Source organism: Algoriphagus sp. UBA3586 (genome assembly GCF_002376385.1).
In the GTDB taxonomy this organism is placed as follows: domain Bacteria; phylum Bacteroidota; class Bacteroidia; order Cytophagales; family Cyclobacteriaceae; genus Algoriphagus; species Algoriphagus ornithinivorans.
The window spans coordinates 115,343-158,519 of the sequence record NZ_DFMT01000046.1; the positions used below are offsets into that span (position 1 = coordinate 115,343).

Genomic DNA, 43,177 nt, shown 5'->3' on the forward strand with positions numbered 1-43,177 from the left:
CAAATCATTTATTTCATCATAAAGCCAGAAGGGCCTCTTCCTACGTCAAAAGTTCTAACAGTGTTTCCTGATTTATCAAGCACAGTTATAGTGCCATTTCCTTGAAATCCATTAGCATTTGCCACATAAATCTCCTCTTTTGAGGAATCAATTCCAATTCCATAGAAGCCTGAACCTTCATACCATTTTGGCTGTAGGCTTGTTCCAAAAAGAGGCAAAACCCCAATTCCGTCCTCGTAGTTTGGCCATCCCGAACTGGTCAATATATATAATGTATTAGAATTGCTCAGAGCGATTTTTCCGGTAGCATTGGCAATTGGATACCAATTACTGGTAGCCAGAGTGAAGTTATCCAAATGGAAAGTATAAATAACTACCTCATCTGCTTTGGATGAAAACAGATAAATCTTGCCATCAATTTCAAAAAACTGTGATGGGTTTCCTTCTACTTCAATGCTTTTAACCAATTCCTCTTTTTCAGCATCAATCACCTCTACTTTTCCTTCTTCAGAACCCGCAACTAAAATGAATTTCCCGAAGGAAATCAAATCTTCAGGTTTCCTGGAAACGGCGATCTTTTTGGAAACAGTTCCGCCTAAAGTATTTCTAACTACGGCGATGTATGAGCTGGGAGTATTGAAATTAGCATCATAAGGTCCATAATCAGAGATAAAGAGTTTGCCAGAATTGACAGTCAAGGACCTAGGTTGATCCAAACCTGATGTCACTGCTCCCAAACTTTTGAAATCTCCGGGATTGACTATTTCCACCTTGCCGGTGTTGGCAATCAGATACATTTTATCATCTTCATTGACCATATCTTCCAATAATCCAGCAAATGGTCGTCCATTGGCTGCTTCGAAAATATCAGGCTTCAATTCATTGGTGCTTGGGTTTAAGTGGTATACTTCTCCATCATTGCTTCCAAAAGAACCTTCATTCATAATCAAGATTCCTCTGTCATATTCCCCAAGAGGTCTTTCAGGGTCATTTCCTATACAGGAAAAAAGGATGAGTAGACTGACAAATACTTGTCCTAATTGCAGTAGTTTAGTTTTCATAGTTGAAAGGATATAGTAAAATGGATAGATCTTCCAGGCATGGGTCTCAAATAGATAACCTGGTATTGTGTGTTTAATAAATTTTGGATTCTGACTTGTAGAGGAATTTGAATTTTAGAAATACTAAAACCGGTATAGGATATTCCCAGATCTGCTAAGAAGAATGGGGAAAGTGTTCTAGGATTGTCAGCTGTGATTTTTCGCTCTCCTGTGTAATTTGTTTGAGCCTGAATGGAGAATCTTTGAACTTGAGCCTGTAATGATAGTCCGGCTTGATGTCTTGGGGTGTAAGGGAGTTGCTTCCCCAATGAAGGATCATTTTGAGATATCCCAACCAAAGAGACTGCCCGGTTCAAACTATATTGCCATTGTGAAATCCAATCGACTGCTCCAGTTTTGAACTTCATTGAACCCTGATATTCTACTCCATCAGATCTCACTTTTCTGATATTTTGCGGTGACCAAAAGGAACCTTGAGGCAACCAAATGATCCAATTATCTACATTCATGCTATAGAAAGTCAGACTTTGAGAAAATGAATTCTTTTTCCAATGAAGACCTGATTCCACATTCCAGCTATTTTCTGGTAATAATTCCGGGTTGCCTCCAGGTGACCAAAATCTGTCATTTAATGTGGGAACTTTGAAGCCTCTTCCTGCCGAGATTTTCAACTCCAGACTTTGATTTTTTTGTTCTAAAAAAGTCCAATCTAAACCAGCCCCCGGAATAAGCGGAACAAGCTGGTCTCCATATCCCAACTGACGTAGGTTTAAGGATAAACTCAGTCTGTTTGTAGGACTGTACTTTGCTGATTGGAATATTTCCAATCGCTCATCCGTAGCAGCATAGGTACTGAGATCTCCCTTGACTAGAGTGATTCTTGCTCCTGAGTGATAAGAAAGTTGCTCTGTTGGGAAGTAGTCCCAAGTTCCTCCCAAGATGAATTGGGATGTATTGTTCTCAATTTCGTTAAAAATGAGCTCCTCCCGAACCAATCCAGATTGGAATGATAGAGTACTTTTTTTCTTGAAAACCTCATAATTCATGGACCATCTCAAAGCTTGGTCCTCTTGAAAATCCTGAGTAGAAGATCCCATGGGAGGCTGGATTTCCCTTTCAGCTTGATGAAGCCAAATGGAGGTTTTCAGTGATTTATTGTCGGAGATTCTCCAATTCAGATCAGCTACAATCCCCTTTTGAATCACTTGGGCATGATCCTGCTCTTGTATTGGAGTACCGGGCAGGGCTAGATTTCGGAATGGGTATTTATTGGCTGCAAATTGATGATAGATTTTACTTTGCAGGGCCAATTTTTTGCCTGAAATACTTCCTTTGACATTGGTTTGATAATTTCCGAAACTGGAAAATTCCTGAGAAAGTAAGAGGCTAGACTTTTCCTGAAATCCAGCTTGGGACTTCAGGTTTACACTGCCGCCGATTGCTTCATTTCCCAGAAGAGCACCGGATGAACCAAATTGTAAGCTTGCCTGATCAATGGCAAATACGGGTAACAATGAAAAATCACTTTGTCCGAGAGAAGGACTATTGAGGGGGATTCCGTTCCAAAAAACCGCGGTATGTCCAGCCGAACTCCCTCTAAAAGATGGGGAAGCCAACATGCCAGGCCCATAAGAGCGGATAAAAACCGGACTTTGGTCAGCAAGGAGATCAGCCAAGCTCCTGCTTTGGTAAGCTTCTAAGTCTTTTTGGCTCCACTTAATTGACTTCTGACCCTGCCCGAATCGCTCATAGGCAGGGGATATCACTTCAATTTCTTGAAGCCCAACTGTATCGATTTTTTGGATATCAGATCCAAAAAATGTGAATGCCCACACTAATAAAATCATGCCTAATCGAATCAAAGGTTGAATTCGATCCGGGCTTGAAGAGAAATGGGAAGAAATGAAATAAGAGGGTACACTAAACCCAGTAATTGCATGTCTTCTTCGCTTTTCCTCCGAAAGCACAGAATCAACAGAATCAGGCAGGTCTCCTGGCTTGTCTGACTTTCACTGGCCTTCTCAAACCAAAAAAAATGGTTCAATGGCTTTGCTTAGCGAAAGCTTTTCAAATTTCTGAGTAAATCAGAAAAGCGCAGACTTACAGTTGCGGGGACAGCTTCGGTATTTCACCGAATTCCCTATTAATCCCTGATCTAAGTTTTAGATCGGGAACCTGTTTCTGATGCAAACATAGAATCATTTCGAATCTGAAAAAAGCAGTTTGAAAACATTTTTTGTAAAGCGACTGATCTTATCCTTACTTTGAACTTTCAAAAATCAGATTCAGGTGAAGCGAATTCTTTTCTGTAAAATTTTTATTCTATTGATTGTCAGTGCTCTGTCCTGTCAAAAAAAGCAGAGAGATCAGGTTTTTTCAACTGAAAAAATTAGCCTTTCTTATGCACAGGGGTTTGAAATTGAAAAAGGGGATGGCTTTTGGGTTCTTACAGTAACTCAACCATGGACCGGCGCAGAAGAGGATTTTACCTACTTAGTACTTGAAGAAAATCAAACTCCTCCAGAAGGTGAATTTGATGGGTTTATTAAATTACCCACCCAACATATTGTCTTGACATCGACAACCCAGATTCCTCATTTGGATCTTTTGGGGCAAACCTCCAAACTCAGAGCCTTCCCTAATCTGGATTTGATTTCATCCCTCAAAGTATGGGAAAGAATTGAGCAGGGGGAAGTACAAGACTTGGGTTCAGCTCCTTCCGCCAATATTGAGTTGATCTTGGATTTAAACCCGGATTGGGTGATGATATCCACTTTGGGAGAGGATTTGAAAAGTTTACAACTGCTAAAAAACGCAGGGATCCCTGCTCCGATTAATGGGGAGTATGTAGAGCAGCATCCCTTGGGAAGGGCTGAATGGATCAAATTTACAGGAGTATTACTGGGTGATTATCAGAAATCTTTGGAAGTATTTGAGGCTATTGAGAAGGATTATCTAGAGTCTCTGGAATTGGTGAAAGAAATCGAAACTAACAAGCCAACTGTGCTTTCCGGAGTGTTGTATCAAGATATTTGGTATGCTCCCGGGGCGGATAGTTGGGGAGCCAAAATTCTTGAAAATGCAGGGGGAGAGTATATATTTAGGGAAAAGACCGGAACTGGAAGTTTGCAATTGAATTATGAATACGTACTGGATCAAGCCTTGAATTCTGATTTCTGGATAGGTTCTGCAGATTTTTCTAACTTGGAAGAAATGGGTAGTAATGAGCCCCGATATCGGTCTTTTGCTGCATTTCAGAAAAGGAATGTCTTTACCTATACGGGTAAAAAGGGGCCTAAAGGAGGATTAGAATACTTTGAATTAGGCTATATGCGGCCAGATTGGGTTTTGAAGGATATTATCAAAATCCTTCATCCGGAATTGCTTCCAGATTACGAACTTTATTTCTATACCAGATTGGATGAGAAGTAGCCGAAACAGTTTTCTTTTAATTGTATCAGTAGTTGTATTAGTACTGAGCCTTTTTCTGAATATTAGTTTGGGTTCTGTTACTATTTCTACTGGAGAATTATTGGACGGTCTTTTTTTTAACAAGTGGGAGAGGGCATCTTTTGAACAAATTATTTTGAATTATCGCTTTCCGAAGGCGATTGTCGCTGTTTTAGCGGGTATAGGCCTCAGTATTTCCGGGCTTCAAATGCAAACTTTTTTTAGGAATCCATTGGCAGGTCCTTATGTTTTGGGAATAAGTTCCGGGGCAGGTTTTGGGGTAGCCATTTTGATTTTGGCAGGATCAATTTTTGGTTTTGCTTCCACTGCCATCAGTCCTTGGGCCACTGCTTTGGCAGGGACATTGGGAGCTGGGTTGATTTTAGCACTAGTAAGTTTAGTAGCTTGGAGAGTCAAGGATAGCATGACTTTATTAATTGTTGGGATCATGTTCGGAGCAGCGGTTTCTGCTATCATCTCTGTTTTGGCGTTTTTTTCCGGAGCCGAGGCATTGAAACTTTATACCATCTGGTCTTTGGGTAGCTTAGGTGGATTAGGTTGGAATCAGGTTGGTCTCTTGTCATTTGTGGTGTTTCTGGGTTTGATTCCGGTGATATTTTCTATCCGATCTTTCAATGCATCTCTTTTGGGAGAATCTTATGCAGAAAGTATGGGAGTTAATCCAAATAGATTGCGTTGGTTGATGATTGGCAGTACGGGATTACTCGCTGGGGCAATTACGGCTTTTTGCGGTCCTATTGCCTTTGTCGGGATTGCGGTGCCGCATTTGGCCAGGATAGTTTGGAAAACTTCCGATCACAGGATATTATTCCCGGCTTCAGGTATTTGTGGGGCTATTTTATTATTGCTCTGCGATGCGGTAGGTCAGCTTCCCGGATCTGCTCAAAGCTTGCCAATCAATGCTGTAACTTCCTTGATTGGGGCTCCTTTGGTGATAGGCTTGGTTCTTCGAAAAAACTTCAGCAAAGAGTTCTGATATGAGAAGAGAAGTAATTGTTGGTGCTAATTTGTCTTTGGGTTACCAATCCGGTAAATCCCGTAAAGAAGTGTTGCAAGGAATAAACTTTAAGCTTTTTTCCGGAGAACTCACCTGTTTATTGGGCCCTAATGGGGTGGGTAAGTCAACCTTGATCAAAGCGATTATGGGAAGACTTCCCGTTTGGGAAGGAACATTGACTGTTCAAGGCAAATCGATTAATCAATTTACTCAGAAAGAACTCGCAAAGAATCTAGCAGTTGTTTTGACGGAGCCTTTTATTCCGGGGAATATGACCGTTACTCAACTCGTCAGCTTGGGCAGAACTCCTTATCTGAACTGGTCTGGATATTTATCAGATTTGGATAAAAAGGCAGTTTACAAGGCTATTGAGGATACGAAAATAGCATATATCCAACATGAGAGGCTTTCTGATCTGTCTGATGGGCAGCGCCAAAAGGCTTTTATAGCTAGAGCCCTAGCTCAAGATGCTCCGATCATGGTTTTGGACGAACCCACAGCGCATTTAGATTTAGTAAATCGCTACGAAATCATGCAATTGCTCCGTGAGATATCGCTTCAAAAGGGAAAGTGTGTCTTGGTGATTACGCATGATTTGGATATTGCTTTAGAGAGTTCTGATCAGATTTGGTTGATGAATTGTGGAGAGGATCTGGTAAAAGGACTCCCTGAAGACATGGTGATTTCCGGAAATATTAATCATCTTTTTCCTCAGGAAAAATTTGAGTTTAATACCCAGCGGGGAAGAGTTGAAATCAAAAACCAGCCTGGAGATTTTGATATTGAAGGCCCTCTGGAATTGATTTTTTGGCTGAAAAAGGCCTTGACAAAAGCAGGAATATATCAAGTGAATGGACCGATTAGGATTAAAAATGAGCCTTTATTTATTTTTCATAAAGGTAAAGAGTACGGTTCTATAGAGTCCTTTATCGGCGGTTTAAGGATTGGGAATAAGTAAGTTATTATCCCTATAGAAAAAGTAGAGAATTGTATTTCTGAATCACTTTTTTTATATATTTGTCACACTAATTATTTGTATGACACAAGAGCAATTCGCAAAATATTCCTTCCTACTTGACCGTACAGCACGAAAGGTCAAGCAGTACGCTCAGCAGCAGTTTAAACAGGGAGATTTTGATGTGACTGTCGATCAATGGTTAGTTTTGAAAAATTTATCGGAACATGGCTTATTGAGTCAGACTGAGCTTGCGAATTTGGTGTTCAAAGATCATCCTACTTTGACTCGAATTATCGATTTGCTTTGCAAGAAAGGGTATGTTGAGCGAATCCCCCATCCTCAGGATAGAAGGAGTTTTCAGCTTCATCTGACGGATTCTGGGGTGGCTAAAGTGACTTCGCTGAGACCAAAAATTCTGGAGATTAGAGAAAAGGCTTGGGAAAATCTAAACGAGAATGATTTTGACGAGTTTAAGAGAATTCTGAATACAATCTATCAGAATTTGGATGGTCAGGTGATGGAAGAATAATAATTAGTGTACTAATAGTAATTATACGAACAATTTGAATTTAAAGGGGTTTTCCCATAAAGTTTATACAAGATGATTCATACTGATATTTGCATCATAGGAGCTGGACCAGTCGGTTTATTCGCAGTATTTGAGGCAGGATTGCTCAAAATGCGATGTCATTTGATTGACGCCCTACCACAAGTAGGTGGTCAATTGTCCGAAATTTATCCTCAGAAACCTATCTATGATATCCCGGGATATCCTGAAGTTAAAGCTCAGGAGCTTGTGGATAACCTGATGGAACAGATCAAGCCATTCTCTCCAACTTTCACTTTGGGAGAAAGAGTTGACCACTTGGATAAGCAGGAAGACGGGAGCTTTGTGGTGACTACCAGCGATAAAACGCATATTCACGCAAAAGTGATTGTGATTGCGGGTGGTTTGGGTTGCTTCGAACCAAGAAAGCCTGTTTTGGAGAATTTGGATGCATTTGAAGGAAAGGGAATCACTTATATGGTGAAAAATCCAGAAACCTTCCGTGATAAAAAAGTGGTCCTTGCTGGTGGAGGAGACTCTGCTTTAGATTGGACTATTTTCCTGTCAAATGTTGCAGAGAAAGTAACCTTGGTTCACAGAAATGAAACCTTCAGAGGTGCACCTGATTCTGCTGCGAAAGTATTCGACCTAGCCAATCAGGGTAAAATTGATTTGATCCTTTCGGCTAATTTGAAAGAAGTTGGAGGAAACGGAAAGTTGAACTCAGTGACTTTGGAGGACAAATCCAAAGCTGAAATAAAAATCGACACAGATTATCTTATCCCTCTTTTTGGATTAAGTCCGAAATTGGGTCCAATCGCAGATTGGGGATTATCTATAGATAAGAATGCCATCGAGGTAGACACAAGAGATTATTCTACTGGGGTGGAAAGAATATATGCAATTGGAGATATTAATACCTATCCGGGTAAATTGAAGTTGATCCTTTGCGGATTCCACGAGGCTGCTATTATGATGCATTCTGCCTTTAAATATGTTTATCCTGATCAAAAATTGAGCTTTAAATACACTACAGTCAATGGTGTAAACTCATTTTAATGCTACTTTTGCGTCATGGTAAATTTCATTGTAGAAGATAACGACGGTAATCGTCAGCCTGTCGAAGCTCCAGATGACATGGGTTTCAGCCTGATGGAAATTCTAAAAGCATCTGATTATCCTGTATTGGCAACCTGTGGGGGTATGGCTCTTTGTGCTACCTGTCATGTTGAAATTTTGGAAGGAAAAGATGGCTTGGGAGATGCAACTGATGCAGAACTTGACCAGTTGGAAAACCTGCCTGAATATTTCCCAACTTCCAGGCTTGCATGTCAAATTAGAATTTCTGACGTCTTGGAAGGAGCCGTAATTAAGCTCAGAGGAGAAGACGTCGTCTAGAATATTTATACTCAACTATTCGAAACCACTCAGTAATGGGTGGTTTTTTTTTATTAAATTTTTCGGATATTGACTAAAGATAAATCGAAATGATATGAGATTTCTTCTTCTATTCTTCCTTTTGCTCCCTGGATTTGGTTTTTCTCAAATTACAGATGAACAGAAAATAAATTCTGTGGCAATCAATCAAGTCATCAATGATTATAAAAAGGCAAGAGAAACTGGGGATTCGGTTTTATTAAAATCCATTTTCACAGAAGATATTGATCAATTGGTGTCCAGTGGTGAATGGCGCAATGGGGCAACTGAAGCAATTTCAGGGATGGTAAAAAGTTCGGTGAATAACCCTGGATCTCGAGTTTTGAAAGTTGAAAAGATTAAGTTTTTGTCCAGCGAAGTGGCAATGGTAGATGCCAGGTATCTTATAGATCAAGCGGACGGAACTCAAAGGAAGCTCTGGAGTAGCTTTATATTGGTTAAGAAGAAGGGGAAATGGCTGATTTCAGCTATTAGAAATATGGACCCAAGGGATTGATCTGAAATTTTCTTTCAAAAATTTTTCAAGAGTTGATGTATCATTTTTTTCAGCGGCTTCGTATTAAAGTTAGTTTTTAAGCACTATTTATGAAAAGGTATTTCGTCATCCTATCGGTTTTAATTTTATCCTCTTGCCAGCTTTTTGAATCTGAAAACAGAGTTTATACGCTGGAGGAATTGGAATTGCTTTATGCTGAAATCAAGCAGACGGCAGAGTCCGAAACCTGTAATAATTCAAATGATTGGGGGTATGTTGCCCTGGGGAGTAAACCATGCGGCGGGCCATGGGAATATATTGCTTATTCGAAGAAAATTAACGTGGATGATTTTTTGAAGAAGGTCAAGCAATACAATCATTTGCAGGCTGAAGACAATAAAAAGAATAATCGGTTCTCTGATTGTATGTTTGTAGGAGAACCAAAGGGAGTACGTTGCGAGAATGGTAAGCCTATTTTGATATACCAGAATTAATCAAAAAGCTTAACTCCGAGTGTTAATTCTAATTCAATAGGCTGTTGGATTTTTTCTTCTATTTCTTCTTTGATCTCTTTAAAATCCTGATTGCTTAATTCATGGTCAGAAAGAATAGTCACAGAAAGACGTAAAGGACTGAGGCCTATGACTTTTACATCCCTGAGTAAACCATGTGGAATTTCTTTTCCACTCAATTGTTGAATTAATTGATTTTCCCGGACCATTTCTCTGAAGCTCAGCACTAATGGTGCGGTCACCAAAATTAAAATCCCCACACTGATCAAAATTCCTTTCTTAGCTAGGCGGAATGGACTAAATCCAAGAAGCATGAATGTCAATGCTGCAGCCATTACTATCCCGGCTAAGTTCGTTCCGAGTAACAGGGATGCTCCCCAGAACACATTCCAGTTTCCCCATCCCAGTCCAATTCCAGCTACGGCTAAAGGGGGTACCAATGCTACAGAAATTGCAACACCTGCCAAAGTTTTGGCTATTTCCTCTTTGGAGTGAGCATATGCTCCTGCTATTCCTGAAGCCACAGCAATCCCCAAATCCAATAAATTGGGACGAATTCGGGCTAATATCTCAGAATTCATAGTTTTGAGCGGAGTAAGCCAAGTGATAAATACCGCAAAAATGATCCCCAACACCACTCCCCAAAATATGGTGATCAGGCTATTTTTGATGAGAATTCCATCTTGTCTCAAAGCGCCCATTGCCAAGGAAATAATGGGTCCCATCAAGGGTGCCAAGATCATAGCTCCGATTACCACCGGACCTGAATTTCCGAAAAGTCCAAAAGTTGCGATCATGGTGGACAAGGCCATGAGTACCAGATAAGTGGAGGAGGTTTGAGAATTTTTTTTTAATAAAGTGAATAGCTCCTTGAACTCTTCAGAAGTTGCATGCCTTACCCAAGGAAGGTAGCCTTTTGTGAGTTCCGTCCGTAATTTTCCCATAGGTAAAGAAGAAACATTCAGCTCCTTCTTCTTTTCTTCCTTTTCTTTGCTTGAATCAAAATCAGAAAATATCCTTACTTTGTTTTTAGAAATTCCCAATTCCAGTTTTTGGGATTTATTCTCTTGACCATCCGAAGCGAAAGTAAACTCTTCCTCACTTTCTATAGTCATTTTTTCAGTGGAGATATAGCTCAAAAAGTCTGGGATTGCACTTCCTTTAATTGGGAAAAAGAGGTTTTGAAGACCAAACCGAATGATTGAAAAAAGGCTTTTTGGGGCCAAAATAATTACATGCATCAAGGCTTCATTCAATCCTGAATCTTTGATGACTCGTTTGAAAATCAGATTGCTCTCACAATGCGAAACTGCCAAGATGCCCATGGCAGCAATCTCAATGGTTTTTTCTTCTTCTTTTCCGTAGGTGATTTTATGACTTTTCAATTTTACTCTTCTGAAAAGTTTTAGAAACCTTCGAAATCGTTCTTTTAGGTTTTGAAAAAAGTTATTTTCAAAAGAATCATACAAGATGCTAAGGGATTCTCCGATGACCAGGGAATTCATACACAACTCCCCGTTGATTTCAAGTAAATCAAATACCTCTACTTCCTCTGCTTCAAGAAAGTGGTTAAATGCTTTTTCTTTGGAAGATGCCACTCCCAAAGATTTGGCGATTAGGATGAGTTCAGGATGGGGGAGAAAAGCTATGGATGGACTATTTTCGTTTGCCTCTTCGATAATCTTTTTGCTTTGCTCATCACTGACCCAAAACAAAATGTTATCCTTTGAAGAATAGTCTTGAAGATTAAATTGATCAAATGAAAGTTTGGATTGAGGTTGAACTTCCAGTTTCTCAAAAAAGGAATTTTGATCTTCCTCAGGAAGATTTTGATCAAAAACTAATACGAAATCCCGCATACTTAAAAATAGCTATTGTTTAGCTGAATACTAGTAGATACTCTAAAAAACAACAGCCCTCCGAGGAGGGCTGCTTATTATTCTTCCAAAAGTTTTTCGAGAATTTTTATCGCAGCTTCAGAAAGCACTGTTCCCGGGCCAAAAACTGCCGAAACTCCCTGATCGAAAAGGAATTGATAATCTTTAGCAGGAATGACTCCACCGGCTACCACCATAATGTCTGGTCTGCCAAATTTTTTTAAAGCCTCTATCAATTGGGGAATCAGAGTCTTATGTCCTGCGGCCAGAGAAGAAGCACCGACAATATGCACATCATTTTCTATGGCTTGTTCCGCCACTTCCTCTGGTGTTTGAAATAATGGTCCTATGTCGACATCAAACCCTAAATCAGCAAAGCCTGTAGCGATGACTTTTGCACCTCGATCATGTCCATCCTGCCCCATTTTGGCTACCATGATTCTTGGTCGCCGTCCTTCTAGTTCTGCAAATTGATCGGAAAGGGCAGTTGCTTTTTTAAATGATTCCTGATTTTTCACTTCTGCTGCATAAACACCGGTGATAGATTTGGTTTGGGCCTGATGCCTTCCGAATACTTTCTCCATAGCCATGGAAATTTCCCCTAAAGTCGCTCTTTTTCTCGCCGCATCCACTGCTAGAGCCAAGAGATTTCCCTTTCCGCTTTGCGCAGCTTCCGTGATAGCCTCTAATGCACTTTTGACTTCAGATTGATTTCGTGTGGACTTTATCTGATTGATTCGTTGAATTTGAGATTCTCTTACGGATTGATTGTCTACTTCTAAAAGTTCAATTTCTGATTTCTCGTCTATCTGATATCGGTTTACTCCTACAATGATATCTTTTCCACTATCTATTCTAGCTTGCTTTTTGGCAGCAGCTTCTTCTATTCTAAGTTTTGGTAATCCTGCCTCAATAGCTTTTGCCATACCACCCAAGCCTTCTACCTCTTCGATCAGCGTCCAGGCTCTTTCCACCAGTTGATCAGTCAGATATTCCACATAGTAGGAGCCGCCCCAAGGATCTACTACATCTGTGACTCCAGTTTCTTCCTGTAAAACCAATTGTGTATTTCTGGCTATTCTTGCTGAGAAATCAGTGGGTAAGGCAATGGCTTCATCCAGCGAGTTGGTGTGTAAAGATTGAGTATGCCCCATAACTGCACCCAAGGCTTCTACTGCTGTCCTTGTGACATTATTGAAAGGATCTTGCTCTGTCAAGGACCATCCGGAGGTTTGGCAGTGTGTTCTCAGAGCAAGTGATTTTTCATTTTTGGGATTAAACTGCTTTACAATTTTAGCCCAGAGTAATCTGCCTGCTCTCATTTTGGCAATTTCCATGAAATAATTCATTCCAATTGCCCAGAAAAATGAAAGCCTTGGTGCGAAATCATCAATGTCCAAACCTGCCTTTACTCCAGTTCGCAGGTATTCCAGTCCATCCGCCAGAGTGTAGGCCAGTTCCAAATCGGCAGTTGCGCCAGCCTCCTGCATATGATAACCTGAGATCGAAATGGAGTTGAATCGAGGCATTTTCTGAGAGGTAAACTCAAAAATGTCCGCGATGATTTTCATGCTAGGCTGGGGAGGGTAGATATAGGTGTTTCTTACCATGAACTCTTTCAAAATGTCATTTTGAATGGTTCCGCTTAATTTTTCAGGAGAAACTCCCTGTTCTTCCGCCGCGACAATGTAAAATGCCATGATTGGAACCACAGCTCCGTTCATCGTCATGGAAACTGACATTTGATCCAAAGGGATTTGATCAAAAAGTATTTTCATGTCCTCGACTGAGTCAATTGCAACCCCAGCTTTCCCGACATCTCCAACTACTCTGGGATGGTCAGAATCATAGCCTCTATGGGTAGCTAAATCAAAGGCCACTGACAGGCCTTTCTGACCAGCTGCTAAATTTCTTCTATAAAAAGCATTGGATTCCTCTGCTGTGGAGAATCCGGCATATTGTCTAATAGTCCAAGGACGCATTACATACATTGTACTGTAAGGTCCCCTGAGATAAGGAGGGATTCCAGCTACAAAGTGTACATGAGCCAATTTAAGAGTTGCCGGATCGAAAGAAGGAGGAACCTGAATTTGTTCGGGAGAATCCCATAAATTCTCCAACAAGGTATCATTAGCTACAGAGGGCTTTTTCCAAGAGTTAAAATCTGGTCTCATGAGTGATTTTGGGTTTCTAATAAAGCTGTTGCTCTTGATTCAGTTAATTCACTTTCCTCCTCTGAAAAATCCTTTGAAGAAAGGTTGTCGATGAGTTTTCCCTGAGCTTTGAATTTGTTGGCTCCGATTTTCGAAATCTCTGAATTCTCAACAGCTTTTTGGGTTTTCAGTCGCTGAGCTCGAATTTGTTGGTGGATTTTTCTTCCTTCAAAAGCTTTCTCCCAACCGCCTTCATTTTCCAATTCGGCGATTTTGTTTTGAACAGCATTTTCTATTTGTTCTTGAAGCTTTTCCAGATAGTAAGTGCCAGCTGATGGGTCCATTACCTTATCCAAATAACTTTCTTCTTTCAAGATTGATGAGATGTTTCTAGCTACCCTTTTTTCTAAGTTACTTGCATCGTTCCCTTGGATGGGTCTGACCCAAATACAATTGCAGCCGCCCAATATCCCGGACATTGCTTCATAGCTGTCTCTGATTAGGTTGGTGTTTTTATCAATCAGGGATTTACTCCAAGTGGAAGTAGACACCAAAAGCTGAAGATTCGATGGATTTGACTCGACCCCAAATTTCGCCCCAATCATCGCCCAAATCTTTCTTAGGGCTTTCAATTTTGCGATTTCAGGAAAATGGTCTCCGGCTACTGAGGAGTGAATTACAATTCTTGAAAAGATATCTTGAAGTGTACTTTTCTCATCTGAAATAGAGCTTATCAATTCAATCAATTCGCCAAAACCAAAGCTTAGTTCCTGAATTCCTGTCCCGCCGCTATTTCTATATCTGGCAAAATTCAGAACTAGTGGAGAAAAGTTAGGGTACTTTTTCCATTTGTTAAACTCAGCTTCGAAATATTGAACAGAATCTGATAAATTCAGATTTGTACCGAATACTTCATCAAAGGGAGAATTCAAGAAGCCTCCATGAAGCATTGTTTCTGTTTTAGAAATAAATTGAAAAAATGAGTCTCTTACCTTCCGTGGATTTTTCTCAGGAAGAATATAAAGTGTGATATATGGAAGCAGGACATCCTTTAATATCTTCTCCCAGTCTTCATTTCCTGAAGCATGGATGATTAATGCATCAGCGCCATTTTGAAGTACTTCTAAAATCTCTTTGTTGGACAATCGAGAGTCCGAAGGATAAATGGAAACAGCATTAGACCATAGCCTTGGACTAAGTCCGGGAATCTCAGAAGGAGGGTGGAAAGTCATTGGTTGAGGATTGAAGTCCAAATCCTCCGAATGATAAATAGGTTGCTGTAGGATTTCTCCCCACACCTTTTTTACCAGGGTTTTTTCAAAATCTTTTCCTTTGAGATCCTGATGGATTTGTTCTAGCCAATCATTTTTACTTTTGACCGGAAATGGATAAAAATCAGGGCGTATCATATTTGGGTTTTGTATTGTAATGAGAAAGGCCTTTGCCTTAATCTTGGTTTTCAAAAATAATTAAATGTGAGGGTAAACCCTAAAACCATAAAATAGATTGACTATCTAAATATAAGTTGTTGAATATCAGGGAGACTTTGTCAGGAATATGGCTATTTGAACCAACGGAGATACTTTTTTACTATGAAATGTTCAATTTGATAATTTTAGGTAAAGTCGAAAATAATTCAAAATAACTTCGCCATGCCTAAAATTTAACTTTTTCAACCTAAAATGGATTTTTTATTTAAATGATTTTTGTACAAATTTGACACCCTTGTACGAATCCGTCCGGGTCATTGTTTTTTAGAAACCTTCTCAAATGAGTTCAGAAGCTAATGCAGTTTGGAATGAATGTTTACGTGTCATAGAACAACACGTGAATGAGCAGAGCTTTTCAACTTGGTTTAAGCCGATCAATCCGGTTAAACTAGAAGGGACGAGTCTGACCATTCAGGTCCCCAGCCAGTTCTTTTACGAATGGTTGGAAGATAATTATATCCAAGAATTAAAACTTGCTATCAAAACCGTATTGGGTCAGGGAGGTAGATTGGAATATGCTGTAGTAGTTGATCGTGGAAATTCTTCCAATCAACCCTATGTAGTTTCATACCCTCAAGGAAATCACGGTAATAAAAAACAGGGAAATCAAGCTAATTCTGCCACTGAGCAAAAAGTGACGCCTTTCGAGATGCAATCTTTGGGCGCCGAAGCTTTGACTCAAAGCAATCTGAATCCAAATTATACCTTTAATACCTACATAGAAGGCGATTGTAATAGATTGGCTAGATCTGCAGGATTTGCGGTAGCTACTAAACCGGGGATCACCTCTTTCAATCCACTCATGGTATATGGGGGAGTTGGATTGGGTAAAACTCACTTAGTACAGGCGATTGGTAATGAAATCAAAAACGGACCTGAGGATAAGTTCGTCCTTTATGTTTCCTCCGAGAAATTCGTGAATCAATTCATGGATTCCATCAAAGACGGGAATGTAAAAAGTTTCACCAACTTTTACATGCAGGTAGATGTGCTGATCATTGATGATATTCAGTTTTTGGCAGGAAAGGATAGAACGCAGGAAATGTTCTTCCATATTTTTAATCACCTACATCAAAGTAAGAAACAAATTATTATGACTTCCGATTGCCCACCAAGAGATTTGAAGGGGTTGGAAGAGCGATTACTTTCGAGGTTTAAGTGGGGTTTGACTGCGGACTTGCAAATGCCTGATTTTGAGACAAGAGTTGCCATTATCAGAAGAAAAATGCAGTCAGAGGGAATTTTCATCCCGGATGATGTAGTGGAATATTTGGCTTACACGGTAGATACCAATGTTAGAGAGCTGGAAGGAATTCTAATTTCACTAATTGCACATGCTTCTTTGAATAGAGTAGAAATCAATCTTCAGTTGGCTAAAACCGTGATGAAAAATATCATCAAGGATATAGAAACTGAAGTTGGGATAGATTTTATTCAAAAAACTGTCTCAGAGTATTATAGTATCAATCAGGATGATTTAAAGGCTAAAACCAGGAAAAAAGAAATTGTTGTGGCGAGACAGGTTGCGATGTATTTTTCAAAGGAGTTTACCAACCATTCTTTAAAGTCCATAGGCTATCATTTTGGAGGTAGGGACCACTCTACGGTTATTCATGCTGTTCAGACAGTAAATGATATGATTGAAACTGACAGTACTTTTAGAAATGCTGTCAATGAGCTGAAGAAAAAATTCAAAATGCGCTCTTACTAAGGTTTAGTTTAGAATCTTATCGATAGTTTCCTCAAATTTCCCTAAAGCTGGAATATACCTTTTCTGGATGTTCTCCAAGAATTTGCCTTGAGTGTCTATTGGATAAACTGGATTGTATTGAATTCGGTCTATGACCATGTCCAGCCAAACTTTTCCATCATCAATCAAATCTGCATGAAATGCTTCTATAGTAGCATCTCTGGAACCTGAAAAAGGTCCTTTACCCTGCTTCTCAAAATATTTCTGAATCACTTTCAAAGCCAATTCATGAGTTACCTCAAAACTCATGATCAATTCTCTGGATTGAGAGTCTGTGAGTTTGGCAAAATCAGCCCTGTGGGCAAAATTATTCAAATCTTCTAAGGCTGCTTGATATTCTTTGAAGCAATCTTCGCAGGATTGAGGGAGAGATTTCATAAGTCTTAAGCTTTCTTCAAGATAAAAATTTAATCTGAAAAGGCAGAAAAAAATCAGGAGGGTATTTCCCTCCTGAATTGAAATTATCTAACCGTATAACTCTGCATAAATGGTTGTCCATTGGATGCTACACCTTCAATTAATAGTCTACCACTATATTCTTCCAGGTATTTTCCTACTGCTTTCGGGTCTTTGGCAGGCTCTCTGTTGATCTGAGTAATCACAAATCCATCTCTCAATCCCAAATCTCGTAAGTATCCTCTGGACAAGGCAGATATTTTGATACCATACTGGATCCCAAGCCGGTCTTTTTCAATAGTATTCACAGCTTCAAGTCTGGCACCCAGAAGTTTGGAGCTGTAAAATTCTCTTTTGAGGACACCAGTTCCGCCTTCCAGATTTTGAAGTGTCATCGTACCAGTTTTCACTTCTCCATTTCTGATAAAAGTAACGGCAAGTTTATCTCCTGGGTAATAATAAGAAAGTGCCTCTTCAAAACTTCCCATTCCCGTGATAGGCTGATTACCTAGCTGAGTAATCACATCATTTCTCAAGAGACCTGCTTGGTCCGCAGCGCCTTGCTTTACCACATGAGTGACAATAACTCCATCTAAGGTTTTGATTTTCATTTCTTCCGCTAGTTCCGGAGTGATTTCTACTGCATCAATTCCAGGAATTGCTTTTTGTACTTCTCCATATTGGATTAGGTCGTTGGCAACTTTCATGGCGATATCCACCGGAACAGCGAAGCCATATCCGGTATAAGAACCGGTGCGGGAAAGAATTGCAGTATTGATGCCGACTAGTTCACCTTCCACATTGACCAGTGCTCCTCCTGAGTTTCCTGGGTTAATTGGTGCATCTGTTTGAATAAAACTTTCCAAAGGAAAATCTCCACCAAGGATATTGATCTGCCTTTCCTTGGCTGAAACTATTCCTGCCGTGACTGTGGAGGTAAGGTTAAAAGGGTTCCCAACCGCAATTACCCATTCTCCAATTTTGAGGTTTCGGGACGATCCTCTTTTGATAGCGGGAAGATTTTCTCCCTCAATTTTCAGAACAGCGATATCAGTATTTTTATCCGTTCCTACCAGTCTGGCTTGATAAGTTCTCTTCTTATGAACAACCTCAATGGTCTCTGCCCGATCAATCACATGATTATTGGTAACGATGTATCCGTCCTGAGAAATTATTACTCCGGAGCCAGTACTTACCTGTTGGGTAGGACCAGTGCCGAAGAAATAATCAAACATGCTGTATCTCCTTGGGTCACTTCCTGAAAAATTCTTAATGAATACTACTGACTCGGTACTGTTTTCAGATGCTGCTACAAAAGATACCGGAGGATTAGTTTGGTAGCTTTGGACAGCTTGCGCATTGTTTCGAGAGGTAAATTGTGTTTGTTCTGTCAGTAGCTCTTTTTGGTCAAAATCACCTCTGCTTGGTTCCGATATTTCCAAAGAAGTCCAGAAAGCAGCTCCCGCCAGACCTGCCAGAAAGGAAATCCCGGTAGTTTTGAGAATATTTTCCATGTCTTTTCTTTTAACAATTTGACGTCCTTTTTCCATTTAGGGTAAGAATATTCACATCTTTTAAGATGGAAATCCCTCAAAAATTTTTCCATTGATTAAAAACTGACGATTTGTACAAGGAAAAGTCTAGGCATCTTGTAATTTTGTCAGCCTATGGATTAAACCTTCCCAAATTTAGAAGGTTGTTTTCCTCAAAAGTAAAACTGAATGAAAGAAGCGAAGCGCGTAGCCATCCTGGGTAGCACCGGCAGTATTGGTACACAAACCCTGGAGGTGATTCGTCAGCATCCCGAGGATTTTGTCGTCGAGGTTCTAACTGCCCAGAATAATTGTGATTTATTGATTACCCAAGCATTGGAGTTTATGCCCAATGCTGTGGTAATCGGCAATGAGTTGAATTATCAGAAAGTGAAGGAAGCACTTCTTCCTCATGATATTAAAGTTTTTGCCGGCCAGAAAGCCATTGCCCAAGTCGTGGAAATGGAGACCATTGATGTGGTGCTTACTGCTTTGGTAGGTTACTCCGGGCTAATCCCTACTGTTAATGCCATTAAGGCTGGAAAGCAAATAGCTTTGGCTAATAAAGAAACTTTGGTGGTGGCAGGAGAAATCATCACACAACTAGCCAAAGAAAATGGGGTCAATATATATCCTGTAGATTCAGAGCATTCGGCGATTTTCCAATGTTTGGTAGGGGAATTTCATAATCCTATAGAAAAAATCATTCTTACAGCTTCAGGAGGTCCTTTCAGAGGCAAAGACAGGGCTTTTTTAGAAACTGTCACGAAGGCTCAGGCTTTGAAGCATCCAAATTGGGACATGGGTGCAAAAATCACTATCGATTCAGCTTCTTTGATGAACAAGGGTTTAGAAGTGATCGAGGCAAAATGGCTTTTTGGGATTCAAACCGAACAGATTGAGGTAGTCGTTCATCCCCAAAGTATCGTTCATTCATTAGTCCAATTTGAAGACGGATCTATCAAGGCACAACTTGGTTTGCCTGATATGCGTATTCCCATTCAGTTTGCTTTGAGCTTTCCTCACAGATTGAAAAGTGATTTTGAAAGATTTGATTTCCTAAAGTATCCTAATTTGACTTTTGAGCAACCTGATTTAAAGACCTTCAGGAACTTACAGTTGGCATTTGATGCTTTAGCTAAAGGAGGAAATGCTCCATGCATTCTCAACGCAGCAAATGAAATTGCTGTAGCAGCATTTCTTCAAGATGAGGTAGGATTCTTAGAGATGTCGGATTTGATAGCAGAAACTCTTGAAAAAGCTCATTTCATAGCACATCCAAGCCTGGAGGATTATGTTAACACAGATAAGCAGGCAAGAGAAATTACAGAAAAATTAATAAAGCGTAAAGTATAATGGATACATTGATTATGGTGGGCCAATTGCTGCTGGGATTGTCAATCTTGGTAGGCTTACATGAGTTGGGTCACTTATTGACTGCCAAAATGTTTGGCATGAGAGTAGAGAAATTTTCTATTGGGTTTCCTCCAAAAATTGCAGGATTCCAATGGGGTGAAACTGAATATTCAATAGGAGCAATTCCTTTGGGTGGCTTTGTGAAAATATCCGGTATGGTGGATGAATCCATGGATACTGCCCAACTTTCCTCAGAGCCCCAACCTTGGGAGTTCAGAGCTAAGCCAGCTTGGCAGAGACTGATCGTGATGCTTGGCGGGATTATCGTCAATGTGATCACAGGTATAGTCATTTTTGTTTTCCTGGTTTACAATAATGGGGAAACTTATTTTTCCAGAGATCAAGTAGTTGAAAATGGAATCGTAGCCTATGAATATGCAGAGGCAATAGGCCTTCAGACAGGAGATAAAATTCTGGACGTGAATGGACAGCCTTATCAAAGCATCAATGATTTAAGCAGTGGAAATGTTCTATTGAGCGAAAACGGTTTTTACACAGTTGAGCGAAATGGCGAACAGGTCCGAGTTGATATTCCTAAGGGTTTTATCAATACCTTCAATAATGAAGATGCATTTAGCAAGTTCATTTCAGTAAGGTTTCCATTTGAAGTTGGAATGATCGAGCCTGGAAGTGGAGCTGAAGCTGCGGGCTTGAAAGAAGGAGATAAAATTCTTGCTGTAAATGGTGAGTCAATTCAGTACTTTGACGAAATGCAGCTTGCCTTGCAAAATCTGAAAAATGATACTGCTCAATTTGTAGTTCAATCTGAGTCAGCTACAGATACCATGGCAATAGCTGTATCGGACGATGCGCGAATTGGCATTGCAGTCAATCCATTGCTAGAGCCTGTAAGCAGAAAGTTTGGCTTTGGAGAATCCTTGGCTAAAGGAACAGAAAGAGCATTTGGAGTAGTAATCTTGAATGCCCGAGCACTTGGTAAAATGTTTACCGGTGAGGTTTCTGCAAAAAATGTCAGTGGTCCGATCGGAATGGCTAAAATTTATGGAGATAAATGGGACTGGACTAAATTCTGGAGTATTACGGGTTTGATATCCATGATCTTGGCATTTATGAACCTTCTGCCTATTCCTGCTTTGGATGGTGGTCATGTGATGTTCTTGCTTTACGAAATGGTTTCAGGTAGAGCTCCATCCGATAAGTTTTTGGAAAATGCACAGAAGGTAGGAATGGTTATTCTGCTAGCTCTGATGGTATTTGCCATAGGGAATGATATTTTGAAAATATTCAGTTGATATAAGTATTGAAAAATTTACAAAGCCGGTCTATACCCGGCTTTTTTTGTAAAAAAAAGTAGCTAATAATCAGTTAGTTAGTTTCTTCATCGAAGGATAGCTAGGAAAATTTTATTCGATAATATTAGTTTGTGGAAACTTTTAATTTATGAATAAAATCATTCTATGTGCTCTTGGATTTTTCTTGGTTTTTTCTGAAGTACAGGGGCAAATATCTCAAGTAGTGGTAATTAGAAATGGGCTGACTCAAAAATATGAATTAGCATCTCAAGGCATCACTGACAATTATAAGGTTTTGCATGTCCTTACCTCAGATGGCTCTACAAAGTTTTCTCCTGAAGATATCGATGGATTTCAATTTGAAAATGGCAGGAAATACCTTTCTCTCAAAGAAAGGAACTCTGATAAAAAATCCTTTTTTCAACTTCCATTTGAAGGAGAAGTGTCTTTGGCATACCTCGAGTCAAATTTTTATTTGGTAAAAGATCGTGAAGCGATTTTACTGAGTGTGGATAATAGGCTTTCTATGATGGAGCAATCCAGGAAGCATAAAAGAAAGACTTATTTAGGAATTCTCCACGTGATGTTAAATGCTTGCGAGCCTTCTTTTTCGGAGAAAATTAATTCAACCAATTTATCTTATCCCTCGCTTGAAAAGTTATTGATAGCCTATCATGAGTGCTTGGGCGCTACTTATCAAATTAACGGGGAAAAAGAAAAATATATCGAATTTGGCATATCAGCATCTATAGGACTGAGCAGTTTTAAAGATCGGTTTGATTCTAAAGATTTTGATGATCAGGTTTTAAGTATAAGACCTGAGGTTTTACTTACCATGGATTTAAATAAGCTTTCTCCAAGGTTTAGAGCGGAAATTGGCCTAGGATATTTTGCAATTAGAGATAGCTGGGTTTTCGGTCCTCGATTAGATCCTGGCAGAGAAAGAGAGTATTATGAAGAGGATTTCAAATTGAGGGTAATCCAGTTTCCTATCAATCTGAATTATAAAGTTATCAATCAGACGAATCAAGATTTGTATTTCGGTATCGGTGTCAGTTTAAATCTTCTTCGAAAAGAGTTTATTTCAGAAATTTCTCAATATGAGTATATGCAAGGTTGGGAACCTTACAGAGTAATAACAAGGCCAAGGGATCCTGTCCTTTTGGAGGTGAAAAATCCTAGCTCCGGAGTAATTTTTAAAGTTGGCTACACTAGAAAAATGTCTTTTGCTAATCCTTTCATAGAGATGCAATATGAAATTTTACCAGAAATGGGTTATCTGGATTTTGGATCAAGGTCAATATATAAATATTCTTTGAATGCTTTTTCAGGAAAACTCGGGTTGAGATTTTAGATGTCCTAGACAGATGAGATGATTTTTTCAAAAAATGAGGGTGTCAGCTAAGAATTAAAAGAGAATTTGAACATTGGGATTGGTCTCGATGTTTTTTATTGTATATATCCGCTTTCTTGACTGTAAAAAAAATACGGTCAAATATTAGCTCCATGGATAAGAATTCGGAAGCTTCGGTCTTCTGTCATCGGTCTTCCCTCTCAATGAGCAAAGGAGATTTGGCCAGTAGTAAGATTTAGGATAATCATTCTTTTTATTCATGTGATTCAAGGTCTCTGCCATTCTGACCCATTCTTTCTTTGGCACAGGCATTGAACTTTAAGCACAGACCTTCGTACATTGGAGGTCTAACTTAAACTAAGTCAAAAAACGACAGTTTAACTGTCAAAATGTCTATATGAGTCAATTCGAAAATTCCTTATTTGATAATCTTATGGTAGGTGAGTATGCAGGAGAGGGAGATCTGATCCAATTAATCACAGATGAAGAAGATGATCAAAATGGAAAAGAAATATTAAAGGAAGAAATTCCGATTTTATCTGTTAGAAATACGGTACTTTTTCCAGGGGTGGTGATTCCAATCACTGTTGGACGGCAAAGGTCAATCAAACTGGTTAAAAAAGCCCAAAAGGGCGATAAGATGATTGGGGTCTGCGCGCAGATCAATCCTAATAATGATGATCCGGCTTGGGAGGATATTTATCAAGTAGGGACATTGGCCAAAATTATCAAGATGATAGTCCTTCCTGATGGAAATACCACGATTATAATTCAAGGTAAAAAGCGATTTAAAATCAGGGAGCAGGTTACTGATGACCCTTACTTTATCGCTAAAGTGGATTTCCTTGATGAAAACTTCCCAAAAAGCTCCAAGAAAATACAAGCGCTGGAAGAGTCTCTGAAAGACGCAGCTACCAGAATTCTTCATCTGAATCCAGAAATCCCAAGAGAGGCTCAAGTAGCTTTGGATAATATTGACAATACTCCATTTCTTACCCATTTCCTTTCTTCCAATATTAATGCTCCAGTCGAATCCAAGCAGCGATTATTGGAGATCAATGATGGGGTAGAAAGAGCTACTTTGCTTTTGGAATTCATGATGAAGGATATCCAAATGTTAGAACTGAAATCAGAAATCCAAAAGAAGGTACATACTGATATCGACCAGCAGCAAAGAGACTATTTCTTGCGTCAACAAATGAAAGTTCTTCAAACTGAACTGGGGGAAGAAGGTCCTGAGAAAGAGGTGGAAGATTTGCGAGTTAGAGGGGCCAAGAAAAACTGGCCTGCGGAAGTTGCTAAGCATTTTGAAAAAGAACTGGATAAGATTTTAAGAATTAATCCTTCTGCTGCAGAATACCCAATTGCGCTCAACTATGCAGAAACCATGGTGGAATTGCCATGGAATGAGTTTACTCAGGATAATTTTGATCTCAAGCATGCCAAAGAAATTTTGGATGCGGATCACTTTGGTCTTGAGAAAGTCAAGGAAAGAATTATCGAATACTTGGCTGTTTTAAAGTTAAAAAATGATCTCAAAGGCCCAATCCTATGTCTTTACGGACCTCCTGGGGTTGGGAAAACCTCTTTGGGGAAATCCATAGCCGCAGCCTTGGGAAGAAAGTATATCCGAATGTCATTGGGTGGTCTGCATGATGAGGCTGAGATCCGAGGTCACAGAAAGACTTATGTGGGCGCTATGCCAGGTAAGATTATCCAAAACATGAAAAAGGTGAAAATATCCAATCCTGTTTTCGTTTTGGATGAGATTGACAAACTTTCATCGGACTTTAGAGGAGATCCAAGTTCAGCTTTCTTGGAAGTATTGGACCCTGAGCAGAACTTCGCCTTCCTTGATAATTATCTGGAAGTGGAATATGACTTGAGCAAGGTTCTGTTTATCGCTACTGCCAACTCATTGGATACCATTCAGCCTGCGTTGAGAGATAGAATGGAAATCATTGAAGTGACTGGGTATACTCAGGAAGAGAAAGTAGAAATAGCCAAAAGACACCTAGTTCCTAAGCAAAGAAAAGAGCATGGACTTAAAGCCAATCAAATTCGTTTTGACAAAAGTGCTTTGGTGAAGATTATCGAGGATTATACCCGGGAATCAGGGGTTCGTAATCTGGAAAGAGCCATAGGTAAAGTTGTTAGAAATGTGGCCAAGTCTATTGCGATGGAAGAGGAGTATGAACCTAAAATCAATGCCGAGGCCGTTCGTAAAATCTTGGGTTCTGAGATGTTTGATAAGGAAACTTATCAGGATAATTCCGTGGCAGGTGTAGTGACTGGTTTGGCCTGGACCAGTGTAGGAGGTGAAATTCTATTTATTGAATCTAGCTTGAGTAGAGGAAAAGGGAAGTTAACCTTGTCTGGCCAGTTGGGAGATGTGATGAAAGAATCTGCTATGACAGCGCTATCTTATTTGAAGTCACAGGCAGAGCATTTGGAGATTGATCATAGAGTATTTGATCAATATGATTTGCACATACACGTCCCAGCGGGTGCAGTTCCAAAAGATGGACCATCTGCGGGTATTACTATGTTGACTGCAATGGCCTCTGTTTATACCCAAAGAAGAGTGAAGGCGAAAGTAGCTATGACAGGTGAAATCAGTTTGATTGGGAAAGTAATGCCTGTTGGAGGGATCAAAGAGAAAATCTTAGCAGCTAAAAGAGCAGGGATTAAAGAGATTATTCTTTGCAAGAAGAACAAGCGGGATATTGAGGAAATCGATGAGCAGTATATTAAAGGAATAGATTTTCACTTTGTAGATAAAGTAAGTGAGGTGTTGGATATTGCTTTACTGAAGTCTAAAGTGGAGAAGCCGTTAAGGTTTTCCTTTCAGTCTGAAGCAAAAACTGCTGAATAATTAAGCGGGGAGAAAAAACTCCCCTTTTTAGTTTTCTAAGGGAAACTGATCAAGTTTAAAATTTAAAAAATTACAAGATGGATCAAATTCTTTCTTTAACTCCGAGACAGATCGTCGCTGAGTTAGATAAATATATTATAGGACAAAAGGATGCAAAACGAAATGTAGCCATTGCGCTTCGAAATAGAATTCGAAGAATGATGGTCAAATCTGAAATTCAAAAAGATATTGTTCCAAACAATATTTTGATGATAGGTTCTACCGGTGTAGGTAAGACAGAAATTGCCAGAAGATTGGCAAAAGTCGCTCAAGCACCTTTTACCAAAGTGGAGGCTTCCAAATTTACCGAAGTAGGTTACGTCGGTCGAGACGTGGAAAGTATGGTTAGGGATTTGGTAGAGCAGGCGGTTCATTTGGTGAGAGAAGTGAAGAATGAGGCTGTAAAGGCTAAAGCTTCCGAATCAGTTGAAGAAATTATTTTGGATATTTTGATTCCTCCTGTCAAGGGTGCAGGGTTTAGAACAGCACCTGTTATAAATGATCAGGAAGAACCGGGTTCTGACGGTGAACTCAATGAAAGAACCAGAGAAAGATTTCGTGAAAAACTCAGAAACGGAGATCTGGATGATAGAAAAATAGAAATCAATGTGAAAGCCTCTTCTCCGGTAGGAGTGGGAATGATTGGAAATGGAATGATGGATGATGCCAGTATGGCGGGCCTTCAGGACATGATTTCCAACATGATGCCAAAGAAGACCAAAAAGCGAAAGCTTAGCATAGCAGAAGCCAGAAAGGTTTTGCTGGAAGAAGAAGTCTCCAAGTTGATAGATTTTGATGAAGTAAAGGAAGAAGCAATTAAATTGGCTGAAAACAATGGGATTATTTTCATTGATGAGATCGATAAAATTGCTTCCAAATCAGGCAAGAATGGTGGTGGGCCAGATGTAAGTAGAGAAGGTGTTCAAAGAGACTTATTGCCGATCGTAGAGGGAAGTTCGGTGAACACCAAATATGGCGTAATCAATACCGATCATATTCTATTCATTGCAGCGGGTGCTTTCCACGTGAGTAAGCCTTCAGATTTGATTCCTGAACTTCAAGGTAGGTTCCCGATTAGAGTGGAGTTGAACAGCCTAACCCAAGAAGACTTTTCAAGAATTCTTCGTGAACCCAAAAATGCTTTGACCAAACAGTATCAGGCATTATTTGAGGCAGAGCAGGTATTTCTTGAATTCAATGATGAAGCCATTGAAGAAATAGCTCGATTGGCATTTTTGATCAATCAAGAAGTAGAAAATATCGGAGCAAGAAGACTGCATACTGTGATGTCTCATTTACTGAATGACTTCTTGTTTGAGGTACCGGACACCATAGAAGCCAACTCAAAAATTATGGTCACCAAGGAAATGGTACAGGAAAGATTAAATACTTTGGTGAAAAACCGAGATCTCTCACAGTATATTCTGTGATATAGATTTCTTACCGTTAATTGTAGAAGGGTTTTCATTCAAAACCCTTCTTTTTTTTGATTTAAGGTAAGTTTTTAAAATATTTTAAGATTATAAGTAATTGATATTTAATTGATTACATATTTTTGTTTAAATCATTTTAAAAATTGGGATGATCCTTGTTAGGTAAAAGTGAATCACTTGTTCACCCAATGAGTAAATCACTACTAATTTTAACAGGCCATAGTAAAGGCCTAGGCAGAGCTATACTAGATCATTTTCTGAATAAGGAGGGATTTGATGTTTTGGCAATTTCGAGGACAAAACTTGAAATCGAGGCCTCCAATCTAACCCAAATTTCTTTGGATCTTTCCGAGTTGGAAGTTTTGCAGAAAGAGTTAGACTCTGTCTTTCCCATTGATAACTACGAAGAGTTTATTCTGATCAATAATGCTGGCTGGATAGGCGAAGTCAAGCCTATAGGTAGTTTGCATCCTGCAGAATTACGCACGCAAGTGAATTTGAACCTATTAGCCCCTATGTTCTTGACCAATTCCTTTATCAAGACTTACAAATTCAATGAGGCTAGAAAACAAGTAATCAATATCAGTTCGGGAGCAGCTAAAAGAGCAGTTTCAGGTTGGGGAGGGTATTGCAGTACCAAAGCTGCTTTGGCTATGTTTACGATGGTCGCAGCCAAAGAGAATAAATCCGACAAATTCCACTTCTACAGTTTAGCTCCAGGAATTGTAGATACCGAGATGCAGGCAGAGATTAGAAGTTCTAATGAATCTGATTTTCCGGATATAGAAAAATTCAAAGGATTTAAAGAAAATGGAGATTTAAGCTCTCCTGAAGATGTAGCGGCAAAAATTGATTTTCTTATTAGCAATCCATCTAATTTTGAGGATGTTATTCAAGATGTGAGAAACTTCTGAAATTTGAGATAAGAAAGGAATTAGGATCTTTTCTTGTTTTTTGGGTAGTCCCAGAAATCTTTTTTTACTGTTTTTGCTTTCATTTCGGCCCAAGAATCTACCAATAAGTTAAAACAGAAAATCCCGGCTGTAGGAAGATTGTCTATATATTCTCCTAAAAATTCTATAAGGTCATTCAACCCGGGGTTATGACCTACCAAGAAAATGGTTTCTTTTGAATCCTTTTGCATGTGAATATATTTCATCATGACGGAAGGAGAGGCATGATATAGGTTGGGCTCTATTTCAATGATTTCTGGTGAGGCTTCCATTGCTTCCACAATCAGTTTTGCAGTAGTCACCGCCCTTTCAGCGGAGGAGGTTAGGATAAGATCTGGTTTAATTCCTCTCTTTAAGAGTCTCTTTCCCATGATAGGAGCAGCTTTAATTCCTCTTTCCGCCAAGGGTCTATCATGATCGTTTAACCAAGGATTATCCCAAGAAGATTTGGCATGTCGGATCAAAACAATTTTTTTCATATGCTTAAAATAAAAAACGATTATTTTGTTTTTTTTAGACGAATATTTACTTTTAAAGCACTTTCAATTACAATTTATAACAATTTATTATGTTTACCGGAACAGTAAAATTTTACAATGAAGCCAAGGGGTTCGGATTTATCGTGGATGATGAGTCCCAAAGCGATGTCTTCGTACACGCAACCGGATTGGTGGACAAAGTTGCCCAAAATGACAAAGTTACATACGACGTCAAGGATGGCAAAAAAGGACCAAACGCCATCAACGTCAAAAAAGCATAAATGCGTTTTTGAATAATGATGTAAAGGAGCCTCCGTTTTTCGGAGGCTTTTTTGTTTTATCTATTTCATGAAGCCATTTTTATTCTGCTAACATGCTCTTTACCATGTCAATACGTCTGGAAATTTTGCTTTTATATGGAGAAAATCTGTCAAAGAGGCAGAAAAAATCGAGTGGTACAAGTTTTTCTTATTAGTAGGTGAAAACAACTTAAACCAACAACATCATGAAACTTACAAAATATAATCCGACCAGTACTGAATTTCCAACCACATTCAGTAGCATGTTAGACAGGTTCTTCAATGATAATTTTATCCCAATGAATAAGCAGTTTAATCCTGCTGTGGATATTTCAGAAGATGATAAAAGCTTTGAAATTGAAGTCGCTGTGCCTGGAATGAAAAAATCTGATTTCAATATCGATCTTACCGAAGGAAGATTGACTATTTCAGGAGAGCGAAAAATTGAGGAGAAAAAAGAAGGGAAAAACTATCATAGCATTGAGACTCATTTTGGATCCTTTAGCAGATCCTTTTATTTGCCTGAAAATGTATTAAGTGAAAAAATCGAAGCTACATATGTGGATGGAGTCTTAAAAATTTCAATTCCAAAAACAGAAAAAAAGAATTTGAAGTCTGTCATAGAAGTCAAATAATTTGAAGAGCGGGAAAACCCCGCTCTTTATTTTTGAGTTTATTTAAAAGGATGTGAAATGCGGTTAATTCTTGTTAATTTGAGGTTTTAGCCACATTAAAAGGCTTTATTATTGAGCCTTTCGTCTTTATAAATTTGTAACAGATATAACACGATAAACTATGAGCAAAAAACAATTCTTTCTTGGGATGCTTCTGGCCTCTTTGATTGGGGGTATTGTAGCATTGGTTGGGGTGAGTTTTTTGATTCAACCTCAAGAAGCTACAAGCTTTGATGAAAAGCAGCAGACCAGTTTTGTTAATTTATTAAACGGTGAAAATTTCACCATTCCCGATGGGATCAATTTTGTGGCATCAGCTGGAATTGTGACCCCGGCTGTGGTCCACGTAAAAAGCACAATTTCTTACGGAGGTACAAGGTCCCAAAGAGATCCAATTCAAGAATTCTTTGGCATTCCTCCAAGGGGCAGACAGGGTGGTCCTGGAATGCAAGCTCCAGTGAGCTCAGGCTCAGGAGTGATTATTTCTGAAGACGGATACATTGTTACTAACAACCATGTGGTCGATGGAGCGAGCCAAATTGATATTTCTTTGGAAAATAATAAGCGTTATGTAGCCAAAGTGATTGGTACAGATCCCACTACGGATTTGGCCCTATTGAAAATTGAGGCTAATGGACTTCCCTTTGTGAAGTTTGGAGATTCTGATCAAACCAAAATTGGTGAATGGGTACTTGCGGTAGGGAATCCTTTTGACTTGAACTCTACAGTCACAGCGGGAATTATTTCCGCCAAAGCTAGAAATATTGGCATCTTGAGAGATGTGGAAAACAACCTGCAGATTGAATCCTTCATCCAGACAGATGCCGTAGTAAATCCAGGTAATTCAGGAGGGGCTTTGGTAAATTTAGCAGGAGAGCTGATTGGTATTAATACTGCCATTGCATCCAATACAGGAACTTTTGCAGGGTATTCATTTGCCGTTCCAAGTTCTTTGGTGAAAAAGGTTATGGATGACTTGATGCGATACGGGACAGTTCAAAGAGGTCTTTTAGGAGTTAGTATTCAAGATGTTAGTCCTGAATTATCCGACCGTTTGAATATAAAATTCCCTGTAGAGCAAGGAGTATATATTGGTGGTGTGAATGAAGGCAGCGGAGGAAAAGAGGCTGGTTTGAAGGCTGGGGATATCATCATTTCAATTGATGGAAGATCGGTAACTAATGTGGCTATGCTCCAAGAAATGGTTGCTAGAAAGCGTCCAGGAGACAAAGTGGAGGTGGAATATATCCGCGATGGCAAGACCTTTAAGACCAATGCGACTTTGAAAAACTTCGAAGGAGACACGAATATTGTCAAAAAGGTAATTCCTAAAACTTATGAGTTTGAAGGCTTGATCTTTGAAAACCTTTCCACTGAACAAAAGGAAAGATTAGGAATATCCGGTGGAGCTTTGATTAATACTGTGGGCGCTCCTAAATGGAGAAGCGCAGGGGCAAGACCTGGATTTATCGTAACATCAATAATTGCCGAAAATGGCCGATATAAAGTAACCGATGCCGAGTCTATTATTTCTACACTCTCCAAATTATCAGGAGAGGAAATTGTTGTACTGGGTATGTTTAATGACGGTACTGAATACTACTTTGAGGTTGAACTCGAATAGGGATAAGGAAAACTAATCATAAAAAAAGCTCGCTGGATAATTCCAGCGAGCTTTTTTGATTTATATGGTGCTTATGCAACTTGAAGTCTCTTGAACTTTGATTTGTCAAATTGAGACTTGGCATATTCTTCATCAATGACCAATTCTTTGATGTCCTCATTAGAAGGAAGTTCATACATAGCATCCGTGATGATTGCTTCACAAATAGAACGAAGTCCTCTTGCACCTAGATTATACTCCACAGCTTTATCTACAATGAAGTCAAGACCACTTTCTTCAAATACTAGATTTACCCCTTCCATTTCCAAAAGCTTGTGATATTGTTTCACCAATGCATTTTTTGGTTCTGTAAGGATTCTTTTCAGTGCTTCTTTGTGAAGTGGATCTAAGTGGGTTAGTACAGGAAGTCTTCCTATCAATTCTGGAATTAAGCCAAAGGCCTTGAGGTCTTGCGCAGTCACATATTGCAAAAGATTTTCTCTGTCCGCCAAGGATGCTTCGGAAGCCTTGCTAAAGCCCAATGGCTGAGTGTTGAGACGCTTGGCAATATGTCTGGCAATTCCATCAAATGCACCTCCGCAAATGAAGAGAATGTTCTCTGTATTCACGGCGATCATTTTTTGATCTGGATGCTTTCTTCCTCCTTGAGGTGGTACATTGACCACCGTACCTTCCAAAAGCTTGAGCATTGCCTGCTGCACTCCCTCTCCACTGACATCTCTTGTAATAGATGGATTGTCTGATTTTCTAGCGATTTTGTCAATCTCATCGATGTAGACAATTCCTCTTTCTGCAGCTTCCACATTATAATCTGCCGCTTGGAGCAGTCGAGTCAGGATGCTTTCTACATCCTCACCTACATATCCTGCTTCAGTCAATACAGTAGCATCAGCAATACAAAAAGGAACCTCTAATATTCGAGCGAGTGTTTTAGCCAGATAGGTTTTTCCTGTTCCTGTATCACCAACCATGATGATATTGGATTTTTCAATCTTGATATCATCCTTTTCTACTTTTTGCTGAAGGCGTTTATAGTGGTTGTAAACAGCTACAGTCAAAACTTTTTTAGCATCCTCCTGACCAATCACATATTGGTCCAAATAGGAGGTAAGCTCCTTTGGCTTTTTAAGATTAAACTTTGGTTTGGAAGCCGCACTTTTCTTGGTTTTTTCTTCCTCACCAAGAATCATGTGCGCTTGCTCGATGCAGAAATTACAGATATGGGCAGAAATACCCGATACCATTAAGTCTACATCTTTTTTATTTCTTCCGCAAAAGGAGCAGGTTACCTGAGCCATTTAATTATTTTTTTACAAGTACTTCATCGATCAAACCGTAGTCTTTTGCTTCAGGAGCTTTCAACCAATAGTCACGATCTGAATCTCTTTCAATTTCTTCGTAGGTTTTTCCTGTATGATTTGCCAGGATTTGGTACAGCTCCTGTCTCATGGAAAGAATTAATTTAAGAGATATTTCCATGTCTTTAGACTGTCCCTGCATTCCTCCAGAAGGCTGGTGAATCATCACTCGGGAATGCTTAAGTGCAGATCTTTTGTCCTTCGCACCACCGGCCAGCAAAACTGCACCCATGGAAGCAGCGATTCCGGTACAGATAGTAGCTACATCTGGACCAATGTACTGCATCGTGTCGTAAATGCCTAATCCAGCTGTAACTGAGCCTCCTGGGCTATTGATGTAAAGGAGTACATCTTTTTTGGAATCCACTGATTCCAAAAACAGCAACTGCGCAACAATAATATTGGCAATGTGATCATCTACTCCTGTTCCCAAGAAAATGATTCTGTCCATAATCAGTCTTGAAAAGACGTCAATTTCTCTGAAGTTTTGAGGTCTCTCTTCGATCACAGAGCGAGTCATATTCTCGATGTGTTGTGTATACTGGTCAAATGCGGTGCCGCTTACACCTTGATTGTGAATCGCATACTTTCTGAATTCTTCTTTATTGATCATATCTATGTATGTTGTGGTAAACAAAAATAAAAAAAGCCCTTAAATAAGGACTTTTTTATAGAGCTAAAAGCATTTTACTTTTCTAAAAGTTCCTTGAACTGATCAATGCTTATTTCCTTTTCTTTCATGTCTATTTTTTCCTGTACAAATGACAAGACTTTGTCATTCTGCACTGAGGTCAACATATTCATATAGTTTTGACCTTCTTCTCCTTTCAGATAGTTGTCTACAAACATATCCATGCTGTCTTCCATTTGAGATCCAAGACCACTTGCTGCGAATTGCTCCCTGATCATCTCTTTGGTTTTAGCGATAACATCTTCGTGCTCCGCCTTAATTTCATTAGCTCTAGCCAACTCATTAGAAACCAAAGACCAAATCAACTGTCTTGCATAGATTGGAAATTCTTTATCAACGTCTTCCTGAGTGACTTTCCCTTCGTTTGCTTTAAGCAACCACTCTTTCAAGAAGTCTTCCGGCAAATCAAGGCTGGCCTTTTCTACCAACACTTTCTTTAATTCTTCCTCAGTGAAAACTTTGGATTCTTTATCGTAATTAGACTGAAGAGTGTCTTTTACTTTAGCCACGAATTCTTCTTCCGACTTAACTTGCTCTGGGCCGAAGATTTTATCAAAAAACTCCTGATCCATTTTCGCCTCTTCAGTTCTGTTGATATTCTTTACAGTGAATGTAAAAGCTCCATTGGCAAATTGCATTTCATCTTCAGAAAAGTCAAAAGCCTCATCCCACTCACCTTTTTTCACGTCTTTAGCGTCAAACTCAACTACCGCATCTTTACCAAGACCGATGAATTTTTTAGCTAATTTTTTACTCAACTTAGAAAGTGGTAAAGAAATAGTTTTTGTGAAATCTCCTTCAGCAGCTTTCAAGTCTCCATATACATTGTCACCCTCCTCAGAAGTTTCCGGATTGGTGCTGTTTCCATACTGAGATTTTAGGTTCTCTATGGTTTCATTGACCAATTTGTCATCTACCTTGATTGCGTATTTGGTAGCTTTGATTTTCTTGTCAAGCGGCAATTCAAAATTCTCGATAAAACCGATTTTGTATTCAAAATCAAAATCTTTCTGGTTTTTCCAGTCAATTTTCTCCTCAACGTTTTCTACTGGAAGTGGATCACCCAAAACTCTGAAAGTTTGCTCTTTCAGATACTTATTCAAGGAGTCACCCAAAATCCCATTGATTTCTTCCACCAAAACGGAAGTTCCATACATGTTTTTAACCATGGAAATTGGAGCTTTCCCAGGTCTGAAGCCACGAATATTAGCTTTTCTAGCATAATCTTTCAATTTGGCATCTACCTTCGGTTGATAATCTGCTTCTGTTAGCTTAATTTTAATAGAAGCTTGATTTGCTGAGTGCTTGTCTAATGTGATTTCCAAAGCGCTTGTATGTTTATGATGAAGATTAACTAAAAACCCCCAATCTCTTTCCTGTTTGTTGAAACAGTCGAGTGATTGAGGGTTCGGTATGTGTGCGGATGGAGGGACTCGAACCCCCATGCCTCGCGGCGCTAGATCCTAAGTCTAGTGCGTCTACCAATTTCGCCACATCCGCAGTTGAACCAATTCAAATCCGGATATTACATCCCGTTTTCAATTGTGGATGCAAATGTAGGTACTAAAAGATAATTTGCAAATGCTCACCCAAAAAAAAATCTAAAATCATTTCCAAAAATTAAGAGACAGCTTCCATTTTTGTAGTAAATTCCCTCAGTATGATTCAAGTAGATCTCGAAGAAGAGAGAAAAGAAATTTTAAAGCGATATAGAAGAATTCTTCGTCAAGCCAAACCCATCCTGAAGGAAGGGGATGCAAAGCTCATTAAAAGAGCTTTTAATGTATCTCTGGAGGCTCATAAGGATATGAGGAGGAAGTCGGGGGAACCCTATATCTATCATCCATTAGAAGTAGCATTGATCTGTGTGGAAGAAATCGGATTGGGCACCACTTCAATTGTATCTGCCTTATTACATGATGTGGTAGAAGATACTGATTGGGAGTTAGAAGATATAGACCGGGAGTTTGGACATAAAGTCATGACCATCATAGATGGTTTGACTAAAATATCTGGAGTATTTGAGTATGGAAGCTCTCAGCAAGCTGAGAATTTCCGGAAAATGCTTCTGACTCTTTCGGATGATGTGCGGGTAATTTTGATCAAAATTGCAGATCGTCTGAACAATATGCGGACCTTGGCTAGCATGCCTAGGCATAAGCAATTGAAAATCGCATCAGAAACAATGTATCTGTACGCCCCACTTGCACACCGATTGGGACTTTATGCGATTAAGTCTGAATTAGAGGATCTTTACCTGAAATACACCGATACTGATACCTATAAGGATATTGTTAATAAGATTAATGAATCAAAATCCTACAGAAATAGATTCATCAGGTCTTTCATTCAGCCAATCGAGGAAGAGTTGAATCGCCAAGGCTTTTCTTTCAGCATTAAGGGCAGGCCCAAATCTGTTTTTTCAATTTATAACAAGATGAAAAAGCAGGGGATTCCGTTTGAAGAGGTTTATGACTTGTTTGCGGTACGTATCATTTTGGATAGTGAATTGGAAAGTGAAAAGGCTGATTGCTGGCAGGTATATTCCATTGTCACTGATTTTTATAGACCAAATCCTGATCGACTTCGAGATTGGATCAGTACTCCCAGATCCAATGGTTACGAGTCCCTTCACACTACTGTAATGAGTAATACAGGGCAGTGGGTGGAAGTACAGATTAGGACTTCCAGAATGGATGAAATTGCGGAAAGAGGATATGCTGCACACTGGAAATACAAGGAGAAAGACAGTAGCGGTAAGGGTAGTTCCGGATTGGATGATTGGATTACGCAGGTTAGGAGCATGCTGGAATCCAATGATGGAAATGCTATCGAATTCATGGATGATTTCCGCGGAAATTTATTTCATGAAGAGGTTTTCGTCTTTACGCCTAAAGGAGATTTGAAAGTGTTGCCTTTCGGTTCAACAGCTTTGGATTTTGCTTTTGAAATCCATACTGAAGTAGGAGCCAGATGTATTGGTGCCAAAGTGAATCAGAAGCTGGTTCCTATCAATCATAAGCTGAAAAATGGAGATCAGGTAGAAATTCTCACCTCCAATAAGCAAAAGCCGACAGAAGATTGGTTGAATAACGTAATGACCTCTCGTGCTAAGGCCAAAATCAAAGATGCGCTGAGAGAGGAGAAGAAATCTGCCATTTTGGATGGAAAAGAGATCATCCAAAGAAAGCTTAAGCAGATGAAGATGGATTTCAATTCAGAGACTGTAGAGAAGCTACGGGCTTTCTTTGAATTGAAAACTGCGAATGAATTTTATTATAGAGTGGGGAAAGGAATAATTGACCCTACCACGATCAAGTCCTTCAAAGATTTTAAAGAAAACCAGAAACTGAAGCATAAGGCTATTCAGGAAAAGGTGAAAGATGAAAGTACCTTCACCAAAGAAATCAAAAGCTTGAAAGGACCTGATCATGATCAGTTGCTGATCGGGGAGGATATGGATGTAGTGGATTATATCCTTGCAAAATGCTGTAATCCTATCCCGGGAGATGATGTTTTTGGATTTGTGACTGTCAATGAAGGAATTAAAATCCATAGAACTTCCTGCCCCAATGCCTTGGAACTCCTTTCCAATCATGGAAATCGAGTGATCAAAGCCCGTTGGACCAGTCAAAAGGAAATTGCGTTTTTAGCAGGTTTACACATTGTCGGCACAGACCGTGTGGGCTTGATCAATGATGTTACTAAGGTGATATCCAATGAATTGAAAGTAAATATGCGGTCAATTACAGTGGATTCAGATGCCGGGATTTTCGAAGGAACAATCAAGCTCTATGTCCACAGCACAGAGCATTTGGATAAATTGATGAAAAATTTGAGTCAGGTAGAGGGAATCATCAAGGTTTCACGCTTTGATTGAACAAATGAATCTTTTCTCCCTATCAAAAGTTATATTTGGAAAAAAAGAAGCCAATGTCTTTGAATACAACTCATTTCGAAGAAGTAAAGAAAATATTTACAGCCTATCTCGAAAATCAAAAGCTCAGGAAGACTCCTGAGCGATATGCGATTTTAGAAGAAATTTATAGCCGAAGCGGGCATTTTGATGTGGAGTCTCTTTACATCAGTATGAAAAATAAGAATTACCGCGTCAGCCGAGCTACTGTTTATAATACCCTGGATCTTTTGGTGGAATGTGACCTAGTGACCAAACACCAATTCGGAAAGAATCTTGCACAGTTTGAAAAATCCTATGGATACAAGCAGCATGATCATTTGATCTGTGTAGACTGTAATCAGGTGATGGAATTTTGTGATCCCCGTATCCAAAATATTCAAAATACCGTAGGGGATATTTTGGATTTCAAAGTAATGCATCACTCACTGATTTTGTATGGGAATTGTACCAAGGAAAAATGTGAAAATAGACCCACTAATTAGAAAATGAAATTAACCTATAGAAGCGCACAGGACGAAAAAGCGCATTATTTATACATCCAAGGGGATTTGATTGGGGATGAAGTTGGGCCTAAGCTAGTGGAAGTGGTTTCCGATGCGATTGAAGAGGGTGCTAAAATTTTTGTCATTGATCTGAGCGAAGTGAGATATATCAGTTCCTCGGGGATTGGCCTTCTTATTACCATGTTGACCAAAATGCGAAATGTGGGAGGAGAAGTTTATCTGACCTCCCCTTCAGATCATGTTAAAAAGTTGCTGATCATTACGAAATTGAACAACATATTCACTGTTTTTGATTCCGTAGAGGAGTTTCAAAAGAAAAATCAATAGAAATTGAATGCGATATAAAGTCAACCTGTTCACGGGCGGGTTGACTTTTTCTTTTTGGTTCAGGTAATTATTTATCCTAATTCACTTGGTTTTCTTTACTCGAATCGCAAATTTCGCCCTTCAAAAAGACTTTGATTAACCGTTTAGACCGCACATCAAATGAAGATGGATGTACTTCTGGGTCTCCAGTGGGGAGATGAAGGAAAAGGAAAAATTGTAGATGTTTTAGCTCCTGAATATGAAATCGTAGCCCGCTTTCAGGGAGGCCCCAATGCAGGACATACATTGGAGTTTGATGGCATCAAGCATGTTTTACACCAAATTCCTTCAGGAATTTTTAGATCTCAGATTCTTAACATTATTGGAAATGGAGTGGTACTGGATCCAGTGGTTTTGAAAAAAGAGATAGATGGATTGGGTAAGTTTTCCATCGATTACATGAAAAACTTGGTGATCTCAAAGAAAGCCACCATCATCGTTCCAACCCATAAATTATTGGATGCTGCTTACGAGCAATCCAAAGGAGATAAGAAAATTGGATCTACACTCAAAGGAATTGGTCCAACTTACCAAGATAAAATTGGTAGAACTGCTCTTCGAGTGGGAGATATCCTAAGCCCTGAGTTTAAAGAGAAATATAATACGCTTTTAGAAAAGCATAAGACCACCTTGTCTTTTTATGACTTCCCTTTGGATCAATTGGCTGAAATGGAAAAGCAATTCTTTGACGCGGTTGAATTTTTCAAGACACTCAATCTAATCGATAGTGAGTACGTGGTCAATGAAGCTTTATCAGCCAATAAAAGAATCTTAGCCGAGGGTGCTCAAGGTTCATTACTGGATGTAGACTTTGGCTCTTATCCATTTGTGACTAGCTCTAGTACCATGACCGCAGGAGCGTGTACAGGTTTGGGAGTTGCTCCATCCAAAATCGGAGATGTGTTTGGAATTTTCAAAGCCTATTGTACCCGTGTAGGGAGTGGCCCTTTCCCAACTGAATTATTTGATCAGACTGGGGAAGACATGAGAAAAGAAGGTAATGAGTTCGGCAGTACTACTGGAAGACCTAGAAGATGTGGATGGTTAGATTTACCAGCATTGAGATATAGTATCATGATCAATGGAGTTACCCAATTGTTTATGATGAAAGCAGACGTGTTAAATATTTTCGAAGAGATCAAAGTTTGTACCCAGTATGAACTTCCAAATGGGGAAAAGATTGATCGTTTGAGCTTTGAAATCACAGATACCGAAGTTAAGCCAGTTTATAAGACAATGAAGGGCTGGAATTGCTCTTTGGAAAACGTTAGATCTTATGAAGATTTCCCTCAAGAATTGAAAGACTATGTGTCTTATCTGGAAAAAGAGCTCAACGTCCCAATCAAATTGGTTTCGGTGGGGCCGGATAGAGTCCAAACCATTATGAGATAAAAATTTTAGCCTCGGATTTTAACCATTCGAGGCTTTTTTCTTTTTGTGCTGAGATCATTTCGTATTTTTAGCAAAATGTGTAGGAGAATGAATTTTAAATTTTTTGTTGCCGGTCTTTTAATCTTTTTGAATTTCTTGGTAGGAGTTAAAGCTCAGACAGGGTTTCCGTATTGTGAAAGTTTTCAAACGCCAGGCACTCAATCTAAGACCATATTTGGGGGAAATGCTTCCTTGACTGGCGGGGTCCTGAGACTCACCAGTAATTTGAATGATCAAGTAGGTTATGTTTACATTGATGTGCCATTTCCATCCATTTATGGGATTAAGTCAGAATTTGAGTATTTCAGCTATGGAGGAACAGGCCAGTTCCTGGCTGATGGTTTGACCATTTTTTTATTTGATGGAGATACACAGAATTTTTCACCTGGTGGATTTGGAGGCTCCTTAGGCTATGCTCCTAGAAATAATGAGTCTGGATTGAGTAATGCCTACATAGGAATTGGCTTTGATGAGTTTGGGAATTTCGGCAACAGTGGCGAGGGAAGGATTGGCAGGTTTTCTAATATTCAGCCTGAAGAAAGAGTACCAGATGCTATTGTAGTAAGAGGACCAGGAAATGGATTTCAGGGTTATCAGTTTATAGTAGGAAGAAAAACCAATACAACAGGAACTAATAACGATGGGCTCAATCCAGGAGCACAATTCCCAATTAGCTCTGGTGGTTCAGGGACTACTAGAGTGACAGATCCTAATCAGCCTGGCTATAGAAAGGTGTTTTTAGAATTAGAACCCAATCCTAATGGAGTAGGTTTTTTTCTCACCTTGAGAATGATGGTCACTACTCAGCCCAATCAACCGAGAATGGTGACCATATTCGATAGGCCTTATGATTTTCCTGCACCGAAAAATCTTAAAATCGGATTTGCAGCTTCTACCGGAGGGTTTACTAATTTTCATGAAATCAGAAACCTTCAAGTTGAAGTGTCAAATGACGACGCTTTGGAAAATCCCATCGGAATAGATTTCGAAGATGTTGCTACTTGTGAGGGACAGGAAAATCAGTTTTTTATTTTGGATCAGGATGTGGTTTTACCCAATGCTGACTCAGAGATTCGCTGTTTGCAATTTTACAGTACAAGGGAGGAAATTCAGGCACAGGCAGATGATATCTGTACTCAGGCAAGATGTTTGGAACAAAATAGGTATTTGGTTCTGTCGGAAGGAATTCTGGAGGCAGGAGAAAAAGGTGCCTACACATTTTTCCCAAATGAAGGCTTTGCCGGTCAAGAGGTCACCGTTTTTTACACTATTGGGGATAATTATGGGAAAGCTTCTGAAGGGAATAAAATTACCCTAAGGATACAAGAGTCTCCAGAGCCAGTAAGTTTGGAGGTCATCGGTAAAGAAGTTGTGGAAGGAAGTATCAATAGCTGCCCTGGAGAATCATTGACTTTTATAGCGAGTGGGAATGAAGATTATACTCGGTACGAATGGTATCTTGATGGGGAATTGATAGTTAATGAAACCTCTGACCAGCTTATTATAAGTAATGAGGGCATGGTAGAGGTTTGGGCTTACAATAGAAATAATTGTCCTGCTAAATCGGATCCGATTGAGGTGGTATATCCAGAGTATCCGGAATTAATTTTTGATGAATTAGTTGTGGGATGTGTACCCGGTGAGCCAGTAAATATTTTTGAAGGTATATCCTCATATGATCCAGAGTCATTTGATTATTTATTGACTGGGAATGGTTTGGAATTGGAAAACGAAGAGATTTTAACTTTAAATCAAAGTGGCACTTACGAAGTCTTTGTGAAGCCTAAAGAATTTGATTGTTATTCCGGTTCCAATCAAGTGGAGGTATTCATTCAGGAGGAAGAACTATTAATTGGTTACGACTTTGTTGTTCAGGGTACAGATATTCGAGGGGATGCAGAAGGTGGTATTTTTCCTGATGATCCCATCCAGTTCACAGATATGTCAGATACAAGAACTATCCGCTGGTCTTGGGATTTCGGCGATGGGGAAACCTCTCAAAATAGAGACCCTGTGCATGTTTTCGGAAAGAAAGGTGAGTTTGAGGTTACTTTAACCTTGACTGATAGGTTTGGCTGTCAAAAAAGCTTGACTAAGGTTATTTCTATTACCAAAAGTTACCGGGTGATGTTTCCGACCGGATTCACTCCGGGTTTAGAGGAAAATAAAACTTACACTCCCAAATACAAGGGGCTGGTCAGTGCAGAACTTTTGATTTTTAATTTGTGGGGAGATTTGATTTTCCAGAGCAATGAATTGAATGGTGCAGGATGGGACGGAACCATCGAGGGGAAATTAGTGGATGCTGGTACATATATCTATCGTTTCAATGGAGCTTCTACCGATGGAGAGCAAGTAAAAGAAAGTGGAAAATTTAAGCTAATCAGATGAGTAAATTTTCGATTTTCGCGGTTTTGTTTTTTCTGATTTGTTTCTTTTCGAAAGGACAGGATGTTCAATACTCGCAATTTTATGCCAACCCATTTTATTTAAATCCAGCTTTTGCCGGCAGTACTGACGAAAGCAGAGTAGGTTTTAATTTTAGAAATCAATGGCCAGCATTAGATCAGAGTTTTTTGGCATCTACAGCCTATGGAGATCATTACTTTGAAAATTTGAATAGTGGAGTAGGGGTTATTATTACAGGGGCGAAAGAGTCCTTTACTCAAAGTCAATGGTATGAAGTGGGTTTGCTTTATAGTTACCGCTTGAAATTATCAGAGAGTACATTCTTTCAGATTGGCTTTCAAGGTAGTTTCACTGGAAGAGATGTATATTTTGATAGAGTCATTTTAGGTACGCAGCTCGATATCAACAGAGGAGTGATTATTGGACAGCCGGGAGATGGATTTGAGGGGGAAAGTAAGCTTCGTTCATTTGATGCCCATACTGGCTTTTTATTTTATGGGAAAAAGTTTTGGATGGGAGGTTCAGCCTTTCATTTATTGGAACCCTCGATTAGTTTTCTTTCAGAAAGTGAAAACACTTTACCTATAAGGTTTGGGGTTCATGGAGGATATAGGTTTGAATTGGCTCCAGGCTATATCAATGAGTATCTGAATAATTATGACCAGGAACGATCTATGGCCATTGCTTTTAATTATAGACAGCAGGGATTGTATAATCAACTGGATATTGGTGCTGAATTTTTCTTTGAGCCCTTAATCCTTGGTTTGTGGTACCGAGGTCTTCCAACTAAGTACCAGTTGCCAAATAGTGAGTCTTTAATTGCCTTGATAGGGATAGCCTTAGATTCAGGGATTGAGTTGGGTTACTCTTTTGACTTTTCAGTTTCAAAACTAGGACAATCTGTTTCTGGGGGAGCTCATGAACTTTCATTTAGGTATGTTTTTACTTCTAATAAAAAGAGGAAAAATAGCTATCCGGCCCTGCCAAGTTTCAGATTTTAAGTCTTTTTAGCTGAGATTCAGAATATTATACTGATAATTATTACAATTATCTTTTTAATCATTTAATTCTTCGTGGAAATTGACTTTTCAATTCAAAAAATTTTGAAAATTTTTCTGATTCAGAATCAAGAGATTAGATCTGATCTAGCAGTTTTTCTATAGAATCTATTGTATCCTGAAATAATCCCCCGATATTTGCACTCCCAATCGACGCAAACGGCGCGGGGAAAAATTGAAAGGCGGAGTGAAAGGAAGTTGCCAGACACCGAGAGGTGTTTGGATCCGTGAAATCGGGAAGGAGAAAGAAAAAATATTTTTTTCAGATTCTTTTTGCAAACGGAAAAACTTCTACTACCTTTGCACTCCTGTTCGGAAGGAACGGAGAAAACAAAAATAAAAAAACGGGGAAAACGAGGCTGTGAGGCGGTTTTTCTGACAGTGTTG

35 protein-coding genes, 1 tRNA gene and 1 riboswitch are annotated in these 43,177 nt (G+C 39.3%); of the genes, 24 read left to right on the forward strand and 12 right to left on the reverse strand.

What is annotated here, in order from left to right; genetic code table 11:
- Window positions 1-8: 8 nt before the first annotated feature.
- Window positions 9-1,061 carry a DUF5074 domain-containing protein gene (locus B2906_RS16925; protein WP_286941921.1) on the reverse strand — a complete coding sequence of 351 codons (1,053 nt, stop codon included), beginning with the start codon at window positions 1,059-1,061 and terminating at the stop codon, window positions 9-11.
- Window positions 1,058-2,908: a TonB-dependent receptor gene (locus B2906_RS16930; RefSeq protein WP_286941923.1), complete on the reverse strand. Its 1,851-nt coding sequence runs from the start codon at window positions 2,906-2,908 to the stop codon at window positions 1,058-1,060. The genes B2906_RS16925 and B2906_RS16930 overlap by 4 nt, the downstream gene beginning before the upstream one ends.
- A gap of 119 nt (window positions 2,909-3,027) precedes the next feature.
- A riboswitch (cobalamin riboswitch) is annotated at window positions 3,028-3,255 on the reverse strand.
- A gap of 95 nt (window positions 3,256-3,350) precedes the next feature.
- Here B2906_RS16930 and B2906_RS16935 point away from each other — a divergent pair.
- From B2906_RS16935 to B2906_RS16970, 8 genes are all read left to right on the forward strand, one after another.
- Window positions 3,351-4,493 carry an ABC transporter substrate-binding protein gene (locus tag B2906_RS16935; RefSeq protein ID WP_286941925.1) on the forward strand — a complete coding sequence of 381 codons (1,143 nt, stop codon included), beginning with the start codon at window positions 3,351-3,353 and terminating at the stop codon, window positions 4,491-4,493.
- Entirely contained in the window at window positions 4,483-5,508 is a 1,026-nt protein-coding gene (locus tag B2906_RS16940; RefSeq protein ID WP_286941927.1) for an iron ABC transporter permease, read from the forward strand. The genes B2906_RS16935 and B2906_RS16940 overlap by 11 nt, the downstream gene beginning before the upstream one ends.
- A gap of 1 nt (window position 5,509) precedes the next feature.
- Entirely contained in the window at window positions 5,510-6,487 is a 978-nt protein-coding gene (locus B2906_RS16945) for an ABC transporter ATP-binding protein (RefSeq protein WP_286941929.1), read from the forward strand.
- Between the two features lie 79 nt (window positions 6,488-6,566).
- Entirely contained in the window at window positions 6,567-7,016 is a 450-nt protein-coding gene (locus tag B2906_RS16950) for a MarR family winged helix-turn-helix transcriptional regulator (protein ID WP_091655083.1), read from the forward strand.
- A gap of 72 nt (window positions 7,017-7,088) precedes the next feature.
- On the forward strand, window positions 7,089-8,093 hold the full coding sequence (locus B2906_RS16955; RefSeq protein WP_286941931.1) for an NAD(P)/FAD-dependent oxidoreductase: 1,005 nt from the start codon (window positions 7,089-7,091) through the stop codon (window positions 8,091-8,093).
- A gap of 15 nt (window positions 8,094-8,108) precedes the next feature.
- Window positions 8,109-8,432, forward strand: a complete 324-nt coding sequence (locus B2906_RS16960; protein WP_091655085.1) for a 2Fe-2S iron-sulfur cluster-binding protein — start codon at window positions 8,109-8,111, stop codon at window positions 8,430-8,432.
- 94 nt (window positions 8,433-8,526) lie between these two features.
- Window positions 8,527-8,967, forward strand: a complete 441-nt coding sequence (locus tag B2906_RS16965; protein ID WP_144604116.1) for an SgcJ/EcaC family oxidoreductase — start codon at window positions 8,527-8,529, stop codon at window positions 8,965-8,967.
- Between the two features lie 89 nt (window positions 8,968-9,056).
- Window positions 9,057-9,440 carry a hypothetical protein gene (locus B2906_RS16970; RefSeq protein WP_144604115.1) on the forward strand — a complete coding sequence of 128 codons (384 nt, stop codon included), beginning with the start codon at window positions 9,057-9,059 and terminating at the stop codon, window positions 9,438-9,440.
- Here the strand turns inward: B2906_RS16970 and B2906_RS16975 are convergent.
- The 3 genes from B2906_RS16975 to B2906_RS16985 all read right to left on the reverse strand — a co-directional run bounded on the left by B2906_RS16975 (window position 9,437) and on the right by B2906_RS16985 (window position 14,897).
- The gene (locus tag B2906_RS16975; RefSeq protein ID WP_286941935.1) at window positions 9,437-11,317 is read right to left on the reverse strand and encodes a DUF389 domain-containing protein; all 1,881 of its coding nucleotides are present in this window, start codon (window positions 11,315-11,317) and stop codon (window positions 9,437-9,439) included. The two genes, B2906_RS16970 and B2906_RS16975, sit on opposite strands and share 4 nt — an antisense overlap.
- Before the next feature lie 77 nt (window positions 11,318-11,394).
- A complete protein-coding gene (gene scpA, locus B2906_RS16980) occupies window positions 11,395-13,509 on the reverse strand; it encodes a methylmalonyl-CoA mutase (protein WP_286941937.1) in 2,115 nt (704 codons plus the stop codon).
- Window positions 13,506-14,897: a methylmalonyl-CoA mutase family protein gene (locus B2906_RS16985; protein WP_286941939.1), complete on the reverse strand. Its 1,392-nt coding sequence runs from the start codon at window positions 14,895-14,897 to the stop codon at window positions 13,506-13,508. The genes scpA and B2906_RS16985 overlap by 4 nt, the downstream gene beginning before the upstream one ends.
- 361 nt (window positions 14,898-15,258) lie before the next feature.
- On the opposite strand from B2906_RS16985, the gene dnaA reads away from it, so the two are divergent.
- Window positions 15,259-16,689 carry a chromosomal replication initiator protein DnaA gene (gene dnaA / locus B2906_RS16990; protein ID WP_144604111.1) on the forward strand — a complete coding sequence of 477 codons (1,431 nt, stop codon included), beginning with the start codon at window positions 15,259-15,261 and terminating at the stop codon, window positions 16,687-16,689.
- A gap of 3 nt (window positions 16,690-16,692) precedes the next feature.
- Here dnaA and B2906_RS16995 read toward each other — a convergent pair whose 3' ends face one another.
- Window positions 16,693-17,106 (reverse strand): nucleotidyltransferase substrate binding protein, encoded by a 414-nt coding sequence (locus B2906_RS16995; RefSeq protein ID WP_091655092.1) that lies wholly within the window; start codon window positions 17,104-17,106, stop codon window positions 16,693-16,695.
- Between the two features lie 83 nt (window positions 17,107-17,189).
- On the reverse strand, window positions 17,190-18,674 hold the full coding sequence (locus tag B2906_RS17000; RefSeq protein ID WP_370627654.1) for a S1C family serine protease: 1,485 nt from the start codon (window positions 18,672-18,674) through the stop codon (window positions 17,190-17,192).
- 171 nt (window positions 18,675-18,845) lie between these two features.
- Here B2906_RS17000 and B2906_RS17005 point away from each other — a divergent pair, with 171 nt between their 5' ends.
- From B2906_RS17005 to B2906_RS17030, 6 genes are all read left to right on the forward strand, one after another.
- A complete protein-coding gene (locus B2906_RS17005; RefSeq protein ID WP_144604109.1) occupies window positions 18,846-20,012 on the forward strand; it encodes a 1-deoxy-D-xylulose-5-phosphate reductoisomerase in 1,167 nt (388 codons plus the stop codon).
- Entirely contained in the window at window positions 20,012-21,325 is a 1,314-nt protein-coding gene (gene rseP / locus B2906_RS17010; protein WP_286941943.1) for an RIP metalloprotease RseP, read from the forward strand. The genes B2906_RS17005 and rseP overlap by 1 nt, the downstream gene beginning before the upstream one ends.
- Window positions 21,326-21,473: 148 nt before the next feature.
- Window positions 21,474-22,679, forward strand: coding sequence for a hypothetical protein (locus B2906_RS17015; protein ID WP_286941945.1), 1,206 nt, complete (start codon window positions 21,474-21,476; stop codon window positions 22,677-22,679).
- Window positions 22,680-23,076: 397 nt separating this feature from the next.
- A complete protein-coding gene (lon, locus tag B2906_RS17020) occupies window positions 23,077-25,554 on the forward strand; it encodes an endopeptidase La (RefSeq protein WP_286941947.1) in 2,478 nt (825 codons plus the stop codon).
- Between the two features lie 77 nt (window positions 25,555-25,631).
- On the forward strand, window positions 25,632-27,023 hold the full coding sequence (gene hslU, locus B2906_RS17025) for an ATP-dependent protease ATPase subunit HslU (protein WP_144604103.1): 1,392 nt from the start codon (window positions 25,632-25,634) through the stop codon (window positions 27,021-27,023).
- Window positions 27,024-27,214: 191 nt separating this feature from the next.
- Window positions 27,215-27,940: an SDR family NAD(P)-dependent oxidoreductase gene (locus B2906_RS17030; RefSeq protein ID WP_286941950.1), complete on the forward strand. Its 726-nt coding sequence runs from the start codon at window positions 27,215-27,217 to the stop codon at window positions 27,938-27,940.
- A 20-nt stretch (window positions 27,941-27,960) separates the two neighbouring features.
- Here B2906_RS17030 and B2906_RS17035 read toward each other — a convergent pair whose 3' ends face one another.
- Window positions 27,961-28,458, reverse strand: a complete 498-nt coding sequence (locus tag B2906_RS17035; protein WP_286941953.1) for a SixA phosphatase family protein — start codon at window positions 28,456-28,458, stop codon at window positions 27,961-27,963.
- A gap of 89 nt (window positions 28,459-28,547) precedes the next feature.
- On the opposite strand from B2906_RS17035, the gene B2906_RS17040 reads away from it, so the two are divergent.
- The 3 genes from B2906_RS17040 to B2906_RS17050 all read left to right on the forward strand — a co-directional run bounded on the left by B2906_RS17040 (window position 28,548) and on the right by B2906_RS17050 (window position 31,055).
- On the forward strand, window positions 28,548-28,739 hold the full coding sequence (locus B2906_RS17040) for a cold-shock protein (protein WP_024281570.1): 192 nt from the start codon (window positions 28,548-28,550) through the stop codon (window positions 28,737-28,739).
- A 224-nt stretch (window positions 28,740-28,963) separates the two neighbouring features.
- Window positions 28,964-29,392 carry an Hsp20/alpha crystallin family protein gene (locus tag B2906_RS17045; protein ID WP_091655102.1) on the forward strand — a complete coding sequence of 143 codons (429 nt, stop codon included), beginning with the start codon at window positions 28,964-28,966 and terminating at the stop codon, window positions 29,390-29,392.
- Between the two features lie 160 nt (window positions 29,393-29,552).
- On the forward strand, window positions 29,553-31,055 hold the full coding sequence (locus B2906_RS17050; protein ID WP_219958186.1) for a S1C family serine protease: 1,503 nt from the start codon (window positions 29,553-29,555) through the stop codon (window positions 31,053-31,055).
- 71 nt (window positions 31,056-31,126) lie between these two features.
- Here B2906_RS17050 and clpX read toward each other — a convergent pair whose 3' ends face one another.
- The 4 genes from clpX to B2906_RS17070 all read right to left on the reverse strand — a co-directional run bounded on the left by clpX (window position 31,127) and on the right by B2906_RS17070 (window position 34,604).
- Complete coding sequence (clpX, locus tag B2906_RS17055) at window positions 31,127-32,353, reverse strand: ATP-dependent Clp protease ATP-binding subunit ClpX (RefSeq protein WP_219958187.1); 1,227 nt, start codon at window positions 32,351-32,353, stop codon at window positions 31,127-31,129.
- Window positions 32,354-32,357: 4 nt separating this feature from the next.
- Window positions 32,358-33,026, reverse strand: a complete 669-nt coding sequence (locus tag B2906_RS17060; protein ID WP_286941961.1) for a ClpP family protease — start codon at window positions 33,024-33,026, stop codon at window positions 32,358-32,360.
- A 74-nt stretch (window positions 33,027-33,100) separates the two neighbouring features.
- Window positions 33,101-34,429, reverse strand: coding sequence for a trigger factor (tig, locus tag B2906_RS17065; RefSeq protein ID WP_219958188.1), 1,329 nt, complete (start codon window positions 34,427-34,429; stop codon window positions 33,101-33,103).
- Window positions 34,430-34,522: 93 nt separating this feature from the next.
- Window positions 34,523-34,604, reverse strand: a tRNA-Leu gene (locus B2906_RS17070).
- Window positions 34,605-34,764: 160 nt separating this feature from the next.
- On the opposite strand from B2906_RS17070, the gene B2906_RS17075 reads away from it, so the two are divergent.
- The 6 genes from B2906_RS17075 (at window position 34,765) to B2906_RS17100 (ending at window position 42,733) form a co-directional block, all read left to right on the forward strand.
- Complete coding sequence (locus B2906_RS17075; protein WP_219958189.1) at window positions 34,765-36,984, forward strand: RelA/SpoT family protein; 2,220 nt, start codon at window positions 34,765-34,767, stop codon at window positions 36,982-36,984.
- Window positions 36,985-37,037: 53 nt separating this feature from the next.
- The gene (locus B2906_RS17080) at window positions 37,038-37,505 is read left to right on the forward strand and encodes a Fur family transcriptional regulator (RefSeq protein WP_144604095.1); all 468 of its coding nucleotides are present in this window, start codon (window positions 37,038-37,040) and stop codon (window positions 37,503-37,505) included.
- Window positions 37,506-37,508: 3 nt separating this feature from the next.
- On the forward strand, window positions 37,509-37,853 hold the full coding sequence (locus B2906_RS17085; protein WP_219958190.1) for an STAS domain-containing protein: 345 nt from the start codon (window positions 37,509-37,511) through the stop codon (window positions 37,851-37,853).
- A 159-nt stretch (window positions 37,854-38,012) separates the two neighbouring features.
- Window positions 38,013-39,284 (forward strand): adenylosuccinate synthase, encoded by a 1,272-nt coding sequence (locus tag B2906_RS17090; RefSeq protein ID WP_219958191.1) that lies wholly within the window; start codon window positions 38,013-38,015, stop codon window positions 39,282-39,284.
- Window positions 39,285-39,371: 87 nt separating this feature from the next.
- Window positions 39,372-41,714 (forward strand): PKD domain-containing protein, encoded by a 2,343-nt coding sequence (locus tag B2906_RS17095; RefSeq protein WP_286941966.1) that lies wholly within the window; start codon window positions 39,372-39,374, stop codon window positions 41,712-41,714.
- Window positions 41,711-42,733 (forward strand): PorP/SprF family type IX secretion system membrane protein, encoded by a 1,023-nt coding sequence (locus B2906_RS17100; protein WP_286941969.1) that lies wholly within the window; start codon window positions 41,711-41,713, stop codon window positions 42,731-42,733. Before B2906_RS17095 ends, B2906_RS17100 begins: the two co-directional genes overlap by 4 nt.
- Window positions 42,734-43,177 lie beyond the last annotated feature (444 nt).

Excerpts from the sequence above, each read along its gene's own strand:
- rseP (WP_286941943.1), top strand. The coding sequence starts at position 20,012 with ATGGATACATTGATTATGGTGGGCCAATTGCTGCTGGGATTGTCAATC.
- B2906_RS16965 (WP_144604116.1), top strand. The coding sequence starts at position 8,527 with ATGAGATTTCTTCTTCTATTCTTCCTTTTGCTCCCTGGATTTGGTTTT.
- B2906_RS17000 (WP_370627654.1), bottom strand. The coding sequence starts at position 18,674 with ATGGAAAAAGGACGTCAAATTGTTAAAAGAAAAGACATGGAAAATATT.
- B2906_RS16995 (WP_091655092.1), bottom strand. The coding sequence starts at position 17,106 with ATGAAATCTCTCCCTCAATCCTGCGAAGATTGCTTCAAAGAATATCAA.
- B2906_RS16930 (WP_286941923.1), bottom strand. The coding sequence starts at position 2,908 with ATGATTTTATTAGTGTGGGCATTCACATTTTTTGGATCTGATATCCAA.
- B2906_RS17035 (WP_286941953.1), bottom strand. The coding sequence starts at position 28,458 with ATGAAAAAAATTGTTTTGATCCGACATGCCAAATCTTCTTGGGATAAT.
- B2906_RS16955 (WP_286941931.1), top strand. The coding sequence starts at position 7,089 with ATGATTCATACTGATATTTGCATCATAGGAGCTGGACCAGTCGGTTTA.
- B2906_RS17075 (WP_219958189.1), top strand. The coding sequence starts at position 34,765 with ATGATTCAAGTAGATCTCGAAGAAGAGAGAAAAGAAATTTTAAAGCGA.
- B2906_RS17060 (WP_286941961.1), bottom strand. The coding sequence starts at position 33,026 with ATGATCAATAAAGAAGAATTCAGAAAGTATGCGATTCACAATCAAGGT.
- B2906_RS17090 (WP_219958191.1), top strand. The coding sequence starts at position 38,013 with ATGAAGATGGATGTACTTCTGGGTCTCCAGTGGGGAGATGAAGGAAAA.
- scpA (WP_286941937.1), bottom strand. The coding sequence starts at position 13,509 with ATGAGACCAGATTTTAACTCTTGGAAAAAGCCCTCTGTAGCTAATGAT.
- B2906_RS17095 (WP_286941966.1), top strand. The coding sequence starts at position 39,372 with ATGAATTTTAAATTTTTTGTTGCCGGTCTTTTAATCTTTTTGAATTTC.
- B2906_RS16940 (WP_286941927.1), top strand. The coding sequence starts at position 4,483 with ATGAGAAGTAGCCGAAACAGTTTTCTTTTAATTGTATCAGTAGTTGTA.
- B2906_RS16970 (WP_144604115.1), top strand. The coding sequence starts at position 9,057 with ATGAAAAGGTATTTCGTCATCCTATCGGTTTTAATTTTATCCTCTTGC.
- clpX (WP_219958187.1), bottom strand. The coding sequence starts at position 32,353 with ATGGCTCAGGTAACCTGCTCCTTTTGCGGAAGAAATAAAAAAGATGTA.
- B2906_RS16945 (WP_286941929.1), top strand. The coding sequence starts at position 5,510 with ATGAGAAGAGAAGTAATTGTTGGTGCTAATTTGTCTTTGGGTTACCAA.
- B2906_RS17085 (WP_219958190.1), top strand. The coding sequence starts at position 37,509 with ATGAAATTAACCTATAGAAGCGCACAGGACGAAAAAGCGCATTATTTA.
- dnaA (WP_144604111.1), top strand. The coding sequence starts at position 15,259 with ATGAGTTCAGAAGCTAATGCAGTTTGGAATGAATGTTTACGTGTCATA.
- B2906_RS16950 (WP_091655083.1), top strand. The coding sequence starts at position 6,567 with ATGACACAAGAGCAATTCGCAAAATATTCCTTCCTACTTGACCGTACA.
- hslU (WP_144604103.1), top strand. The coding sequence starts at position 25,632 with ATGGATCAAATTCTTTCTTTAACTCCGAGACAGATCGTCGCTGAGTTA.
- B2906_RS17045 (WP_091655102.1), top strand. The coding sequence starts at position 28,964 with ATGAAACTTACAAAATATAATCCGACCAGTACTGAATTTCCAACCACA.
- B2906_RS16925 (WP_286941921.1), bottom strand. The coding sequence starts at position 1,061 with ATGAAAACTAAACTACTGCAATTAGGACAAGTATTTGTCAGTCTACTC.
- B2906_RS16960 (WP_091655085.1), top strand. The coding sequence starts at position 8,109 with ATGGTAAATTTCATTGTAGAAGATAACGACGGTAATCGTCAGCCTGTC.
- B2906_RS16975 (WP_286941935.1), bottom strand. The coding sequence starts at position 11,317 with ATGCGGGATTTCGTATTAGTTTTTGATCAAAATCTTCCTGAGGAAGAT.
- B2906_RS17080 (WP_144604095.1), top strand. The coding sequence starts at position 37,038 with ATGTCTTTGAATACAACTCATTTCGAAGAAGTAAAGAAAATATTTACA.
- lon (WP_286941947.1), top strand. The coding sequence starts at position 23,077 with ATGAGTCAATTCGAAAATTCCTTATTTGATAATCTTATGGTAGGTGAG.
- B2906_RS17050 (WP_219958186.1), top strand. The coding sequence starts at position 29,553 with ATGAGCAAAAAACAATTCTTTCTTGGGATGCTTCTGGCCTCTTTGATT.
- B2906_RS17030 (WP_286941950.1), top strand. The coding sequence starts at position 27,215 with ATGAGTAAATCACTACTAATTTTAACAGGCCATAGTAAAGGCCTAGGC.
- B2906_RS16985 (WP_286941939.1), bottom strand. The coding sequence starts at position 14,897 with ATGATACGCCCTGATTTTTATCCATTTCCGGTCAAAAGTAAAAATGAT.
- B2906_RS17005 (WP_144604109.1), top strand. The coding sequence starts at position 18,846 with ATGAAAGAAGCGAAGCGCGTAGCCATCCTGGGTAGCACCGGCAGTATT.
- B2906_RS17100 (WP_286941969.1), top strand. The coding sequence starts at position 41,711 with ATGAGTAAATTTTCGATTTTCGCGGTTTTGTTTTTTCTGATTTGTTTC.
- B2906_RS17040 (WP_024281570.1), top strand. The coding sequence starts at position 28,548 with ATGTTTACCGGAACAGTAAAATTTTACAATGAAGCCAAGGGGTTCGGA.
- B2906_RS17015 (WP_286941945.1), top strand. The coding sequence starts at position 21,474 with ATGAATAAAATCATTCTATGTGCTCTTGGATTTTTCTTGGTTTTTTCT.